The sequence below is a fragment of the Caldalkalibacillus thermarum genome (assembly GCF_014644735.1).
In the GTDB taxonomy this organism is placed as follows: domain Bacteria; phylum Bacillota; class Bacilli; order Caldalkalibacillales; family Caldalkalibacillaceae; genus Caldalkalibacillus; species Caldalkalibacillus thermarum.
The window spans coordinates 1-40,974 of sequence record NZ_BMKZ01000030.1 but is presented as its reverse complement, the minus strand read 5'-3'; the positions used below and the strand labels follow the sequence as shown (position 1 = coordinate 40,974).

The following is a 40,974-nucleotide window of genomic DNA, read 5'->3' as shown; positions in this document are numbered from 1 at the left end:
GCATATGGTGGGGAGGGGGAAAATATACCCTCAATCACCTCAGAACAATCGCTCTACAACCAATTATGGTACTTGATGCCAAACTTTTTGTTACCTGACGGTAAAAATGTTATTTTGCAAAAAGCTCGCGTTTAATTAAAGGATATGGAGAAGACACAAATATACATAAGTCAACCATGTTCAACATAATTATTCTTTACAGGAGGGCAGACATGTTGTCGATGGTTCATAAATTACACATTTTGGAAAGGCGGGTGTTGAAATGTTTCCTTCTTTTCAAGGGAAAACGGTGATCGTGACTGGGGGAAGTAAAGGGATTGGGAAAGGCATTTCCCGTGTGTTTGCCAAACATGGGGCCAATGTAGCCATTGTAGCCAGACATCTTTCTGTTGCCGGGGAATGTGCGTCGGAATTAAGAGATGACGGGGTTGAAGTGTATGCCTGCAAAGGGGATGTCACTGACCAAAAATCCATGGAATCCATTGCAAAAGCGGTTTATGAGAAATTTGGAAGCATTGATATTGTCTGTGCCAATGCGGGGATCTTCCCCTCTGTATCGTTAGAGCAAATGACAGGTGAGGATTGGGACCATGTCATGAATACAAATGCGAAAGGCACATTTATCACGGTGAAGGCGTGTCTTCCCTATTTAAAACAGGCAGAGTACGGCCGCATTGTAATCACCTCGTCAATTACGGGGCCTGTTACAGGTTACGCAGGATGGTCCCATTATGCTGCCAGTAAAGCGGCACAGTTAGGCTTTATGCGTACAGCTGCCCTCGAATGTGCCGAATATAACATTACGATAAATGCGGTGATGCCTGGCAACGTGTTGACTGAAGGGTTGGAAGGCATGGGAGAGGATTATTTGCAAGCGATGGCCGAAGCCATTCCTTTAAAGAAACTTGGCACCGTAGAAGATATTGCCTATGCTGTGCTTTTCCTTGCTTCAAAGGAAGCGGGTTATATTACAGGACAAACTATCATTGTGGATGGGGGGCAAATTTTACCTGAGGAATAATGGATCTCGCCTGAACATCAAGTTTACGGAGAAGTAAGGAGTAGATGATATGTTAAACAATACTAAGCAAAAAGTGCTTGAACAATCCATTGCATGGTGGAATCCCGGGAAAACACGCCAATGGCAGCAGGATGAAATCGATTTTGTCATGGGCAAACGCAAAGGTTATTACGTGTACGATATGAATGGCAAGAAATTGATGGATGTCCATCTGAATGGCGGCACATACAATCTCGGTCACCGCAATCCGGAAATAATTGCGACTTTAAAGGAAGCGTTGGAACAGTTTGATATTGGCAATCACCATTTTCCATCCATCGCCCGTGCCCAGCTCGCCGAAGACCTTGCCAAATGCACGCCCAAAAGCGTCAGATATTCCATTTTCTCCAGCGGAGGAGGTGAAGCGATCGATGTAGCCATCAAATGTGCAAGATATGCCACGAAACGAAAAAAAGTGATTTCCATTCAAAATGGTTATCATGGACACACGGGGCTCGCTGTTTCCATCGGTAACAAACGCTATTCACGCCCGTTTCTGAGTGAAGGCGACCCGGCCGAATTTGTCCAGGTTCCCTTTAATGATGTAGAAGCCATGAGAAGGGAGCTTGCTACAGAAGATGCTGCTTGTGTCGTGATTGAAACCATTCCGGCAACATATGGTTTCCCCCTGCCGGAGCCAGGCTATTTAGCTACCGTTAAAGAGATGTGTGAAGCCTACGGAACGTTATATATAGCCGATGAAGTGCAGACAGGGCTAATGCGGACCGGAAAATTATGGGGCATCGAGCATTATGGGGTGCAACCTGACATTTTGGTGACCGCCAAAGGGTTGAGCGGCGGCATTTACCCAATTGGTGCCACAGTCGTCAGCGAAAAAGCCGGCGGCTGGATGGAAGAGGATGGATTTGCTCATATCTCCACGTTTGGGGGCTCCGAGCTGGGCTGTATTGTGGCCATGAAAGTGCTGGAAATCTCTCAGCGCCAGGAAGTAGTCAAAAATGTTGAGTATGTGGCTCGTTATTTACGGTCAGGCCTTGAAACGATAAAACAAAAATACCCGGACTTCTTCATTGGTATCCGGCAACTGGGCGTTGTCATGGGCCTGGAATTTAATCACCCCGAAGGCGCCAAATATGTGATGCGTTCACTTTATAAAAATGGGGTATGGGCCATTTATTCGATGCTGGATCCGAGGGTGCTGCAATTTAAACCAGGATTGCTCTGCGACCAGGCATACTGTGACGATTTACTGACAAGGTGCGAACAGAGTATAAAAGAAGCGGCGCAAGCTATTAAGTATACTTTTATGGCGGAGAGGAGTTAATGGAATGAGCATTCCAAGTACAGAAAGCTGGGGAAAATCTGTACAAAAATTTAATAAAGTTGCCAACTGTGCCATTCTTTTATTCTTTACTGACGATCAACCGACCGTGAAGCTGTTAGATTATTCCGAGAATGCCACATATCTCGTCGAGAGCCGGATAACCGGCCAAAAAAACATCTTACGGGTGTGCCGCCCCGACTATCATAAAAAGTCTCAAATCGAAAGTGAACTTGCCTGGATGAGAGCAATTGATCAACAATCACCGATCGAAGTGCCTGTACCCGTTTCAGGAACGAACGGGGAATATGTTCAAAGCGTGAAACTTGAAAATGATCCTCGTGAGTATCATTGCACGATGTTTACCTTTCTGGAAGGCCAGGCTCCAGATGAAAATAATGAACAGGAACTCATTCATCAGTTTGAAATACTTGGGGAGATTACTGCTCATTTACACAATCACAGCCAAAATTGGCAAGAGGCTCAGACATTGGATCGCGAACCGTGGGATTATGAGACCATTCTTGGAGAAAATCCGAAGTGGGGAAGATGGCAGGATGGGGTTGCCATCACTCCGGAAAGAAAAAAACTATTCCAAGAAGTATCCGAGGTGATTAAACGTCGCCTAGAAAAATTCGGAAAAGGCCCGGACCGGTTTGGACTCATTCATGCCGATTTGCGGCTGGCCAATTTACTTGTTGAGGATAATAAAATTAAGGTAATTGATTTTGATGATTGCGGATTCGGCTGGTACCTTTTCGATCTAGGAGCCGCGCTCAGCTTCATCGAGCATAAACCTTATGTTCCTGAATTGGTGAAAGCGTGGGTGAAAGGATATCGCAAAGTGCGGCCTCTTTCTGAAGAGGAGGAACAAGAAATTCCAACCTTTATTATGTTGAGAAGGTTAATGCTGATTTCTTGGATCGGCAGCCGTGATAACGAAACAGCAAGAGAAATGGGAAGTGGATATACCGAAGCGACTGATGCATTGGCAAAAGATTATTTAGCAAAATTTAGGTAACTAACGAGATATTTTCTTAATTTTTCATTTACTCAATATTCGCGCCAAATGACAGTTAACAATTTATGAAAGAAGGAGATCAGATATGGAAGCAACCAAAAATCTTGAATTGAAGAAGACATTAAGACCATTTCATTTGTGGGTGATTGGAGTCGGAATTGTTATTTCGGGCAACTACTTTGGTTGGAACTTTGGTTTAGCTGAATCGGGCTATGTTGGTATGCTGATCGCCATTGCTTTTATGGCTATCATGTATGCGTTCATGTGTCTCGGTATTTCAGAGTTATCGACAGCCTTGCCTCATGCAGGCGGACCTTATTCATTTGCAAGGCGTGCAATGGGACCATTTGTTGGCTTTTTAACCGGCATAGGGGTTATTTTGGAATATTTCATTGCAGCTCCTATTATTGCGATTGGCATCGGTGCATACATTAACTTCTTGTTTCCAGTAATCAACTCTGTTGTAGCTGCAGCTGTTTTGTTTGTTTTCTTCATCGTTGTTCACATTATCGGGATTAAAGAATACGCCAGGCTGGAAACTATACTTGTTTTTGTCGCTTTAGCATTACTAGTCCTCATGTATTTTGTTGGTCTGCCGCAGATCAAAGTGGAAAATTTATTCGGTTCTGGCGAGAGTTCATTAATCCCTGGAGGAGTTCAGGGAATATGGGCTGCATTACCGTATGCGATGTGGCTGTTTCTGGCTATTGAAATGCTGCCGTTGTTATCGGAAGAAACGCGCGATCCGAAAAAAGATATGCCTAAAGGCATTATATCGGGGATTATCACATTAATCATATTGTCCGTTTTGACGACGACAACAGCCATTGGATTAGGCGGCATTGAACAAATGAGCACGGCTGAGGACCCTCTGCCATTTGCAGTAGGAGCAACCTTCGGCAACAGTTACTGGTTAGCACAAATTCTCGCCTCCATTGGTTTAGTTGGATTAATTGCCAGTTTTTCAGGGGTCATATTAGCTTATTCACGCCAGATTTTCGCGCTTTCTAGAGCAGGGTATCTTCCGGATTTTCTTTCCAAGTTGCATAGAACAAGGAGAACACCCTATATGGCGCTCATCCTTCCCGGCCTGATCGGGCTTATACTAGTTATATTGTTTAACCCAGATGATTTAATTCTTATCTCGACATTCGGTGCATTGGTGTCTTATATTTCGATGAATCTATCTGTTCTTATTTTAAGGAAAAAAGAACCGAATCTTGTACGTCCGTATAAAACACCACTATACCCTTTCGTACCAATCGTATCGTTAGCATTAGCGGTCATTGCCATATTTGCCAGCTTCTTTGCTAATCTAACCTTCTTCTTTGTGTGTGTTGCAACTTTTGCCGCTGCGACTGTTTATTACTTCGCTTGGGCAAGACACCATATTAATCCGAATGCCCCGGAAGAACAATTTAGCCAAATGGATGATAAACAAACAAGTGATGGCATGACAAGTCAAAGTGAATCTATGTGAAGTAGAAGGGGGTTGCATAATGGATCGGGCTTTGGTAAGGGAGATTACGAAACTAGTGATTTCCAAATTAGAGGAGACAGCAGCTATCCGTCCTCTTACTGCAGAGGAAATTAGGCATTGGAATGAGATTACTTGCTCGATGTCAGCAATAGAGAGCAGAAAGGGTTCCGTCAACAAGGAAACAGACGTCCGTCCTCTTACTGATCAGGAAATTAGACATTGGAATAAAATTACGGCTTCTATGTAGAGGTGAGGAAGTTGAGTAAAGCAATAGGGATGATCGAAACAAGAGGGATAGCTACTTCTATTGAAGCAGCCGATGCTATGCTCAAAACTGCTGATGTCCGCCTTGTCAATCAAAATAAAATGGACCCAGCTCTTATCACCACTTTTATAGAAGGAGATGTTAGCGCTGTACAGGCGGCGGTAGATGCGGGGAGAGAAGTAGCCGAGAGAGTCGGATCTCTGATTGCTTATAACGTCATTCCTCATGCAGATACTGAAATCAGTGAATTGTTAGTAAAAAAGATAAAATAATATGAATATTGACAACCGTGGCGTCGAAGTGATATAAAAGTACTAAGTCAATATGCATTCTTGGCAACGGCGCCAGCAACGATGGGAGTTGTGCGCCTTTTTTGTTTCGAAAAGGGGACATGAGCTATGGACGAATTGACCGCTGAATCAACCTATTGCAATAGTACTTTTATTAAGAAGATTTGTAACAAATATACAAGTTTGTCGGAAGAAGATATTGACTTGATTTGTGAACAGGCCAAGAACTTGCAACAAATGGCTGATTTGGCCCAGGCCAATATATTTATCGATTGTCCGCTCAAAGATCAGCAACATGCCATAGTCGTTGCTGAAGCTGCCCCAACGACTGCACCCTCATTGTATACTCAGTCCGTGGTGGGGAAGATTGCTTACAAGTCCTATGAACCTGCTGTTGTCCTGACCCATCAGCGGGGAAAACCGGTTTTTCGCAAACGAGCGATTTCCCAAGAGGGGAAGCTGGTCAAGCAGAGTGTTGTACCGATTAAAAATAAACACGGCCGAACAATCGGATCCCTGATCATGGAACAAGACATTAGTGAACAGGCGACAAATGAGAAGCGATTAAAAGCCCTTTCAAAAACAACAACTCAATTAAGCCAAACCCTGATAAGTCTGACAGGACCCAATTCCCTGCTGACCAACATGATTCAGGAAGCTTTGTTTCTGATCGATGTTGAAGGTCGAGTGGTCTATGTCAACTCACTCGGACTGCACATGGCCGAAGAGATGGCCGACAGGGGAGACATTGTGGGCAGCGATTTCCATCTGCTCTTTCCCTGGCTGGATGTTTTAATGAACCACAAGGATGAAGTGCTGTTTGAAGAAATGAAGTACAAGAATAAAGTGTTTGAGGTTAAATGCATTAAAACAAGGGATCATGCTAAGCAATTAACCGGCCGTTTAATTTTGATCCGGGATATCACTGAATTGAGGGAAAAAGAAAGACAACTCATTGTGAAATCGGCTGTCATCAAAGAGATTCACCACCGGGTGAAAAACAGTCTGCAAACAGTGGCAAGTCTCATCCGTCTTCAAATGAAAAGAGGCGTACCAAAGGACAGTTTACCTTATTTTCAAGAGATGATTGACCGCATTCTCAGTATCGCCACCGTTCATGAAGTGTTGTCAGACACCACCTCCGATGAAGCGGAATGTCTGACATTGCTTGAAACGATAGGCCGCACCTTGGTTCAGAACCGAAATCATGAGGAAAGCCATCTTTCCATATCTATTAATGGAGACACAGTTGTTCTCCAGTCCAACCGGGCCATTTCTTTGGCGCTGATTGTTCATGAATTAATTCAAAACAGTATTAAGCATGCTTTTCCTCATCAGGTTAGAGGGGAGATTGGCGTCCATGTGAAAAAAGAAGAGCATGATGTTTTGACGGTGACCGTCCAAGATAATGGGATCGGTTATGAGGAGGGGCAACCTGAATCATTAGGGATGGAAATTGTCCACATGCTTGTCCATTATGATCTCTGCGGTCAGTATCACATCAAGAAAACCACCGAAGGGACAACTGCGGTTGTCCAAGTCCCGTTAAAAGGGGATGAAGGTTAGATGGCAACGAGAATTTTAATCGTGGAAGACCAGGCGATTGTACGCATGGACTTAAAAGAGATACTGGAAGAGGCGGGATTTGAAGTTGTAGGAGAGGCGAGTGATGGTGAACAGGGGATTGAACTGGCTCACCGCTTAAAGCCTGATTTGGTCATTATGGATATTAAAATGCCTCGCTTAAATGGATTAAAAGCGAGCCAAATCATTACCCGTTCCATCAACTTGCCTATTCTGATCTTAACGGCTTATAGCCAAAGGGAATTTGTTGAAAAAGCCAAACAAAGTCATGTTTTGGGTTATCTGATAAAGCCCATTTCAGAGAAGACGCTGATTCCTGCTGTTGAAATTGCTCTGGCCCAAGTGAACCGGATGAGAAAGGTTGCCCAAGAGGTTGATGAAACAAAGCAGCAGCTGGAGAACCGCAAGCTGATTGAAAGGGCAAAGGGGCTGCTCATGGAACACAAACAGATCTCTGAGAGCAAGGCTTATGCCTTATTAAGGCAAACCAGCATGAAAAAGCGGATTTCGATGGTACGTCTGGCTAAGCATATCCTGAGCAAATATGGTGAAAAGTCCATCACATGAGGAAGAGATGGGATACTTGAGACACCAGGGAGGACACTGATGGCAGAAGAAAAGAAAAGGTTTATACAAGAATTTGTTCCCGGAAAACAGGTGACTTTAAGCCATTTGATTGCCAATCCCGATCCGGATATGTTTGCAAAATTGGGGTTGGCTGAAGAGGGGGCCATTGGTATTTTGACCTTGACGCCAAGTGAAACGGTGATCATCGCCGGAGATTTGGCCACCAAAAAAGCCAATGTTTCGGTCGGCTTTCTGGACCGGTTCACAGGTAGTTTGGTCTTGGTGGGCAGCGTGGCCGAAGTAGAGACCGCTTTGCAGCAGATTAATGAATTTTTAGGCCAGCAGTTAGGTTATACACCCGCCCCAATCACCAAATCATAAGTGCTTGGAGGGGATGACATGCCACGCAAGCGGGCCATGATGATTGGCGCAGTCGGATCAGGTAAGTCAACGCTGACCAATGCCTTGCTAGAACGCCAGGAGGATGCGGTCAAGACCCAAGCGTTGCATTATCAGGACTGGATTGTGGATACACCCGGTGAGTATACTGAGAATCCCATGTTTTACAAAACGATTATGGTTACCATGCTGGAAGTCACTCATGTGCTGTTTTTACAAGATGCAACCAATCCGAAGACCATCTTTCCCCCGGGTTTTTCTTCAGGCATTTCCAAACTGGCCATAGGCGTTGTGACCAAAATTGATGCGCCAAATGCCAACATTGAACGTGCGGTCAACCAGCTTAAACAGGCCTTAATCCGCGGCCCGATCATCTTAACTTCAGTCAAGACCAATGTGGGCATTGACCAGTTGCGTGATCTGATTCGCTGTGAGACTTACGCCGACATGAAGGCCTATGTGCAGACAAGTGAATACGAGGGGCTGTACTTCCACGACCAGCTTTACAAGGCGGAATAAAAGTATTAAAATGAACTCAACAAAAATTCATATTACTTTGGCAACGACGCCTTGAATAACCAGGTGACCTGGTTGTTTAAGGCGTTTTTTGTTCTAAAGGAGAGTGAAGCGTGATGGAAGAACGCTTTACGGATGAGGAAGTACTGCTCAGCGCAGGGATCGATATTGGCACGAGCACAACCAAAATCGTTATCAGCCGTTTGAAACTGACCAACACAGCTGGCACCAGCCATGTTCCCAGGATTGAAATTGTCGATAAATCCATTCTCTATAAAAGTCCCATTTATCGGACACCGTTACGGTCAAAAACGATCATTGATATGGAGGCGGTGCTCGATATTCTGCAGCAAGAATATGGCCGGGCCGGCATCAAACCTGAAGAGATCAAGACTGGTGCTGTGATTATCACTGGTGAAACAGCGACGAAACATAACGCCCAAGAAATGCTTCACCTCCTGTCTGAAAAAGCTGGCCAATTTGTGGTGGCCACCGCGGGCCCCGATTTGGAAGGGATCCTCGCGGCCAAAGGGTCTGGTGCCTACCAGTATGCGCAATCAACAGGAAAAGTGGTCGCCAATATCGATATAGGGGGAGGAACGGCCAATATCGCCGTCTATAGGGGCAAGCAATTCCAGGGCACGTGCACATTGCATATTGGGGGACGCTTAATTGAATTTGAGAGTGATAAGATTACGCACATTTCCGCCCCTGTGCAAGAGATGATTGATCGCAACAAGTGGACATTAGCTGTCGGTCAAACGTTCAGCAAGGCAGCTATACGGCGGGTAGCCAGGGAGATGGTCTCTACTCTAGTTAGTATCTTGCAGGGGAGAGTTGAGGACAAGGACCGGATTCTCTTATTGGGCCACCCTCCCGACTGGCAGGTGGACATTGAAGCAATTATGTTTTCCGGTGGCGTGAGTGAATGCCTCTATCGCTTAGAGGAAGATGGACCGGGGGCAACACCCATCCCATACCAGGATATGGGAGCCACTTTAGCCAAGGAGATAAAGGCTAGCGAGTCGCTCAAACAGTGGGAATGGATCCCGCCACAGGAAACGGTGAGAGCTACGGTGCTGGGGGCTGGGATAGAGACCACAGAAATTAGCGGGTCAACGATACAAGTGGATGATTCCCGTCTGCCCCTGAAAAATATCCCGGTCTTTCATGTGGATCTGGCCTACAATCTGCAGGAAGGGGAGGTCAAGATCAGGCAGGCGGTAGAAAGGGCCATTCAGATTTATGACTCTAACCTGGAAGGGCAGAATTTCGCCCTCTATCTTACCCAGCTGCCTGTTTTAACATACAGCCAAGTCCAACAGCTGGCCCAATGGATTGTGAAAGCTTACCAACTGCAGCCCAATCAGCATGAGCCCATGATCGTCATTGTGGACGGAGATTTTGCCAAAGTGGTCGGTCAAACCATGAAAATGATCCACAATAAACGGGATGTGGTATGTATTGATCAAATTAGGGTGGAACACGGGGATTATGTGGATATTGGCCGCAAGTTAAGGTCCGATGTTGTGCCGGTTGTTGTGAAAACCTTGGCTTTCCAAGCTTAATAAGTGTATGAAGAAGAGGGGGTGCCACATGAAGTTAAAAACACTATTGCTGGGTCAAATTTATCAATTTAAAGATATCAAAGATGTTTTTGCCAAAGCGAATGAAGAGAAATCGGGGGACCGCTTGGCGGGAATCGCCGCAGAAACGGTACAAGAGCGGATCGCAGCCAAACAGGTGTTAAGTGTGATGACTTTGGAAGAGATTCGCAATCATCCGCTGATTCCACCCGAGGAAGATGAAGTGTCCAGAATCATTGATGAGTCCATTGATGAAAACATTTACCGGGAGATTAAAGGCTGGACGGTGGCTGATTTAAGAGAATATATTCTTGACGAACAGAACCAGAGCAGTGACTTGCTGCGCATCAGCAAAGGCTTGTCCAGCGAAATGATTGCCGCAGTGACCAAGCTGATGTCTAACCTGGATCTGGTGTATGCAGCAAATAAGATTGAAGTGGTCAGTGAGTGTAATATTACCATTGGACAAAAAGGGCGGCTGGCTTCCCGTCTGCAGCCGAACCATCCGACAGACAGTGTTGACGGCATACTGGCCTCATTACAGGAGGGGCTGTCATATGGTGTCGGCGATGCTGTTGTCGGTATCAATCCTGTTGATGATTCTGTGGAAAGTGTGAAACGGATTCTGCATGCCACGCATGAGTTTTTGACAGCCTGGGAGATTCCGGCCCAGAACTGTGTGCTGGCCCATGTCACCACGCAGATGAAAGCGATTGAGCAAGGAGCACCGGCCGATATGATCTTCCAAAGTATTGCCGGGACAGAAAAAGCCAATCTCTCCTTTGGGATTTCCGCTGCCTTGTTAGATGAGGCCCAGGACATGATTCAGAGGATGGGCACCAGTACAGGACCGCAACGCCTGTACTTTGAGACAGGGCAAGGATCTGAGTTATCGGCAGAAGCTCATCATGGCGTGGACCAGATGACGCTGGAGTCACGCAATTATGGATTTGCCAGACGCTATCAGCCGTTTATTATCAATACAGTGGTTGGCTTTATTGGTCCGGAGTATCTGTACGATGCCAAACAGGTGATTCGGGCGGGACTGGAAGATCATTTTATGGGTAAAATGCACGGCCTTTCCATGGGAGTGGATGTGTGTTACACCAACCATATTAAGGCCGATCAGAACGATATCGAAAATTTGGGTGTTCTGCTTGCCGCAGCCGGTGTCAATTTCGTCATTGCTACGCCGATGGGGGATGACTGTATGTTGAACTATCAGTCTCTCAGTTACCATGACATTGCTGCCTTAAGAGAAACGTTGAACCGCCGGCCGGCCCCACAATTTGAAGCATGGCTGGAAAAAATGGGCATTATGGAGGATGGCCGACTAACTCCAAAAGCGGGAGATCCGACAATCTTTGCCAAAAGGAGGTGAGCTCATGGACCGGGAGACCGTCACAGCCATCACCCGGTTGGTGCTGAAGAAGTTGGAAGAAATGCAGGCAATAGAAAAGAATAGCGATACATCGCCAACAGTTTCAACACAAAGCAGTCAAATGGTAAAAATATGGGATCACTTAACGGAAAAGCCCCGCGTCATCACACATGGGGCGGTTCACAAGCAAGATGATCAACTCTCCTTCAATTCATCCATCTCCGGCCAGGATGAGCTTTTAAAGGAACCGGAAACAAGGGCAGGGGTTGATCAGCCCCTATATCCTGAAGCTTTGTCCTCAATCAGGTCATCCACCCCGGCCAGAATAGGCATTGGCAGAGCCGGTCCCAGGCCAAAAACGGAGGCTTGGCTGCGGTTCAGACTGGATCACGCTGCAGCCGTCGACGCCGTGCACGGGGAAGTCATCCCTGATCTGTTGGAAAAACACGCTCTTTTTACGGTCCAAACGCTAGTTAAAAACAAAGATGAGTATATCCGCCGTCCGGATTTAGGCCGCAAGCTAAGTGAGGAGGCCAAAGCAACGATCAGGGAGAGATGCATGTTTCAGCCTCAAGTGCAAGTGATTGTTTCGGATGGTCTTAGTGCAGAGGCCATTTTGCAAAACTTTGAGGACACATACCTTTCCTTGTTGCAATCTCTCCAGCAACTAGGTTTAAAGACAGGGACTCCCTTTTATATTGAAAGAGGACGGGTCGCTGTTATGGATGACGTAGGAGAATTGTTGCAGCCCGAAGTTGTTGTTCTGTTGATCGGTGAGCGGCCAGGATTGGTCAGTGCCGAATCCCTCAGTGCTTATCTGTGTTACCGGCCGAGAAAGGGGACGGTAGAGGCAGACCGCATGGTGATTTCCAATATTCATCGCGGAGGCATACCCCCGGTGGAAGCTGGTGCCTATCTCGGCAATGTGGTTCAAAAAATTCTTAAATATAAAGCGAGCGGTGTGTCGTTAGTCAAGAAAGAGAAATAGAAAGGAGGGAAGGCAGTGCCTCTTCGACCAGTGAAAGCCGAGGTGCTTGCTGTACGGGTGATTCCAAATGTTGACCAACACCTCATCAAACAACTGAACTTAAAACCTGAGCAGCGCAGCCTGGGGCTGATGACAACCACCATAGATGATGTAGGTTATACGGCGGTAGATGAAGCAACGAAAAGAGCTGAAGTGGAGGTTGTGTATGCCCGGTCATTTTACGCCGGTGCAGCCCATGCCTCAGGACCGTTATCCGGTGAATTTATCGGCATCTTGGCCGCTCCTACACCGGATGAAGTGATCAGTGGGCTTGAGGCGGCAAGACATACGATCGAAAATGAGGCCTATTTTGAAGCACTTGATTCTGAAGGTGCTCACACCTTATATGCCCATGTAATTGCCAGAACAGGAAGTTATCTGTCTAAACTGGCAGGCATCGCTGAGGGGGAACCGTTGGCTTACTTAATTGCGCCTCCTTTGGAAGCTATATATGGATTGGATGCAGCGTTAAAAGCAGCCGATGTCGAGCTGGTGACGTTTTTTGGTCCGCCTTCGGAAACCAACTTTGGCGGGGGGCTGTTAACCGGATCCCAATCGGCTTGCCGGGCGGCGGCCGATGCGTTTAGAGCAACCGTGGCAGAAATCGCACGTGCGCCTGTAGCGTATTAAGAACGCTCTTTTAAAGGGTTTATTTGGTACTCATCACTCACGGTTGTACATATTGGATAAAGGAGGTCAGACGGCAGATGACAGCGATCATCGAATGGGATAAGGATTTGCGGTCTGTGCAAGAGATGCGTTTGGCGGTTGCTAAAGCGAAAGAAGCACAGCACATATTCGCTGGTTTCTCACAACAGCAAGTGGACCGCATTGTCAAAGCCATGGCCGACGCTGCTTTTGAACAGGCCAGTAAGTTGGCCCACATGGCCGTTGAAGAAACAGGGTTGGGTGTCTATGAACATAAAGTGATCAAAAACCAGGTGGCAGCCAGAGATGTGTATGAATCGATCAGGGATGTTAAAACAGTGGGCATTGTCAACGAAAATCGTGAGGAGCAAATCGTCGAAGTTGCTTCACCATTTGGGGTGATTGCCGGTATCGTTCCCACAACCAATCCCACTTCAACAGCCATCTTTAAAAGTTTAATTGGGGTAAAGGCCCGCAATGCCATTGTGTTCAGCCCTCATCCGGCTGCAGCCAAGTGTACGGTAGAAGCGGCCAGAGTCTGTATGCAGGCGGCCAGGGAGGCAGGAGCACCGGATGGTTTGATTGGCTGGATTACAGAGCCGACAATGGAAGCGACAGAGGGACTCATGAAACACCCCGATGTCCACCTCATTTTAGCCACAGGGGGGAGTGGACTGGTCAAAGCAGCCTACAGTTCAGGTAAACCGGCTTATGGTGTCGGTCCTGGCAATGCACCAGTCTATATTGAGCGTTCGGCTGATATTAGTCAATCCGTAAAAAGGATAGTTGACAGCAAAACATTTGATAACGGCACCATTTGTGCCTCGGAGCAGGCTGTGATTGTTGATCAGCAGGTGCGGCACCTGGTGGTTCACCAGTTCAAAAATAACGGAGCTTATTTTCTGAATGAGGCAGAGAAGAAAAAAGTGGAGGCCGTGATGACTCTGGCTCCCGGCAAACTGAATCCCAAAATTGTGGGCAAGAGTGCCACCGTCATTGCTCAGATGGCAGGGATCACCGTGCCTGAAAAGACTCGGCTTTTAATCGCAGAGGAAACAGAAGTTGGCAAACATATCCCTTTTTCTATAGAAAAGTTGTCACCGCTATTTGCCTTTTATTCGGTCAGGGATTGGCAAGAAGCCGTTGATCTGTGTAAGCAGCTACTTGCCTTGGGAGGCCGGGGACATACGTTAGCCATTCATACCCGGGATGATGGTGTGGCCCGCCGGTTTGCAGAAGAAATCCCGGTTTCACGGATTGTGGTTAATACACCAGCTGCACTGGGGGCAGTTGGGGCCACCACACATCTGAAACCATCGTACACCCTGGGGTGTGGCACATTTGGAGGCAATATCACTTCAGATAATATTACCGTTCATCATTTAATAAATCTTAAACGGATGGCTTATGGCATTCGCGATATTGATATTCCCCGGCCCGGAACAGATTCATTACCAGAGAGAAGGGGGGAGAAGGGATGGCATAACAAAGCTGTTGAAGTTCAACAAGTGGTAGAAAAGGTGCTGGTTGAAGAGGGGAAGGTTGGTCGTGTGGATAAGGAGATGGTGACTCAGCTGGTGCAGGAAGTGCTGGCTAAGTTAGGATGATCAACTTTTTCAAACAATCAATATAACAAAACTCATTTAGGAGGTATGAAATATGTCCAGAGAATATACAGCTTTAGGGATGATTGAAACCAAAGGATTAGTGGCCTCGATTGAGGCGGCCGATGCCATGGTTAAGGCGGCTAATGTTCATCTGATTGGCAAAGTGCATGTTGGAGGCGGGTTGGTGACAGTGATGGTACGCGGTGATGTAGGGGCGGTTAAAGCCGCAACCGAAGCCGGGGCTGAAGCGGCCCGGCGTGTTGGAGAATTATTGTCTGTACACGTCATTCCCCGCCCGCATAACGAGTTGGAAAGCATCTTGCCTAAAGTCTCGGCAGAATAATAGGGGGTTAAGAAAGAAGGGGAAACAATGGATCAGACAAATGTCCAATCTCTTGTGGAGCAGGTGCTGTCGGAATACCATCACGGGGGCCGCAACGGATTGACTATTCCCATTGCTGTCTCAGCCCGGCATGTGCATCTGTCACAGGCGCATGTGGAAGCCCTGTTTGGTGCGGGCTATCAGCTGACGCATAAGGCTGATTTATCCCAGCCAGGTCAATTTGCAGCAGAGGAGACGGTGATCATTGCGGGACCGAAAGGTTGTCTGGAGCGGGTGCGTATTTTGGGCCCGGCACGGGGGGAGAGCCAGGTGGAAATCAGCGGGACTGATGCGTTTAAACTGGGCCTAAATCCCCCCCTGCGTGTTTCCGGAGACATTAAGGGTTCGTCTCCGGTCACCGTTATTGGTCCAAAAGGGAGTGTCCATCTCTCTCAAGGACTGATAATTGCCCAAAACCATATTCATATGACACCAGAAGACGCCGCTGCTTTCAATGTTGAGCACGGGCAATGCGTCAAAGTCAAAGTGAAAAGTGAGCGCCCTATTACGTTTGAAAACGTGTTGATCCGTGTATCTGACCGTTACAAACTTGAGATGCACATTGATACGGATGAAGGCAATGCAGCTCTGATTTCAACACGGGGAGAAGGCATCCTGATTCCCAGTCATACACCGGGAGTTATTCATTCATGAAAGACCATCAACGTCAGCTTATCAAACATCGTCAGCTGATAGAGGAAATTGCCAGAGAAGTGGTGCGCCGTGTGTGTTCTCCACCTCGATTGCTGATGGTTTATAACACTGATGCCAACCCCGAAGATCTTGATCTGGCGAAAGCTGCCTTACAACACAAATGGCAGGTTGAGCTCCACACGGCAGATGCTGCACTGGATGACACCTTAACATCTGTTCATATGGTTTATTTTTTCCACATGGATCAGGACTTCATCGTCCGGGGTGCTTTGGGTTTGACAGACACGGTTGGGGCAGCTGTTTTGGCCCAAGCGTTGCAGTCAGATATCCCTGTATTTATCCAAGTGGCTCCCAGTCTGGAATGGATGTTTGCTGCCCATGATGAACGAGATTCACTTAGCACAGGTGCTAAACGCTATAGAGACTATCTTTTGCAGCAAGTAAGGACATTACTGGACTTTGGCGTTACCTTTGGCACACTAGCCGATCTGGCCAAATTGAAACCGGGAGATCGGCAAGGTAATCAAGCCATATGGCACTTTACAGGACAGCTGTTGACACAGCGTGCGCTGCAGGAGACTGAAGCCAAAACCATTGTTGTGTCGCCTTCGGTCATCATCACCCCGCTTGCCCGGGACACAGCCAGAGAACGGGGGATCAAACTTTTAGTCAGCAAGGATGAGGTGGGTCAAAGATGAAAATTGGCACGGTGATTGGGAATGTATGGGCAACGCGTAAAGAAGAGGGTTTAAAAGGTCTTAAATTCCTATTTGTTCAGCTGGAAGATCCCTGCGGCAATCCTGTAGACACCCCCCTCATTGCCGCTGACCGAATCGGTGCCGGGGTGGGAGACCGGGTGATGATTACAGAGGGCAGCTCATCCCGCTTTGTCATTGCAGACAAAGATCTTCCCATTGATGCAGTGGTAATTGGCATTGTTGACTCCATTGATATAGAAGGAAGGTGAGGCGGTTGGCCAAAGCGTTGGGCATGATCGAAACAAGGGGATTGATTGGTTCAATTGAAGCGGCAGATGCCATGATTAAAGCAGCAGATGTGAGTTTGGTTAATCAAGAAAAAGTGGACGGGGCGCTGGTGGCTGTCCTTGTGGAAGGAGACGTTGGAGCCGTACAGGCTGCTGTTGAAGCGGGTAAAAAAGCAGCTGAGCAGGTTGGAGAGTTGATCGCCTGTCATGTGATCGCTCACCCCGATGTAACAGTAGGCACGATGTTGGCAACGGACAAAAGGTCGTTTCAAGGGCCGGCTCAGCAAAATACAACTCTAACATCCCCAAAAGTGAAAGATCAGGCCAAAGCAAGAGAGTTAAAGGATGGGAACAGAACAAAGAATCGAAAGAAAAAGGAGGATCAGGAGAACGAATCCACTGATTCAGAGAACGATAAAACTTAAGCCAGGAACAAAAGGATAGAAGGTGAGGGAACGTGACGTTTCAACGACATAAAATAGCGGTGATTGGAGCGGGAAATACGGGGACAATAACCGCACTGATGCTCGCACAAAAAGAGCTGGGGGATATCGTCTTAGTGGATATCCCCGAGGCAGAGAAACGGACCAAGGGCAAAGCTCTGGATATGCTGGAAGCGGGCCCAGTACAACTGTTCAATGCTCATATTACCGGTACTTCAAATTATGAGCTGATCAAAGATGCCAACCTCATTGTAGTTACGGCAGGGGTTGCCCGCAAGCCTGGTATGAGCCGCGACGATTTGGTCCATACCAACGCCAAAATTATGAGGAAAGTATCCGAAAATATAGTGAAGTATGCCCCACAAAGTATGATCCTGGTTTTGAGCAATCCTGTGGATGTGATGACCTATGTTTGTTTCCAAACGACGCGTTTTCCCAAAAACCGTGTCATTGGCCAGTCCGGGGTGCTGGACACTGCCCGCTTTAATACATTCGTTGCCCAGGAGCTGGGTATTTCAGTTGAGGATGTATCTGGATTTGTGCTGGGCGGACATGGAGACGATATGGTCCCGCTGGTGCGGTATTCGTATGCGGGTGGTATCCCCTTAGAAACGTTGATTCCCGCCGATCGTTTGGCTGCCATTGTGGAGCGGACCAGAAAGGGCGGGGGAGAAATAGTGAATCTGTTAGGTAATGGCAGTGCCTATTTTGCCCCGGCTGCGTCTCTGGTTCAGATGGCAGAAGCCATCATCAGAGACAAAAAGAAGATTCTTCCTGCAGTGGCTTATTTAGAAGGTGAATATGGATTTCATGACTTATATTTAGGTGTACCTACCATACTTGGTGGAAACGGAGTAGAAAAGATCATTGAATTGCATTTAACGGATGAAGAGAAAAAGGCTCTCAGTCGGTCAGCTAATTCGGTGCGAAAAGTCATGGATATTCTTAAAGGGGAATAATTGAATGTATATAACGAAATGCACTGCCCGCCTGAAGCAGCGTTGCTTTTGGAAAGACCACTCACGAAAATTTCCGTGGGTGGCCTTTTTTGATCGTTCGGCAGGCTCTTAAAAATATCGGCCCAACCGATTGTCCTGTTAACTGGTAATAATAGCACATATCATTAAATAGCAAACGATTAAAAAGATGAAAAAATATCTGTTCAAGTACTATTCGTAAATTTTTGTACATTAAAGAGAGGCAGTCATTCATGCTTCAAATATTAGGAAAACTATGATTTTCATATTTCAAATATTAAATTAACAGGAATTTCCATGTATAAATATTTGGACAACTATCAACGACTGATAAGTACAGCAGTGATTTCTGCTGCCAATATTCTTTGCCTTTACCTATGTACCTAAATCTTTTTAAAAAATGACAATAATGGTTGGGACAAAATGATATTTACTTTACGTTGAACCCTCCTTTGCAAGCGCTTTAATATAAAAATAGGAAGAAAAAAAGGGGGGATTCAAAAAATGGTTGGTGAAAAGGTCAATCAATCAGAGTTTCGTGTGAGAATTCAACGATTTGGCAGTTACTTAAGCGGCATGATTATGCCTAATATTGGTGCGTTTATTGCTTGGGGTTTTATTACTGCTTTGTTTATCCCGACAGGATGGATACCCAATGAAGCATTTGCCCAGCTTGTCGGCCCTATGATTACGTATTTATTACCATTATTAATCGGTTATACAGGCGGCAAGATGATTTACGATGTCCGCGGCGGCGTCGTCGGTGCGACGGCTACAATGGGGGTCATTGTCGGTTCTGACATTCCGATGTTTCTTGGGGCAATGATGATGGGACCCCTTGGCGGTTATATGATCAAGAAATTTGATCAACTCATCGAGGGGAAAGTCAGACAAGGATTTGAAATGTTAGTCAACAACTTTTCAGCGGGAATTATTGGTGGGATTTTAACCTTAGTTGCCTTTAAAGGAATCGGACCAGTTGTTTTAGCTCTAAACAAAACATTAGCCGCTGGGGTTGAGGCTATTATCGATTTCAAATTATTACCGTTTGCCAATATCATTATTGAGCCTGCAAAAGTCCTGTTTTTAAATAACGCCATAAACCATGGGATTTTGAGCCCGATTGGAATAGAGCAAGCTGCTGCAACAGGCCAATCGATTTTGTTCCTGCTGGAAACAAATCCGGGGCCGGGTCTTGGTATTTTACTCGCTTTTTGGCTGTTTGGACAAGGAGTAGCAAAACAGTCAGCGCCAGGTGCCGTGGTTATTCATTTTCTAGGCGGTATTCACGAAATATACTTTCCGTACATCTTAATGAGACCGGTATTAATTTTAGCAGCAATCGCAGGGGGAGTAAGCGGGGTTTTAACGTTTACACTTTTCAATGCCGGATTAGTGGCCGTTCCGTCCCCTGGCAGTATTTTTGCCTTGTTAGCGATGACTCCAAAAGGCAACCACTTTGGTGTACTGGCAGGAGTATTTGTGGCAGCAGCTGTTTCTTTCCTCATCGCCTCTCTTTTCCTGAAAGCTGCAAAAAATAAAGAAGAAGATCTGAGCAAGGCGACAGAAAAAATGCAACAATTAAAAGGGAAAAAGAGTGATATGGCTGCTGTGTTACAAAAAGAAACAACGATGCCATCCCAAGTTAACAAAATTGTGTTTGCCTGTGATGCAGGAATGGGTTCAAGCGCCATGGGAGCTTCGATTTTACGAAATAAAGTACAGAAAGCGGGATTGGATATTGAAGTAACAAATACAGCCATTAACCAGCTTCCGGAAGACGCAGATATTGTCATTACTCACCAAAATCTAACGGAGCGTGCGAAGGAGAAACTGCCAAACGCTTATCATGTCGCGGTCGAAAACTTCTTAAATAGTCCAAAATATGATGAATTGATTGAGACTATAAAGGAAAAGAATTAAGTAGGAGGGCTAACCACCCTCCTGAGAACTCAATTCAAATCCAAAAATCGTGTCCGCATGGTTGCTCAAAGGGGACGGGTGAAGCGTGATGTATATATCGGCAAGGGAGAGAAAAATACTCGATATATTATTGTCTCATGATCAAGGTCTTCCGGTCAGGGATCTTGCCAAACAGCTTCAAGTCAGCAATCGTACGGTTCACCGAGACTTAAAAGGTGTAGAACGCATATTAAAGGATTATCATTTGCAGCTCATCAAAAAATCAGGAGTGGGCATCCAAGTAGCTGGGGACGAGCATAACAAAAAAGAACTGCAACTGCATCTTTTTCATTTGTCTCATACGGAATACACACCGGAAGAGCGTCAAAAAATCGTCTTGATTACTTTATTGGAGGCGATAGAGCCTGTCAAGCTTTTATCTCTGGCCAATGATTTAAACGTCACCGTAGCAACCATCAGCCACGATTTAGACAAAATAAGGGAAGACATTGAGAAATACGGGCTTTCGCTGATTCGAAAAAGGGGATACGGGGTCGAAATTGCGGGATCTGAATCGGCGAAACGGAGGATGATGAGCGAGTTATTATTGAATCACTTTGGTGAATATGAATTTCTATCCTTAATGAAAGAATCTATTCAAAAAAGATCAGCGGAAACTCTCAACACCGTTACGGAGAAGCTCCTCGGCCTCGTTGATCAGAACAACTTCTTAATCATTGAAAAGCAAATTGGAGAGATCATAGAGGAACTTCCTTTTCCTATTGCAGATAGTTCCTATATCGCCTTAGTGGTCCATCTGGCCTTGGCTGTTGAGCGGATTATCCAAGGAGAATCAATCAATTTTGATCAACAATATTTAGAAACAATTCGCGATGCCAAGGAATACAAAACTGCCGAAAAAATTGCCCGGTCGCTAGAAAATGTATTCCATATAACGATACCCCCTGAAGAAATTGGCTATATTACAATGCATTTAATGGGGGCAAAATTTCAAGATCGTCAAGGATATTTGTTAGAGGAAGCCAGTTTTGAAATAGGAATAAAAGCACAAGAATTGATTCGCTTTGTTAGCAATGAACTGAACGTAGATTTAACGAACGATAAGCTTTTACTTCAGGATTTAGTCGTTCATTTAAAGCCGGCGATTTATCGTATGCAACATAACATGGGGATAGCCAATCCACTTTTATCCAAAATTGTTCAAGACTATCCTGACCTTTTTTCTACGTTAGAAACAGGAGTCAAAAAGGTATTTCGCAATTTGGCTGTTCCAAGGGAAGAAATTGGTTATTTAGTGCTTCACTTCGCCTCCGCTCTATTAAGAAAAAGGAAAGGGATTCGCGCTTTAGTTATATGTTCAAGCGGTTTAGGTACGGCAAAAATATTAGCAACGAGATTGACAAAAGAAATTCCTGAGATCGTACACATCAAACACACATCTGTCTTGGAATTGAAAGCAGTGGATACAGATCAATATGACCTTATTGTCTCAACAGTGCCGCTGCACAACTTTACAGGAACTTATTTTGTGGTCAGCCCGATCCTTCAAGAAAGAGAACTTACATCTATTAAAAAGTTCCTGGAGAATAGAGAAGTGCAAGGACGAAGAGAACAAGAGCATCCATTCACTGAAGGTGCCACAAATGTGGCCGAAAAGCTCCGCTCCGTTCAAAAAATGAGCGAAACCATTGTAAATATCTTAAATGGTTTTACCTTACTGGAATTAGATGGAGAATCCGTTAGGGATGCGTTGTTTGAGGCGTGTCATCGACTGTACCAAAAAGGGGTTATTAGCGATAAAGAACGGGTTTTTACGCAATTGTTAAACAGGGAACAAGTAGGGGGATTAGGCATACCGGGAACTCCCTTTGCTATGTACCATACCCGGAGCCCGGCTGTTATTCAACCCTCGTTTACAATCTATACATTAACGAAATGGCAAACGGTAAATGGTATGGATCAAAAGCAGATGAAGGTGAACAAACTCTTGCTGCTGTTAGCACCAGAGCCTGCTGCCCAAGAGATGCTTTCCGTTTTAAGCCACATAAGCGCTTTAATTATAAAAGATGAGGAAAGTATGGCTGTATTTGCATCAGGAAACTATGAAAAGATTTATTCTTTTATAAGCTACCATCTGGAGAAATTTTTTTACGAACATATTGCGGATCATAAGGAGTGAATTAAATTGCCAATGCCAGTATTGAAGAAAGAGAATATTGTTTTGCGTTCATCAGTTACAGATAAAACGGAAGCGATTCGCTTAGCGGGAAATATTTTAGTTAATCAAGGTTATGTTGAACCTGCTTATGTGGATAAAATGTTCGAACGGGAAGCACTCGCATCAACGTATATGGGGAACTTTGTTGCCATTCCTCATGGTACTGAGGATGCCAGAAACCTGGTGAAACATGCAGGCATTTCTGTTGTACAAATCCCTGACGGGGTTGATTATGGAGATGGACATACGGCCAAAATACTTATTGGCATTGCCGGAAAAAACGACGAACATTTGGCCATTCTTTCAAAGATCGCCATTGTTTGTTCAGAGGAGGAGAATATTCAAAAAATCATAGAAGCAGCAAGGGAAGAAGATATACTTCATTTATTAAACGAGGTGAATTAATATGTTAGCCGTCCATTTTGGTGCAGGAAATATTGGCAGGGGTTTTATTGGCAGTTTGCTTTCCCAATCGGGTTTTGAGATCGTTTTTGTCGATGTCAATGAGGATGTCGTTCGTTTCTTAAATGAGAAAAAGGAGTATCGGGTGCTCATTGCTGATAAATCTGGAACAGAGCAAGTCATTCGCAATGTTTCAGCTGTTAATAGTCAAAAAGAATGTGACAAAGTGATTCATTATTTAACAAAAGCAGATTTAGTGACAACGGCGGTGGGGCCAAATATTTTACCAGCCATCTCTACGATTCTGGCGGAGGGACTTCGCCAGAGATTATCGGCCAATCCAAAACCGTTAAATATCATTGCCTGTGAAAATATGATAGGTGGAAGTACTTTTCTGAAGGAAAAAGTATTCGAAAAGATTTCGGAAGAAGAAACAAGTTTATTTGAAAGAAATTATGGTTTTCTAAATTGTGCTGTAGATCGTATCGTTCCGAACCAAAAACATCGTGATCCGCTTACTGTAGTAGTAGAGCCATTTTTTGAATGGATTGTGGAACAAAAGAATGTGGTTGGGGATATGCCACAAGTAAAAGGCATTCAGTTGGTTCATGATTTAATGCCTTATGTTGAAAGAAAACTGCTTACAGTCAATACTGGGCATGCGATAGCTGCTTATTTAGGATATGACAAGCAGCTAAAAACGATCAAAGAGGCCATGGATGATGAAGAAATTCGTTCCGATGTTCAAAAGGCCCTAAGTGAGTCAGGAGCTGTGTTGGTAAAAAAGTATGGCTGGGATGAAAATGAACACAAGGCATATATAGAGAAAATCATTCAGCGGTTTACCAATCCCTCTATTTCAGATGAAATTGTAAGAGTCGCACGGTCCCCCATTCGTAAGCTCGGAGCTCATGACCGTTTAATTAATCCGGCCAAACAATATTATTCATTATTCGGGGAGGTACCGGTTGGTTTGACAAAAGGTATTGCTGCCCTATTGCTGTTTGATTATCAAGGGGACCCTGAAGCCATTGAGCTTCAAGAAACGATAAAAAAAGCTGGAATTGAGGGGGCTCTCTTACAATACTCGCAATTAGAAACAGATCATCCTCTTGTCAGTGTGATTCATCAACAAGTTGAGTGGCTAAGAGACAGGGAGTAAAAGAAGTTCCTCCCTTTGGTATACAATTAAGTTACCGTTGGTAAATAACGATTAATGTACCTTCTCTTGTAACTAAAGAGAGGGTTTTTCTCTTTTATTTATATATTGCTAGTATTTTCTTGTTAACCTCCAACAAAAGATATGATTAACTGATAGACAGATGTTTACGTCTACAGTATAATCATCGGGGAGATGAAGCAATCAAGGAGGAATGAGATGAGCATCTTAGAATCTATCATCAATTGGGGAAATAATCTCCTTTGGTCAAAAATTCTGATTGTCATGCTAATTGGTTTGGGTGCCTATTTTACCTTCAAGACCAGATTCGTCCAATTTACACTGTTTGGGGAGATGTTTCGCCTTCTAAAGGAAGGGGTCACACCTGATCCTACTCAGAAAAAGGCCGTTTCTTCTTTCCAGGCATTTTGTATCAGTACGGCCTCAAGAGTGGGAACCGGGAATATGGCAGGTGTGGCTTTAGCCATTTCGCTAGGTGGACCAGGAGCTGTCTTTTGGATGTGGCTGATTGCTTTGATCGGGGCAGCTTCTAGCTTTGTGGAAAGCACGCTGGCCCAAATTTATAAGGTAAAGGATGGAAACGGTTTCAGGGGCGGTCCGGCTTATTATATGGAAAAAGGGTTAAATCAACGCTGGATGGGCATTCTCTTTGCTGTATTGATTACCATCACCTTTGGTTTGGTGTTCAACTCTGTTCAATCCAACACCATTGCCCATGCCCTGGAGGAAGCATGGGGGATTGACCGGGGCTTAATGGGTCTTATCCTTGCTGTCGTAGTGGGCCTTATCATCTTTGGCGGTGTTAAGCGCATCGCCCGAGTTTCTGCTGTGATTGTGCCTGTGATGGCAATCTTTTACGTGGCCGTTGCCCTGTTTGTGGTCATAAAGAATGTTACCATGATTCCGGAAGTGCTGATGTTGATTATCGGCAACGCTTTTGGCTTGCAGGAAGTCGTCGGCGGCGGATTGGGTGCTGCCCTCATGAACGGGATCAAGCGCGGCCTGTTCTCCAATGAGGCTGGTATGGGGAGTGCGCCTAACGCTGCAGCGGCGGCAGCAGTTAGCCACCCTGTCAAGCAGGGACTGATTCAATCGCTCAGTGTTTTCACGGATACGTTGATCATCTGCAGTGCTACGGCATTTATCATTCTGATGTCCGGCATATACTTAGATCAGGAAATAAATGGTATTGCTTTGACCCAGGCGGCTTTAAGCACGCACGTCGGGGACTGGGCCACTGGTTTTGTGGCTATTGCTATTCTGCTCTTTGCCTTCAGCAGCCTGATCGGGAACTATTATTATGGAGAGACCAATATCGAATTTATCCGCTCTAGTAAAACATGGTTGACCATATACCGTCTGGCGGTCATCGGCATGGTAGCTTTTGGTTCTGTAGCTCAACTCTCCCTGGTATGGGACATGGCTGATTTGTTTATGGGGTTGATGGCTATCATTAACTTGATCGCCATTGCATTGTTGGGCAAATTTGCTTTCGCGGCCTTGCAAGATTATGTGGAGCAACGGCGGGAAGGGAAAGATCCTGTCTTCCGTGCTGACCGTATTGAAGGGCTGGTCCATGCCGAGTGCTGGGATAATGCACGTCAACGTTCAGAAAAATAAGGGAAAATGAGTGAAAGCTAAGCCTGGGTCAACGTTAACCTATTTGTTACAAATAACAGCAAATATGCAGATAAACGTTCAAAAGGGAATAGCCCCCGGACAGGGACTATTCCCTTTTAGTTGTAAGTAAACTTACTTAGTAGTATCTTCTACATCGGATTGCTCCCTATCTAACAGTTCCCCTTCGTTGGCCTGAAATTCTCGGTGATAAGCATGCCCGGGTACATGATGATACATGTGATGAGGGTAAGGATAATGAGGATAGAAGTGATGGTGGTGCCAAGGATAATGGTGCCACATGGGATAATGATGCATAGGGTAATGGTGATAAGGATAATGATGAGCAAAAGGAAAGTGATGAAAAGGTTGCTGGGGGTGATTCCGTTCATTTAAATAACTGCCTTGATATTGATTTTCCATACTCGTCAAATTCCTCCCCTATTTCTATTTAGTAATCATTTTACACTGACCATCTTATGCGGGAAGGTTTGATGGGTGCATGACTTTAGGCGGGCGCCTAACGCTATAAGCTCGAAAAGTTCGTGTCAATTAAAAGCGAATGATTCTTTGGCCACACTTTAACTTACCTACAGAAGTCTCCCACTTCTAAGCGAAGCGAAAGTGGGAGATGAATGTCGGTTTGATGTAGCCTCAATATGATGAGTGTGGTAAAATAAAATCAAACAAACGTTCGTATTGTGGGCGGGTGATGTGAATATGGCCAACAAAGCCTACAAATTCCGTCTGTACCCAACACAAGAACAAGCACAACTGCTCGCTAAAACGTTCGGTTGCGTCCGTTTCGTCTATAACAAAATGCTTGAGGAACGCATACAAATTTATGAAAAGTTCAAAGACGACAAAGAAGCTGTGGCGTGGAGCCAGACAGTTGCCTGGCCCAAGAAGAGATATTTGGCCCTGTGTTGACGGTGTTTTCTTTTGAAGACGAAGCAGAGGCTGTTCAATTGGCCAATGGCACGCCGTATGGGTTGGTGGCCGGAATCTGGACCAAGGACCTAGGCAGAGCCCACAGGCTGGCCAAGCAAATCCGTGCCGGGCAGATTTTTATCAATAATTACGGTGCCGGCGGGGGCGTGGAAATGCCCTTTGGGGGGTGCAAAAAAAGCGGCTTTGGCCGGGAAAAAGGTTTGGAAGCCTTGCGTAACTATACCCAGTTAAAAAACGTAGCGGTCAAGATTGGTGACTAAGGATATAGAAAGGGAGTTTGTATGTTTTTAAAAGAGCAGCCCGTTGGCAGGTGTTGGCCAGCGGTTCTTTTTGGGATTGATTGAATGCTCCCATAGCACATGTTATGATGATATTACATATATACTGTATGAATGTATAAACTGCCATATTTTAAACTAAAAAGAAGATCAAAAGAGAATGGGTGTGAATGCGATGAGTAAAAAAGAGATTCGCAAAGTGACCCAAATGGGTAACAGTTTGGGTGTCGGCTTGCCAAAAGCGATCACTGACGCTTTTAACATTAAACGTGGGGATGAACTTGAATTTGAGGTTAAGGATGGGCAAATTATGATTACCAAAAAGGTCAAATGGGAAGATCAAGTGGATGCTGAGATGTTGGAAATGCTTGCTGAAACCTTCGAAGAACACCATGAGGTATTAAAAAGACTTAAGGACAGATAACATGGCCACAAGGTATTTGAGTCCCAGAGATGTGGCAGTCATTCATTTTATGGTGATGAAGAAGTATGGAGAAGGTGAGCAAGCAGGAATCAAAGACCAAGGTTTGCTTGAATCAGCAGTCTACCGGCCCCAACAGACCGTATTTGTCAAGAGGCTTACCCAACCTTATTTGAAAAGGCAGCTGCTTTGTTCGAATCGTTAGTAAGAAACTATCCTTTTTTTAACGGAAATAAGCGAACAGCATTTGTTGCTACCGACATCTTTTTAAAGAAAAATGGCTATAAGATCATACCCGATGATGAAAATGAAGTATTCATCGTCCTTGTGGCCAATGGGAACCTTGAATTTTCTGATATTATTGAATGGTTTAAACAGCATACTGAAGAATATCGATAGCGGATACTGTTAAAATTGTATTTGATGGGGAGTGAATGCCATGGAGGCGTTGATTATCATCGATTATACGTATGATTTTGTGGCTGACGACGGGAAGCTCACTTGCGGGGAGCCGGGGCAGGCCATTGAAGAACGCATCACAGCGCTTACCAAGCAATTTGTGGAGAATGGAGACTATGTCGTCTTTGCTGTCGATGTGCATGATGAAGGGGATCCCTATCATCCGGAAACGAAGTTGTTTCCGCCCCACAATATCCGTGGGACGAAAGGGCGGGACCAGTACGGGGCGCTTGGAGCGTATTACAAGAAAATTAAAAATGATCCCCAATATCAGCAGCAAATCTTATGGCTGGATAAGACCCGCTACAGTGCCTTTGCCGGCACAAACTTGGAGATTAAATTAAGGGAGCGGGGAATCAACACCGTTCATTTAGTGGGCGTGTGCACGGATATTTGTGTGTTGCATACCGCTGTAAACGCGTATAACAAAGGATTTAACATCGTGGTACACGAAGATGCGGTGCAAAGTTTCAACCAGGAAGGCCATCGCTGGGCAGTGGAGCATTTTAAGAGCTGCCTGGGAGCCAAAGTGGTGAGCGGTTGGAAGATATAGAATAAAATATAAACAAAAGGTGTGAGGGAGTATGAACAAACACGATCCTCATGAGCAGTTCAATCTCGATGAACTCCGGGACGAAACCTTGGTGGTACATGGCGATGATTGGGTGACCAATGATGGCACGGTGGCTCCTGCCATTTATTACTCAGCCACGTTCCGTGCCCAAAATTCCGCCCAATTTGCGGAAATGGCGGGAACTTCCCGTCATCCCAGGTATTACACCCGTTACGGCAATCCGGTACATGAGCGGGTTAAGAAGATAATGGCTGAGCTTGAAGGCACAGAAACCGCACTGGTAACCGGTTCCGGAATGGGGGCGATTGCCACCACCCTTCTTACGCTGGTCAGCGCAGGCGACCATGTGATCGCACAGACCAGGCATTATATGAGTACCGCCAAAATCATGGACGAGATGCTGCCTCGTTTTGGCGTCGAAGTGACATTGGTCGAGCAAGCCGACATCTCAGCCTTTGAAGCAGCGATTCGGCCTAATACAAAGCTCATCATGGTGGAGTCACCAGCCAATCCAACTTTGGTGATTACCGATCTGGCCGCCGTAGTGGAGCTGGCCCGCCCTCGTGGCATCATCGTTGTGGCCGACAACACCTTCGCGTTGCCGATCAATCAGCGTCCCCATGATCTGGGCGTTGATGTGGTCATTCACAGCGCAACCAAATATCTAGGCGGACATCATGATTTGACAGCGGGTGTGATCTGCACCAGCGAGGAGTTGGCAGAGCGTATATGGCAGACGCATATCTCCATTGGTTCCGTTCTCTCACCAATGGATGCCTGGTTGCTGTTGCGCGGTCTGCGCACGCTTCCGCTAAGGATTGAACGCATTAACGCCAATGCCCTTGCCCTGGCCGAGTTTCTCGAAGAACAGCCGCAGATTGAGCGGGTGTATTACCCAGGTCTTCCCAGCCATCCCCAACACGAGTTGGCGAAGCGCCAGATGCGCGGTTTTGGCGCGGTAATGGCCTTTGCCATCAAAGGTGGGTATGAGGAAACGCAGCGTTTCGTCTCTGCATTGAAACTGATTCCTAATGCTGTCAGTCTGGGAGGGATCGATTCACTGGTGGTACATACAGCGGCAATGTGGGAAGGCGTCATGACCGAGGAGCAAATGCGTACTGCCGGGATTCCGCCCAATTACGTGCGCTTATCAGTCGGCATCGAGCATATCGAGGACCTGAAGGCAGATGTGTTGCAAGCCCTGCAAGCCATTTAACTTACCTCCGACAGAAGTCTCCCACTTCTAAGCGAAGCGAAAGTGGGAGATGAATGTCGGTTTGATGTAGCCTCAATATGATGATTGTGGTAAAATAAAATCAAACAAATGTTCGTATTGTGGGCAGGTGATGCGGATATGGCCAACAAAGCCTACAAATTCTGTGGCTCAAAGAAGTCGATAGCCTTGCCTTAGCCAACGCCCAATTAAACTTGCAAAAAGCATTCACCAACTTCTTCTCTTATGAACACCAACCGGTGCCAAAAGAAATAGAAAACGTTGTTGGGCTCGATTTTTCCATGAATACGCTGTATGTCGATAGCGAGGGTAAGAGCGCCAATTATCCTCAATATTATCGGCAAGCTTTGGAAAAACTGGCCCGAGCCCAACGGGTGCTGTCACGCCGCAGGAAAGGCTCCAACCGTTGGCACAAACAGCGGCTGACAGTCGCCAAGTTGCACGAAAAGATCGCCAACCAACGTCAGGATTTTCTGCATCAGGCTGCACGACAATTGGCCAACCGGTATGATGCGGTGGTGATTGAAGACCTCAACATGAAAGGGATGGCTCAAGCCCTCCATTTCGGTCAAAGCGTCCACGACAACGGTTGGGGCATGTTCACCTCTTTCCTTCAATACAAGTTAGCAGAACAAGGAAAGAAGCTGATCAAAATCGACAAATGGTTCCCCTCATCCAAAACGTGTTCATGTTGTGGCCGGGTGAACGTGTCTCTATCGCTTTCCGAACGTCTATTTCGCTGTGCATGCGGTTTTGTGTCAGACAGAGATATCAACGCCGCCATCAATATCAAAAAGGAAGGTCTGAAACAGTTAGGGACTGCCTGACTGGATCTCGAACCGTGGGGCACACGGGGATCGCTCGGTCAACTTCCCATCATGAGATGGGATTACCCGAGAAGCCCCCACCTCTAAGCGTCAGCGCAGGTGGTGGGAGTATGTCACGCGTAAGCCTCTGTTAATCGAATAGAGTTGCTAGAGGATTATATGGTAAGAATGTAGAAGTTCGAATCCTTATCGAGGAAAAAAAGGGGATGGACAAGGTGAAATCACAAAAAAAGAAGCTTACCAAAGAAGAAAAACGTGATTTGGCTGCAAAATTAGCAGGTAGTGCAAAGTATTTTAGCAACGGGGGAATTAAAGAATCATTGAAAATAGCCGGGCGGGAAGATTGTGAGGACGAATAATTTTGAGCAACAAAGTCATCATCGATACAAATATATGGGCTGCCCATGAAATGGGTTATCCAGATGCAGTAGAATATATTAATCAACTTATAAACGATGAAGTAGAATTTTTGATGCCCGTCATTGTGGAGTTGGAACTATTGTCCCATTTCGAAATCAAAATTAATGAAGAGATCAAAAAAGGTAGAGAGGGATATATTGCCTTGGCTGATGAAATCATTGATATTACCAGAAATATCGGTCAGTTAGCCGGGGAAATACGAAGAAAAGCTAGGTTGGATCGTGGATTAATCCTGATTCACGTTGAGAACAGTCCTATTTTTTGTTCACCCTGCACAAGCCCCAACTCATAAGCCAACAAGGCACATTCAATAGCCACGCGTCTTTCAAAGGACATAAAGTCCTTGCCCAGCAATTCTTCCAATTTGTTGAGGCGGTGGTAGAGGGTCTGGCGGACGATGTAGAGCTGCTGTGCCGTCTCCTGTTTGGAACCCTGGCAGGCCAAATAGGTTTTTAATGTTGGCAGCAGCTGGGTGCCGTGTTCACGGTCATAATTGATCACTGCTCCGATGTGGGTCTCGATAAAATCATGCAGATTGTAATGCTGTCCGAGCATGGCCAACATGGGATAAATACCAAAATCATCATATAAGATAACATCATAGCGGTTTAATTGTCTTTGAAGTTGGAGTGTTTGTTCTGCGGTTTTTAAACTATGGACCAATATTGTGAGTACAATGCTAAAGGGATGGTCAAACATGTGTGGGCTAGCCTTATTTATTGTTTGAAAACAATTAAAGTTACTTCAATATCTGGGATTAGAATTCAATTTGAACGACCTAAAATTTTTAATATAGGGAGGAATTTTAATTTTTTTATAGAATATAATAAAGCACATGCTGCATCAATATATAATAATGAGGCAATAGCTGCATCATACAGGGGCGATCTAAAAGTGAATAATGAATTGTCATTAAAAGATCTTATTATACAAAAATTTGATACATTAACTGAAGGCCAAAAAAGTGTGGCTAAATATTTATTAGAACGGCCTGAAGATTCCGTATTCAAAACAGCAACACAAATTGGTATGGAAGTTGGTGTTAGTGAATCGACAGTGATAAGACTTTGCTACTCCTTAGGGATCAATGGATTCACGCACTTACAGCAACTTCTTCGGGAACAATTTATAAAACCTAACAGCACAATATATAAATTTCAGGAATCTACAGAATCTCGTTCAACTGAAATTAATAATATTTTTACTAATGTCTTAGCCAAAGATATAGAAATCATGAAACGAATGGTTAATGACGTAAAGGAGGATGATTTATGGGCAATTGTTGATGACATTATTCAATCCGACCAAGTGATTGTAGTGGGACATAGGATTTCCTACGGGCCTGCCTATTGGTTTTCGTTCATACTTAATCTTATGCTTGGTAACGTGAGTATGTACCCTTCTACGAGTGATATAATCGAGTCCATAATGGGTTTAACTGAAAAATCAGTATTTGTAGTCGTTTCATTTCCCCGTTATACCAGAGAAAGTGTTCGTATTGCGGAGATTGCTAGAGAAAAAGGTGCCAAGATTGTTGCGGTAACGGATAATCATTTGTCTCCCGTAGGAAGAATCGCGCATAGAACCATCACAACCGAGGTAAATACATCATCTGGTATGGATTCGATCACTTCAATTAGTGCCTTATTAAATCTAATCATTGCTGGTATAAGCAATAGGAAGCATAAGGAAATCAAAGGGAGACTTAAATTACTAGAAAATGAGTATAAGAGGCATCAAATTTTTACCGATTATTGATTTTTTAGTAGAGACAAAAATTTAAAGAGAGGGCGGAATGAATGGTAATTTTAAACTACTTGAATCAGCATTTGAATCATATTATGAAAGATTTAAAAGATTTAGTGAACCATGAATCGCCGTCATTGCATAAAGAATTGGTTAACAATTGCGGGCGATTCTTAAAGCAATTGATAGGAATGAGACTGGGGGTTCAAGCGACGGAGTTTCCGAACGAAACAGTGGGAAGCCACTTGAAGTTTGAGGTGGGTGAAGGAGAGGAAAAATTATTAATTCTTGCACATTATGATACTGTCTGGGAGAAAGGGGCATTAAGTTTTCGAATCGAAGGCTCCCGTGCATACGGACCGGGAATACTTGATATGAAAGCAGGTATTATCCAAGCGATATGGGCCCTGAAATCACTTAACGATTTGCATTTAAGACCAAACAAAAAAATCGTATTTTTGCTTACTTCTGATGAGGAGCAGTTAAGTCCTACCTCTAGAGAGTTAATCATAGCTGAAGCCAAAACATGTCAAGCTGTATTTGTTGTTGAGCCTGCTGTAGCTAAAACGGGAGCATTGAAAACAGCCAGAAAAGGGGCAGGGAAATATAAAATTAAAGCAAAAGGCATATCTTCCCATGCGGGGAATGATCCGGATCTTCAGGCTAGTGCTGTCCACGAAATAGCCCATCAAATCAGATATCTTGAATCACTGGCTGACCCTGGTCAAGGAACCACAATAAACGTGGGCGTCATAAGAGGGGGTACCATGAGCAATGTAGTGGCAGAAAGTGCTGTAGCTGAAGTTGACGTCCGTTTTTTTACTAGGGCTGAAGGAAAGCGGATTGAGCAAGCTTTTTGTAACCTTAAGCCAAAGTTGGCTAAAACAAAAGTCGAAGTTGAGGGAGGAATAAACCGTGCACCAATGGAAAAGAGTGAAGCGTCCATTAGACTATTTAAATTGGCTCAAGAATGTGCGCAAGAGTTGGGGTTTACTGTTTCGGAAGCAGCTGTTGGAGGTGTGAGCGACGGAAACTTAACAGCCGGTATAGGTATTCCCACCTTAGATGGTTTAGGAGCTGTTGGTGAGGGTCCACATGCCTTTCATGAACATGTGATCATTAATGAAATTCCAAAACGCGCGGCGTTATTGGCATATTTAATCCTTAAATTATAGAAGTAATGAAATCGGGAGTAAAACATGTTGTAGTATGAGATTTTAATGATCACTCTAAGTCACAGATTTTTGAGGGGGTGAGAACTGACTGGATGGTAAGTATTATACTGAATATTAATATAGTTTTGTTTAATCATTTAGAAGTGCATATTTAGAAGGGGGATTGAGTTTATGGAAATTAAAAAAATAGGTATTTTCTTTCTAGTTGTCATTGTGATTGCTGGTATCATCGGTTGTTCCGCAGACACAACAGATAGTAGTCCTTCTGAGCAAAAAGGCTCAGATACTACAGAACCCAAGGAAACATCCGGAGGGACCCTGAATGTTGCTTATTTGGCACAGCCCCAAACATTGGATCCGCACATAACAACGGCTAATGCAACGCGGGACCCTGCTAGATTAATCTTTGAGACATTGGTGACACTGAATGAAAACTATGAAGTTACTCCTCAACTCGCAGAAAGTTATGAGATTAGTGAGGATGGAACGACCATCACTTTCAAGTTGAGAGAAGGGATTAAATTTCATAACGGCACAGAAATGACTGCAGAGGACGTTGTTGCCTCCATGACCAAATGGGGCGAGTCTGCTATCGCTAAAGCCAATCTCGGAGAACATGAGTGGGTAGCTAAAGATAAATATACTGTTGAGCTACACTTTGAGGGACCGTCTTCTGTAATCATGTATGTACTCGCTGATATTGATCAATTTGCGGCTATCATGCCAAAAGAAGTAATTGATTCCGCTGGTCCGTCAGGGATTACGGAATATATCGGTACAGGGCCGTTTAAACTAGAAAATTGGGCACATGACCAGCATATGCTATTCACCCGGTTTGAAGAGTATCAGCCAGTAGATGAACCAGCCAGCGGTCTGGCAGGAAAAAAGGAAGCCTTGGTTGATGAAATTTACTTTCATTTCGTTCCCGATGAATCCACTCGGGTTAACGGCCTTCTGAGCGGAGAGTATGACTTTGCGCACATGCTACCCTATGATGCCATACCACAACTGGAAAATGTCCCTAACATCGAAATAGATATCTGGCCCTTTGGTATTCAGGCTTTGGTATTTAACAAAAAGGAAGGTTTGTTTAGGGACGTTAGAATGCGTCAAGCTGTTAATTACGCTTTAAATAAAGAAGAAATATTAACAGCTGCTTTCACCTCGCCTAAATATTTTGAGTTGGACCCCAGCTTGTTCTTACCTGAACAAACGGACTGGTATACCGATGCGGGCCAAGAATATTACAATCAACAAGATCTTGAAAAAGCAAAACAATTGTTACAAGAAGCCGGTTATAACGGTGAAGAAGTGATCATCTTGACCAGCCGTGATTATGCCCATCACTACAATTCAGCCGTAGCGACTCAGCAGCAGTTACAGGAAATTGGTATTAACGCAAAGCTAGAGGTTTATGATTGGGCCACGTTACTGGAACGGCGGGATCAACCTGAGCTGTGGGATATTTTCTTCACCGGTTTTCCAACTAGTTCAACGCCTCATCAATACACATTCCTGGATACCAGAGCCAATTGGCCGGGTTGGACCAATAATCCTGAGTTTGACAGATTATTGGATGAAATTAAGGCACAAACGTCTCAAGAAGAGGCAAAAGCTTTGTATGCTGAGTTGCAACAACTTATGTGGGAGGATCTGCCTATTATCAATATAGGTAGAAATCTAAGGGTTTCTGCTTACTCAGATAAAGTGCAAGGTTATCAAGAGTTTAAAGGGCCAGTATTCTGGAATGTAAGTATAAGTGAGTGAGAAATGAGAAGAATGAAACCCTTTTTGGCAGAGGCAGTTCTGAAAAGCAGAGCTGCTTCTGCATAAAGGGGTCAACATTCTGGACATGTGACGTTCCGTTGATTTTAACAAGCAGGGGGATTTTGAGATGAAAGCTTATTTACTCAAGCGGATACTCTCTCTCATACCGGTTTTACTTGTCGTGGCAGTTGTTGTCTTTTTTCTTATCCATTTGACCCCAGGTGATCCGGCAGCTGTTATGCTTGGACCTGATGCTGCCCCTGAAGATGTCGAAAGACTGCGAGAAGAGTTAGGTTTAAATCTGCCCCTTCATGAACAATTTTTTAGCTGGTTTTTTGGCCTTTTTAAGGGTGATTTAGGATGGTCCATTTATATGAACAAACCAGTTTTGGATGCCTTTTTAGAACGGCTGGAACCCACCCTTTCCCTGGCCATGTTAGCACAAGGTATAGCGATTCTTATCGCCATCCCCTTTGGGATTTTAGCAGCCATAAAAAGAGGTACACTGACAGATCAGCTTTTTATGGTGCTTGCCATGTTGGGAGTATCCGTTCCCAGTTTCTTGTTGGGTTTGTTACTGATGCTAGGGTTTGGAGTGAAACTGCAATGGTTTCCAGTAGCAGGATATAACCCCTTAAGCACTGGAATATGGAATCATTTACAATATATGATTTTGCCTGCTCTCTCCTTGGGAACCATTCAAGCCGCATTAATTGCCCGGATGACCAGGTCGTCCATGCTGGACATACTGACCATGAATTACATTAAAACAGCACATTCCAAAGGGCTCAAAGAAAGGGTTGTCATTTATAAACACGCTTTGCGTAATGCTTTTATTCCCATATTAACGGTGATCGGGCAAACGTTTGGCACACTGGTAGCGGGGGCCGTGGTTACAGAAACCGTCTTTAATTTGCCTGGGGTCGGACAATTAGTGGTTCAGTCTATCGTGCGCAGGGATTATGCTGTGATCCAAGGAACCGTATTATTAATTACGGTCTCCTATGTGTTGATTAACTTAATTGTGGACTTGCTGTATGGTGTGATAGATCCACGGGTGCGCCTCAATCGTAAATAAACGAAAGGAGGTTGGAGATATGGAAGGAAAAACGGTTGTGCAATCAAGCAATCTTATCTATAAGAAACAACAGCTTCAGAAGGAGCGGCTGCTGTTATTTATCAGGCGTTTTCTGTCAAACAGACTAGCAGTTACAGGAAGTATCATTCTTTGTTTTATCACGCTAATCGCCATTTTTGCACCTATCATTACCCAGTACACCCCGTATGAAATGGAACCCACAAATCGATTGCAACCTCCTAGTGTGGAACACTGGTTTGGCACTGACAATTTTGGAAGGGACTTATTTAGCCGTGTCGTTTATGGAACTCAAGTATCATTGGTTATTGGGCTTTCCGTTGCGCTGTGTACTTCTGTAATCGGTATGATTATTGGTCTCTACTCCGCTTATTATCGCCTATTGGACCATATTTTAATGAGAATTTGTGACGGATTGATGGCATTCCCTGCGATCCTTCTGGCGATTGCACTGATGGCTGTGCTAGGACCAAAGCCGATTAATGTGGTCATTGCGTTAACGATTGTCAAAAGTCCAGAGGTGGCCCGTGTTGTCCGTTCTGCTGCATTGGTGATCAAGGAACAGACATACATTGAAGCGCTGAAAGCACAAGGAGCAAGCTCCTGGAGAATTATTTGGCTGCATATTGCTCCCAATATTGTTTCTCCACTGATTATCCAACTAACCTATGTATTTGCGATAGCTATTATAATTGAGGCTGCCTTAAGCTTTCTTGGAGCAGGGATACCAGCTCCTGCACCAAGTTGGGGCAATATTCTTTATGATGGAAAAACGGTCATTTTTACTGCTTGGTGGATGACTGTCTTCCCAGGCGCTTTTATTATATTAGCCGTACTGGGTTTAAATCTTTTTGGCGACGGCCTGCGTGACTTGCTGGATCCCCATACAAACACAGCAAATAAATGAGGGAAACAGTGATGTTACTGATCTTTTTGGTTGGGAGGAGATGGCCATGTCAAACCCATTGTTATTGGAAGTTAAAGACTTACGAACGACTTTTATTACTGAAAATGGACCCGTTACTGCTGTGGACGGGGTGACTTTCCATGTTCATGCGGGTGAAACATTGGGGATTGTGGGGGAATCAGGATGCGGAAAAAGCGTAACTGCCGAATCCATTATGCGGCTGTTAAATGAACAAACTACAAAATATGATGGAGAGATTAATTACAGAGGTAGAAACTTGCTTGCCCTAAGTAAAGATGAGATTCGAAAAATACGTGGCAATGAGATTTCGATGATATTTCAGGATCCTATGACTTCTCTTAATCCCGTATATACAATCGGGAATCAGATTGCCGAATCGATTATGATCCATCAGAAGTTAAATAAGGAACAAGCCTATAGAAAAGCAGTGGAAATGTTAAAACTAACTGGGATTCCTTCCCCGGAAAAGAGGGTGCATGAATATCCCCATCAATTGTCAGGCGGGATGCGGCAGAGAGTAATGATTGCCATGGCCTTGTCCTGTCATCCTAGCCTGCTGATAGCTGATGAACCGACAACTGCTCTAGATGTTACCATACAAGCCCAAATTTTGGATGTTATTAATGATTTAAAAAAAGAGCTCAATATGGGTGTGATCATGATCACACACGACCTGGGAGTTGTCGCTGAAATATGTACCCGTGTAGTGGTCATGTATCTTGGTCAGGTTATTGAGGAAGCTGATGTGGAGTCATTGTTTTTCCGCCCTCTACACCCCTATACAAAGGGGCTGCTTAAATCCGTTCCACAACTGGACGGGGATCGCACAAAAAAATTGCATGTGATCAAAGGCATCGTCCCTTCATTACAAAATATTCCTCAAGGATGTCGCTTTGCGCCTAGATGTGAGTATGCGGACGATCTTTGTCATCAAAAACCGCCTGAGTTAGAAGCAGTTGACAGCAGACAGAAGGTCAGGTGCTGGCATTATGAGAGGATTATGCAAAGGGAGGGATCTATCAATGCAGCAATATAAGCTTGAGCAGCAAGCAACGTCAGAGACAACGGGGTGGCCCCCTCAGCAGAAAAGTGAAACACCCCTTTTGCAGGTTAGAAATCTAAAAAAATATTTTCCAGTTCCCTCGTTGTTAGGTCGAACCAAAGCATATGTAAAAGCGGTAGAAAATGTGACATTTGATCTACAGGAAAAAGAGACATTGGGCTTGGTAGGGGAATCAGGGTGTGGAAAGAGTACAACTGGCAGAACCATCTTGAGATTAATCGAACCAACGGACGGAGAAGCTATTTATAAGGGAAAAGACATATTTAAATTAAAAGGAAAAGAGCTTAAAAAGATCAGACGGGAAATACAAATGGTGTTTCAGGATCCCCATTCTTCTCTAAATCCGAAAAAACGGATAGGAAGTGCTATTGAGGAGCCTATGAAAATCCATAATATAGGAACATCGAAAGATCGCATGGCGCGGGCCATGGAGTTGTTGCAAAAAGTCGGAATCCGTGAAGACCAATACTACCGTTACCCTCATGAGTTTTCAGGGGGACAAAGACAGCGCATTGGATTGGCCAGAGCATTGGCTGTCAACCCCAAAATCATCATTTGTGACGAACCTGTCTCCGCTCTTGATGTCTCTATTCAATCACAAGTCATTAATTTGCTGGAAGAAATACAGGATAACTTTAACCTGGCTTATTTGTTTATAGCTCATGATCTCAGTGTCGTTCGCCATATTTCTGATCAGATCGGGGTCATGTATTTGGGGCATATTGTGGAACGAGCTCCTACAGATGAATTGTTTGCTCATCCCCTTCACCCATATACGCAAGCTTTACTCTCTGCTGTACCCATTCCAAATCCCAAGGTTAAAAAAGAGAGGATTATTATCAAGGGGGATGTGCCTTCTCCGCTTAACCCTCCTTCCGGCTGTGTCTTTCATACAAGATGCCCCCATGTAATGGACAGATGCAAGACGGAAAAGCCTCTGCTGAAAGAGAAGGCACCAGAACACTTTGTGTCTTGTCATTTATATGATTAAAGTTAAGAGTTTAAGATTATTAGACCATGTATCACCTAAACAGCTGTTTGATTTAGTTAAATAAATCGAAAGGTAGGGTGCTTAATGGAAATTAAAAAAATTGTTTTGCGCCGCATGGAAATGACTTTAAAAGCACCGTTTCAAACGAGTTTTGGGACGGAGAGAAAAAGAGAGTTCATCGTTGTAGAAGTCTACGGAGGGAATAATAATGTAGGATATGGTGAGTGTGTTGTAACGTCGAAACCGCTATATAATGAGGAAACTGTGAAGACATCCTGGCATATTATGGAAGACTTTTTAATCCCTATATTATATAGTAAAGAGAAAATTCAACATCCTGATGAAGTTAGTCAACTATTCAAACCCATCCGCAGAAATAATATGTCAAAATCTGCATTGGAAGGAGCAATTTGGGATCTCTACGCCAAAGAGAATAATATGTCCTTGGCTGCGGCGCTGGGGGGAACAAAGAAACAGATCCATGTAGGTGTCAGCATAGGCATTCAGGAGAGCTTGGATGACCTGCTGCGTGTAGTTGAAGAATTTATCAATGAAGGGTATAAAAGAATAAAAATCAAAATTAAACCAGGTAAGGATGTTGAGATGATCAAGGGAGTAAGACAAAGGTTTCCCGATGTACCGATCATGGTTGACGCCAATTCAGCTTATACCATACAGGATATTGATGTGTTTAAGGCACTTGATGAACTAAATTTAATGATGATCGAACAGCCTCTTGCTCATGACGATATTGTTGATCATGCTAAACTGCAATCTCAAATTAAGACTCCGGTTTGCCTCGATGAGAGCATACATTCATTGGAAGATGCGAGAAAGGCAGTTGAGCTAGGCAGTTGCAAAATTATTAATATGAAGATCGGCCGCGTTGGGGGGTTGACGGAAGCTAAAAAAATACACGACTACTGTATGAGTAAAGGTATTCCATTATGGTGCGGAGGTATGCTGGAATCTGGGATAGGGAGAGCACATAACATAGCTATAACCACTCTGCCTAATTTCGTATTGCCAGGAGACACCTCAAGTTCCTCCAGGTATTGGTATGAAGATATTGTCGTGCCTGAAGTTAAAGCGAAAAATGGCATAATTGATGTACCCACTGTTCCGGGGATCGGCTATGAACCAGATGAATCATTAATGGATAAATACACATTAGAGAAAAAGGAATTTGAAAGATAAATTTTTATGGATATCTGTCTTGAAGTGATGAGAAGTTAAAGAGGGAATGAGAAGTTGGCGACCTTATGGTCGCCATAAATTTTTAGTCCTGCATTGTCAAACGATTGGGGTTTTTCATATTTACTATGTTACCGGTGAAGTATAAAAGCCCAAAAGGTGATTGGTTACCAGTCCGGAAGTTTACTTCTTTAGTGGCACCCCCCGGCTATCAACAAAAATCTGTACGTAGGGTTTGCTGAAAAACACAAAAATGTTGATATTGAAAGGAAAAGACCTATTTTTGGCGAAATTAAGTGCAAGGGTTTTTCAAAAACCACCTACAAAAACCTTGCACTTGGAGGTATTGCTGTGTA

42 protein-coding genes and 3 pseudogenes are annotated in these 40,974 nt (G+C 44.6%); 43 read left to right on the top strand and 2 right to left on the bottom strand.

Annotated elements, in window-relative coordinates; genetic code table 11:
* Positions 1 to 262 precede the first annotated feature (262 nt).
* The 25 genes from fabG (at position 263) to IEW48_RS11675 (ending at position 25,497) form a co-directional block, all read left to right on the top strand.
* Complete coding sequence (fabG, locus tag IEW48_RS11795) at positions 263 to 1,021, top strand: 3-oxoacyl-ACP reductase FabG (RefSeq protein ID WP_188623932.1); 759 nt, start codon at positions 263 to 265, stop codon at positions 1,019 to 1,021.
* A gap of 49 nt (positions 1,022 to 1,070) precedes the next feature.
* Positions 1,071 to 2,345: a class-III pyridoxal-phosphate-dependent aminotransferase gene (locus IEW48_RS11790; protein WP_188623931.1), complete on the top strand. Its 1,275-nt coding sequence runs from the start codon at positions 1,071 to 1,073 to the stop codon at positions 2,343 to 2,345.
* A gap of 4 nt (positions 2,346 to 2,349) precedes the next feature.
* Complete coding sequence (locus IEW48_RS11785) at positions 2,350 to 3,363, top strand: phosphotransferase enzyme family protein (RefSeq protein ID WP_188623930.1); 1,014 nt, start codon at positions 2,350 to 2,352, stop codon at positions 3,361 to 3,363.
* An 85-nt stretch (positions 3,364 to 3,448) separates the two neighbouring features.
* Entirely contained in the window at positions 3,449 to 4,843 is a 1,395-nt protein-coding gene (gene eat / locus IEW48_RS11780) for an ethanolamine permease (RefSeq protein WP_188623929.1), read from the top strand.
* A 258-nt stretch (positions 4,844 to 5,101) separates the two neighbouring features.
* Positions 5,102 to 5,380: a BMC domain-containing protein gene (locus IEW48_RS11775; RefSeq protein WP_188623928.1), complete on the top strand. Its 279-nt coding sequence runs from the start codon at positions 5,102 to 5,104 to the stop codon at positions 5,378 to 5,380.
* 126 nt (positions 5,381 to 5,506) lie between these two features.
* Positions 5,507 to 6,964 (top strand): PAS domain-containing sensor histidine kinase, encoded by a 1,458-nt coding sequence (locus IEW48_RS11770; RefSeq protein ID WP_188623927.1) that lies wholly within the window; start codon positions 5,507 to 5,509, stop codon positions 6,962 to 6,964.
* Positions 6,965 to 7,549, top strand: a complete 585-nt coding sequence (locus tag IEW48_RS11765; protein WP_188623926.1) for an ANTAR domain-containing response regulator — start codon at positions 6,965 to 6,967, stop codon at positions 7,547 to 7,549. It abuts the gene before it with no gap.
* A gap of 39 nt (positions 7,550 to 7,588) precedes the next feature.
* Positions 7,589 to 7,930: an ethanolamine utilization microcompartment protein EutS gene (eutS, locus tag IEW48_RS11760; protein ID WP_188623925.1), complete on the top strand. Its 342-nt coding sequence runs from the start codon at positions 7,589 to 7,591 to the stop codon at positions 7,928 to 7,930.
* An 18-nt stretch (positions 7,931 to 7,948) separates the two neighbouring features.
* Positions 7,949 to 8,467 (top strand): EutP/PduV family microcompartment system protein, encoded by a 519-nt coding sequence (locus tag IEW48_RS11755; protein WP_188623924.1) that lies wholly within the window; start codon positions 7,949 to 7,951, stop codon positions 8,465 to 8,467.
* A gap of 113 nt (positions 8,468 to 8,580) precedes the next feature.
* Positions 8,581 to 10,032 carry an ethanolamine ammonia-lyase reactivating factor EutA gene (locus tag IEW48_RS11750; protein WP_188623935.1) on the top strand — a complete coding sequence of 484 codons (1,452 nt, stop codon included), beginning with the start codon at positions 8,581 to 8,583 and terminating at the stop codon, positions 10,030 to 10,032.
* Between the two features lie 28 nt (positions 10,033 to 10,060).
* Positions 10,061 to 11,431: an ethanolamine ammonia-lyase subunit EutB gene (locus IEW48_RS11745; RefSeq protein ID WP_188623923.1), complete on the top strand. Its 1,371-nt coding sequence runs from the start codon at positions 10,061 to 10,063 to the stop codon at positions 11,429 to 11,431.
* Between the two features lie 4 nt (positions 11,432 to 11,435).
* Complete coding sequence (eutC, locus tag IEW48_RS11740) at positions 11,436 to 12,419, top strand: ethanolamine ammonia-lyase subunit EutC (protein WP_188623922.1); 984 nt, start codon at positions 11,436 to 11,438, stop codon at positions 12,417 to 12,419.
* A gap of 15 nt (positions 12,420 to 12,434) precedes the next feature.
* On the top strand, positions 12,435 to 13,088 hold the full coding sequence (eutL, locus tag IEW48_RS11735; protein ID WP_188623921.1) for an ethanolamine utilization microcompartment protein EutL: 654 nt from the start codon (positions 12,435 to 12,437) through the stop codon (positions 13,086 to 13,088).
* 77 nt (positions 13,089 to 13,165) lie between these two features.
* The gene (locus tag IEW48_RS11730; protein ID WP_188623920.1) at positions 13,166 to 14,713 is read left to right on the top strand and encodes an acetaldehyde dehydrogenase (acetylating); all 1,548 of its coding nucleotides are present in this window, start codon (positions 13,166 to 13,168) and stop codon (positions 14,711 to 14,713) included.
* A 52-nt stretch (positions 14,714 to 14,765) separates the two neighbouring features.
* The gene (locus tag IEW48_RS11725; RefSeq protein WP_188623919.1) at positions 14,766 to 15,056 is read left to right on the top strand and encodes a BMC domain-containing protein; all 291 of its coding nucleotides are present in this window, start codon (positions 14,766 to 14,768) and stop codon (positions 15,054 to 15,056) included.
* Positions 15,057 to 15,083: 27 nt separating this feature from the next.
* On the top strand, positions 15,084 to 15,749 hold the full coding sequence (gene pduL, locus IEW48_RS11720; RefSeq protein WP_188623918.1) for a phosphate propanoyltransferase: 666 nt from the start codon (positions 15,084 to 15,086) through the stop codon (positions 15,747 to 15,749).
* Positions 15,746 to 16,447 carry a hypothetical protein gene (locus IEW48_RS11715; RefSeq protein WP_188623917.1) on the top strand — a complete coding sequence of 234 codons (702 nt, stop codon included), beginning with the start codon at positions 15,746 to 15,748 and terminating at the stop codon, positions 16,445 to 16,447. Before pduL ends, IEW48_RS11715 begins: the two co-directional genes overlap by 4 nt.
* Positions 16,444 to 16,716: a EutN/CcmL family microcompartment protein gene (locus IEW48_RS11710; protein WP_188623916.1), complete on the top strand. Its 273-nt coding sequence runs from the start codon at positions 16,444 to 16,446 to the stop codon at positions 16,714 to 16,716. The genes IEW48_RS11715 and IEW48_RS11710 overlap by 4 nt, the downstream gene beginning before the upstream one ends.
* Before the next feature lie 5 nt (positions 16,717 to 16,721).
* Positions 16,722 to 17,159, top strand: coding sequence for a BMC domain-containing protein (locus tag IEW48_RS11705; protein WP_188623915.1), 438 nt, complete (start codon positions 16,722 to 16,724; stop codon positions 17,157 to 17,159).
* A 32-nt stretch (positions 17,160 to 17,191) separates the two neighbouring features.
* Positions 17,192 to 18,136 carry a malate dehydrogenase gene (mdh, locus tag IEW48_RS11700; RefSeq protein WP_188623914.1) on the top strand — a complete coding sequence of 315 codons (945 nt, stop codon included), beginning with the start codon at positions 17,192 to 17,194 and terminating at the stop codon, positions 18,134 to 18,136.
* Positions 18,137 to 18,658: 522 nt separating this feature from the next.
* A complete protein-coding gene (locus IEW48_RS11695) occupies positions 18,659 to 20,077 on the top strand; it encodes a PTS mannitol transporter subunit IIBC (RefSeq protein WP_188623913.1) in 1,419 nt (472 codons plus the stop codon).
* Between the two features lie 88 nt (positions 20,078 to 20,165).
* A complete protein-coding gene (locus tag IEW48_RS11690; protein WP_188623934.1) occupies positions 20,166 to 22,256 on the top strand; it encodes a BglG family transcription antiterminator in 2,091 nt (696 codons plus the stop codon).
* Positions 22,257 to 22,268: 12 nt separating this feature from the next.
* Positions 22,269 to 22,700 carry a PTS mannitol transporter subunit IIA gene (locus IEW48_RS11685; RefSeq protein WP_188623933.1) on the top strand — a complete coding sequence of 144 codons (432 nt, stop codon included), beginning with the start codon at positions 22,269 to 22,271 and terminating at the stop codon, positions 22,698 to 22,700.
* Between the two features lies 1 nt (position 22,701).
* Positions 22,702 to 23,859, top strand: a complete 1,158-nt coding sequence (locus tag IEW48_RS11680; protein ID WP_188623912.1) for a mannitol-1-phosphate 5-dehydrogenase — start codon at positions 22,702 to 22,704, stop codon at positions 23,857 to 23,859.
* Between the two features lie 216 nt (positions 23,860 to 24,075).
* Positions 24,076 to 25,497, top strand: coding sequence for an alanine/glycine:cation symporter family protein (locus IEW48_RS11675; protein ID WP_188623911.1), 1,422 nt, complete (start codon positions 24,076 to 24,078; stop codon positions 25,495 to 25,497).
* A gap of 132 nt (positions 25,498 to 25,629) precedes the next feature.
* Here IEW48_RS11675 and IEW48_RS11670 read toward each other — a convergent pair whose 3' ends face one another.
* Positions 25,630 to 25,917: a hypothetical protein gene (locus tag IEW48_RS11670; protein WP_188623910.1), complete on the bottom strand. Its 288-nt coding sequence runs from the start codon at positions 25,915 to 25,917 to the stop codon at positions 25,630 to 25,632.
* Between the two features lie 291 nt (positions 25,918 to 26,208).
* Here IEW48_RS11670 and IEW48_RS11665 point away from each other — a divergent pair.
* From IEW48_RS11665 to IEW48_RS11625, 10 genes and pseudogenes are all read left to right on the top strand, one after another.
* Positions 26,209 to 26,364: pseudogene (locus tag IEW48_RS11665) on the top strand (helix-turn-helix domain-containing protein); the annotation flags it as partial.
* An 8-nt stretch (positions 26,365 to 26,372) separates the two neighbouring features.
* Positions 26,373 to 26,705, top strand: a pseudogene (locus tag IEW48_RS11660) (aldehyde dehydrogenase family protein); the annotation flags it as partial.
* A 193-nt stretch (positions 26,706 to 26,898) separates the two neighbouring features.
* Positions 26,899 to 27,147, top strand: a complete 249-nt coding sequence (locus IEW48_RS11655; RefSeq protein ID WP_188623909.1) for an AbrB/MazE/SpoVT family DNA-binding domain-containing protein — start codon at positions 26,899 to 26,901, stop codon at positions 27,145 to 27,147.
* A gap of 1 nt (position 27,148) precedes the next feature.
* Positions 27,149 to 27,349 carry a hypothetical protein gene (locus IEW48_RS17535; protein ID WP_308747475.1) on the top strand — a complete coding sequence of 67 codons (201 nt, stop codon included), beginning with the start codon at positions 27,149 to 27,151 and terminating at the stop codon, positions 27,347 to 27,349.
* Positions 27,259 to 27,543 carry a type II toxin-antitoxin system death-on-curing family toxin gene (locus IEW48_RS17530; RefSeq protein ID WP_503826750.1) on the top strand — a complete coding sequence of 95 codons (285 nt, stop codon included), beginning with the start codon at positions 27,259 to 27,261 and terminating at the stop codon, positions 27,541 to 27,543. The genes IEW48_RS17535 and IEW48_RS17530 overlap by 91 nt, the downstream gene beginning before the upstream one ends.
* A gap of 40 nt (positions 27,544 to 27,583) precedes the next feature.
* Positions 27,584 to 28,156: a cysteine hydrolase family protein gene (locus IEW48_RS11645; protein WP_188623908.1), complete on the top strand. Its 573-nt coding sequence runs from the start codon at positions 27,584 to 27,586 to the stop codon at positions 28,154 to 28,156.
* Between the two features lie 31 nt (positions 28,157 to 28,187).
* A complete protein-coding gene (locus IEW48_RS11640; RefSeq protein WP_188623907.1) occupies positions 28,188 to 29,393 on the top strand; it encodes a trans-sulfuration enzyme family protein in 1,206 nt (401 codons plus the stop codon).
* 164 nt (positions 29,394 to 29,557) lie between these two features.
* A pseudogene (locus IEW48_RS11635) lies at positions 29,558 to 30,238 on the top strand (RNA-guided endonuclease InsQ/TnpB family protein); the annotation flags it as partial.
* A 206-nt stretch (positions 30,239 to 30,444) separates the two neighbouring features.
* The gene (locus tag IEW48_RS11630; RefSeq protein WP_188623906.1) at positions 30,445 to 30,597 is read left to right on the top strand and encodes a hypothetical protein; all 153 of its coding nucleotides are present in this window, start codon (positions 30,445 to 30,447) and stop codon (positions 30,595 to 30,597) included.
* Positions 30,598 to 30,599: 2 nt separating this feature from the next.
* Positions 30,600 to 30,950: a PIN domain-containing protein gene (locus tag IEW48_RS11625; protein WP_188623905.1), complete on the top strand. Its 351-nt coding sequence runs from the start codon at positions 30,600 to 30,602 to the stop codon at positions 30,948 to 30,950.
* Here the strand turns inward: IEW48_RS11625 and IEW48_RS11620 are convergent.
* Entirely contained in the window at positions 30,896 to 31,357 is a 462-nt protein-coding gene (locus IEW48_RS11620) for a PucR family transcriptional regulator (RefSeq protein WP_188623904.1), read from the bottom strand. The genes IEW48_RS11625 and IEW48_RS11620 overlap by 55 nt on opposite strands.
* Here IEW48_RS11620 and IEW48_RS11615 point away from each other — a divergent pair.
* From IEW48_RS11615 to menC, 8 genes are all read left to right on the top strand, one after another.
* The gene (locus tag IEW48_RS11615) at positions 31,346 to 32,416 is read left to right on the top strand and encodes a MurR/RpiR family transcriptional regulator (protein ID WP_188623903.1); all 1,071 of its coding nucleotides are present in this window, start codon (positions 31,346 to 31,348) and stop codon (positions 32,414 to 32,416) included. The genes IEW48_RS11620 and IEW48_RS11615 overlap by 12 nt on opposite strands.
* A 41-nt stretch (positions 32,417 to 32,457) precedes the next feature.
* Entirely contained in the window at positions 32,458 to 33,579 is a 1,122-nt protein-coding gene (locus IEW48_RS11610; protein ID WP_188623902.1) for a M20 family metallopeptidase, read from the top strand.
* Positions 33,580 to 33,750: 171 nt separating this feature from the next.
* Complete coding sequence (locus IEW48_RS11605) at positions 33,751 to 35,346, top strand: ABC transporter substrate-binding protein (protein ID WP_188623901.1); 1,596 nt, start codon at positions 33,751 to 33,753, stop codon at positions 35,344 to 35,346.
* Between the two features lie 127 nt (positions 35,347 to 35,473).
* Complete coding sequence (locus IEW48_RS11600) at positions 35,474 to 36,424, top strand: ABC transporter permease (protein ID WP_188623900.1); 951 nt, start codon at positions 35,474 to 35,476, stop codon at positions 36,422 to 36,424.
* A 19-nt stretch (positions 36,425 to 36,443) separates the two neighbouring features.
* Positions 36,444 to 37,349 carry an ABC transporter permease gene (locus tag IEW48_RS11595; RefSeq protein WP_188623899.1) on the top strand — a complete coding sequence of 302 codons (906 nt, stop codon included), beginning with the start codon at positions 36,444 to 36,446 and terminating at the stop codon, positions 37,347 to 37,349.
* Positions 37,350 to 37,395: 46 nt separating this feature from the next.
* Positions 37,396 to 38,406: an ABC transporter ATP-binding protein gene (locus IEW48_RS11590; protein WP_188623898.1), complete on the top strand. Its 1,011-nt coding sequence runs from the start codon at positions 37,396 to 37,398 to the stop codon at positions 38,404 to 38,406.
* Positions 38,393 to 39,424, top strand: coding sequence for an ABC transporter ATP-binding protein (locus tag IEW48_RS11585; protein ID WP_188623897.1), 1,032 nt, complete (start codon positions 38,393 to 38,395; stop codon positions 39,422 to 39,424). The genes IEW48_RS11590 and IEW48_RS11585 overlap by 14 nt, the downstream gene beginning before the upstream one ends.
* Positions 39,425 to 39,508: 84 nt before the next feature.
* Positions 39,509 to 40,621, top strand: coding sequence for an o-succinylbenzoate synthase (gene menC, locus IEW48_RS11580; protein ID WP_188623896.1), 1,113 nt, complete (start codon positions 39,509 to 39,511; stop codon positions 40,619 to 40,621).
* The last annotated feature ends 353 nt before the right edge of the window (positions 40,622 to 40,974 follow it).

Excerpts from the sequence above, each read along its gene's own strand:
- IEW48_RS11745 (WP_188623923.1), top strand. The coding sequence starts at position 10,061 with ATGAAGTTAAAAACACTATTGCTGGGTCAAATTTATCAATTTAAAGAT.
- IEW48_RS11680 (WP_188623912.1), top strand. The coding sequence starts at position 22,702 with ATGTTAGCCGTCCATTTTGGTGCAGGAAATATTGGCAGGGGTTTTATT.
- IEW48_RS11670 (WP_188623910.1), bottom strand. The coding sequence starts at position 25,917 with ATGGAAAATCAATATCAAGGCAGTTATTTAAATGAACGGAATCACCCC.
- IEW48_RS11590 (WP_188623898.1), top strand. The coding sequence starts at position 37,396 with ATGTCAAACCCATTGTTATTGGAAGTTAAAGACTTACGAACGACTTTT.
- IEW48_RS11640 (WP_188623907.1), top strand. The coding sequence starts at position 28,188 with ATGAACAAACACGATCCTCATGAGCAGTTCAATCTCGATGAACTCCGG.
- IEW48_RS11605 (WP_188623901.1), top strand. The coding sequence starts at position 33,751 with ATGGAAATTAAAAAAATAGGTATTTTCTTTCTAGTTGTCATTGTGATT.
- IEW48_RS11675 (WP_188623911.1), top strand. The coding sequence starts at position 24,076 with ATGAGCATCTTAGAATCTATCATCAATTGGGGAAATAATCTCCTTTGG.
- IEW48_RS11695 (WP_188623913.1), top strand. The coding sequence starts at position 18,659 with ATGGTTGGTGAAAAGGTCAATCAATCAGAGTTTCGTGTGAGAATTCAA.
- eat (WP_188623929.1), top strand. The coding sequence starts at position 3,449 with ATGGAAGCAACCAAAAATCTTGAATTGAAGAAGACATTAAGACCATTT.
- IEW48_RS11750 (WP_188623935.1), top strand. The coding sequence starts at position 8,581 with ATGGAAGAACGCTTTACGGATGAGGAAGTACTGCTCAGCGCAGGGATC.
- IEW48_RS11730 (WP_188623920.1), top strand. The coding sequence starts at position 13,166 with ATGACAGCGATCATCGAATGGGATAAGGATTTGCGGTCTGTGCAAGAG.
- IEW48_RS11790 (WP_188623931.1), top strand. The coding sequence starts at position 1,071 with ATGTTAAACAATACTAAGCAAAAAGTGCTTGAACAATCCATTGCATGG.
- IEW48_RS11600 (WP_188623900.1), top strand. The coding sequence starts at position 35,474 with ATGAAAGCTTATTTACTCAAGCGGATACTCTCTCTCATACCGGTTTTA.
- IEW48_RS11615 (WP_188623903.1), top strand. The coding sequence starts at position 31,346 with ATGGTCAAACATGTGTGGGCTAGCCTTATTTATTGTTTGAAAACAATT.
- IEW48_RS11785 (WP_188623930.1), top strand. The coding sequence starts at position 2,350 with ATGAGCATTCCAAGTACAGAAAGCTGGGGAAAATCTGTACAAAAATTT.
- IEW48_RS11755 (WP_188623924.1), top strand. The coding sequence starts at position 7,949 with ATGCCACGCAAGCGGGCCATGATGATTGGCGCAGTCGGATCAGGTAAG.
- IEW48_RS11770 (WP_188623927.1), top strand. The coding sequence starts at position 5,507 with ATGGACGAATTGACCGCTGAATCAACCTATTGCAATAGTACTTTTATT.
- IEW48_RS11685 (WP_188623933.1), top strand. The coding sequence starts at position 22,269 with ATGCCAGTATTGAAGAAAGAGAATATTGTTTTGCGTTCATCAGTTACA.
- IEW48_RS11725 (WP_188623919.1), top strand. The coding sequence starts at position 14,766 with ATGTCCAGAGAATATACAGCTTTAGGGATGATTGAAACCAAAGGATTA.
- fabG (WP_188623932.1), top strand. The coding sequence starts at position 263 with ATGTTTCCTTCTTTTCAAGGGAAAACGGTGATCGTGACTGGGGGAAGT.
- IEW48_RS11765 (WP_188623926.1), top strand. The coding sequence starts at position 6,965 with ATGGCAACGAGAATTTTAATCGTGGAAGACCAGGCGATTGTACGCATG.
- IEW48_RS11715 (WP_188623917.1), top strand. The coding sequence starts at position 15,746 with ATGAAAGACCATCAACGTCAGCTTATCAAACATCGTCAGCTGATAGAG.
- eutS (WP_188623925.1), top strand. The coding sequence starts at position 7,589 with ATGGCAGAAGAAAAGAAAAGGTTTATACAAGAATTTGTTCCCGGAAAA.
- menC (WP_188623896.1), top strand. The coding sequence starts at position 39,509 with ATGGAAATTAAAAAAATTGTTTTGCGCCGCATGGAAATGACTTTAAAA.
- IEW48_RS11630 (WP_188623906.1), top strand. The coding sequence starts at position 30,445 with ATGGACAAGGTGAAATCACAAAAAAAGAAGCTTACCAAAGAAGAAAAA.
- pduL (WP_188623918.1), top strand. The coding sequence starts at position 15,084 with ATGGATCAGACAAATGTCCAATCTCTTGTGGAGCAGGTGCTGTCGGAA.
- eutC (WP_188623922.1), top strand. The coding sequence starts at position 11,436 with ATGGACCGGGAGACCGTCACAGCCATCACCCGGTTGGTGCTGAAGAAG.
- IEW48_RS11595 (WP_188623899.1), top strand. The coding sequence starts at position 36,444 with ATGGAAGGAAAAACGGTTGTGCAATCAAGCAATCTTATCTATAAGAAA.
- IEW48_RS11585 (WP_188623897.1), top strand. The coding sequence starts at position 38,393 with ATGCAGCAATATAAGCTTGAGCAGCAAGCAACGTCAGAGACAACGGGG.
- IEW48_RS11610 (WP_188623902.1), top strand. The coding sequence starts at position 32,458 with ATGGTAATTTTAAACTACTTGAATCAGCATTTGAATCATATTATGAAA.
- IEW48_RS11620 (WP_188623904.1), bottom strand. The coding sequence starts at position 31,357 with ATGTTTGACCATCCCTTTAGCATTGTACTCACAATATTGGTCCATAGT.
- IEW48_RS11655 (WP_188623909.1), top strand. The coding sequence starts at position 26,899 with ATGAGTAAAAAAGAGATTCGCAAAGTGACCCAAATGGGTAACAGTTTG.
- IEW48_RS11645 (WP_188623908.1), top strand. The coding sequence starts at position 27,584 with ATGGAGGCGTTGATTATCATCGATTATACGTATGATTTTGTGGCTGAC.
- IEW48_RS11690 (WP_188623934.1), top strand. The coding sequence starts at position 20,166 with ATGTATATATCGGCAAGGGAGAGAAAAATACTCGATATATTATTGTCT.
- IEW48_RS11710 (WP_188623916.1), top strand. The coding sequence starts at position 16,444 with ATGAAAATTGGCACGGTGATTGGGAATGTATGGGCAACGCGTAAAGAA.
- IEW48_RS17535 (WP_308747475.1), top strand. The coding sequence starts at position 27,149 with ATGGCCACAAGGTATTTGAGTCCCAGAGATGTGGCAGTCATTCATTTT.